General features: G+C 70.3%; 41 protein-coding genes and 1 pseudogene. 21 read left to right on the top strand and 21 right to left on the bottom strand.

What is annotated here, in order from left to right; all coding sequences use genetic code 11:
* Nucleotides 1-3 precede the first annotated feature (3 nt).
* Nucleotides 4-1,086 carry an LLM class F420-dependent oxidoreductase gene (locus ADL01_RS23620; protein WP_053744023.1) on the top strand — a complete coding sequence of 361 codons (1,083 nt, stop codon included), beginning with the start codon at nucleotides 4-6 and terminating at the stop codon, nucleotides 1,084-1,086.
* Nucleotides 1,087-1,134: 48 nt separating this feature from the next.
* Complete coding sequence (locus ADL01_RS23615) at nucleotides 1,135-1,854, top strand: TetR/AcrR family transcriptional regulator (protein WP_078960715.1); 720 nt, start codon at nucleotides 1,135-1,137, stop codon at nucleotides 1,852-1,854.
* On the opposite strand, the gene ADL01_RS23610 is transcribed toward ADL01_RS23615, so the two are convergent.
* Nucleotides 1,851-2,630 carry a CoA transferase gene (locus ADL01_RS23610; protein WP_107090975.1) on the bottom strand — a complete coding sequence of 260 codons (780 nt, stop codon included), beginning with the start codon at nucleotides 2,628-2,630 and terminating at the stop codon, nucleotides 1,851-1,853. The two genes, ADL01_RS23615 and ADL01_RS23610, sit on opposite strands and share 4 nt — an antisense overlap.
* On the opposite strand from ADL01_RS23610, the gene ADL01_RS23605 reads away from it, so the two are divergent.
* Entirely contained in the window at nucleotides 2,605-3,642 is a 1,038-nt protein-coding gene (locus ADL01_RS23605) for an acyl-CoA dehydrogenase family protein (protein WP_229878017.1), read from the top strand. The two genes, ADL01_RS23610 and ADL01_RS23605, sit on opposite strands and share 26 nt — an antisense overlap.
* Before the next feature lie 167 nt (nucleotides 3,643-3,809).
* Here ADL01_RS23605 and ADL01_RS23600 read toward each other — a convergent pair whose 3' ends face one another.
* The 4 genes from ADL01_RS23600 to ADL01_RS23585 all read right to left on the bottom strand — a co-directional run bounded on the left by ADL01_RS23600 (nucleotide 3,810) and on the right by ADL01_RS23585 (nucleotide 7,042).
* Nucleotides 3,810-5,270 carry a UvrD-helicase domain-containing protein gene (locus tag ADL01_RS23600; RefSeq protein ID WP_053744021.1) on the bottom strand — a complete coding sequence of 487 codons (1,461 nt, stop codon included), beginning with the start codon at nucleotides 5,268-5,270 and terminating at the stop codon, nucleotides 3,810-3,812.
* Nucleotides 5,267-5,749 carry a hypothetical protein gene (locus ADL01_RS23595; RefSeq protein ID WP_053744020.1) on the bottom strand — a complete coding sequence of 161 codons (483 nt, stop codon included), beginning with the start codon at nucleotides 5,747-5,749 and terminating at the stop codon, nucleotides 5,267-5,269. Before ADL01_RS23595 ends, ADL01_RS23600 begins: the two co-directional genes overlap by 4 nt.
* Complete coding sequence (locus ADL01_RS23590) at nucleotides 5,746-6,609, bottom strand: DUF6083 domain-containing protein (RefSeq protein WP_053744019.1); 864 nt, start codon at nucleotides 6,607-6,609, stop codon at nucleotides 5,746-5,748. Before ADL01_RS23590 ends, ADL01_RS23595 begins: the two co-directional genes overlap by 4 nt.
* A 169-nt stretch (nucleotides 6,610-6,778) precedes the next feature.
* On the bottom strand, nucleotides 6,779-7,042 hold the full coding sequence (locus tag ADL01_RS23585) for a helix-turn-helix transcriptional regulator (RefSeq protein WP_053744018.1): 264 nt from the start codon (nucleotides 7,040-7,042) through the stop codon (nucleotides 6,779-6,781).
* Between the two features lie 179 nt (nucleotides 7,043-7,221).
* Here ADL01_RS23585 and ADL01_RS23580 point away from each other — a divergent pair, with 179 nt between their 5' ends.
* From ADL01_RS23580 to ADL01_RS23570, 3 genes are all read left to right on the top strand, one after another.
* On the top strand, nucleotides 7,222-8,286 hold the full coding sequence (locus ADL01_RS23580; RefSeq protein WP_053744017.1) for a hypothetical protein: 1,065 nt from the start codon (nucleotides 7,222-7,224) through the stop codon (nucleotides 8,284-8,286).
* Between the two features lie 123 nt (nucleotides 8,287-8,409).
* On the top strand, nucleotides 8,410-9,969 hold the full coding sequence (locus ADL01_RS23575; protein ID WP_229878024.1) for a Helicase associated domain protein: 1,560 nt from the start codon (nucleotides 8,410-8,412) through the stop codon (nucleotides 9,967-9,969).
* Between the two features lie 205 nt (nucleotides 9,970-10,174).
* A complete protein-coding gene (locus ADL01_RS23570) occupies nucleotides 10,175-10,564 on the top strand; it encodes a hypothetical protein (protein ID WP_053744015.1) in 390 nt (129 codons plus the stop codon).
* 76 nt (nucleotides 10,565-10,640) lie between these two features.
* On the opposite strand, the gene tpg is transcribed toward ADL01_RS23570, so the two are convergent.
* The 3 genes from tpg to ADL01_RS23550 form a co-directional block, all read right to left on the bottom strand.
* A complete protein-coding gene (gene tpg, locus ADL01_RS23565) occupies nucleotides 10,641-11,195 on the bottom strand; it encodes a telomere-protecting terminal protein Tpg (RefSeq protein WP_053744014.1) in 555 nt (184 codons plus the stop codon).
* 6 nt (nucleotides 11,196-11,201) lie between these two features.
* The gene (gene tap / locus ADL01_RS23560) at nucleotides 11,202-13,304 is read right to left on the bottom strand and encodes a telomere-associated protein Tap (RefSeq protein ID WP_053744013.1); all 2,103 of its coding nucleotides are present in this window, start codon (nucleotides 13,302-13,304) and stop codon (nucleotides 11,202-11,204) included.
* Between the two features lie 852 nt (nucleotides 13,305-14,156).
* Nucleotides 14,157-16,475 (bottom strand): DEAD/DEAH box helicase, encoded by a 2,319-nt coding sequence (locus ADL01_RS23550; RefSeq protein WP_053744011.1) that lies wholly within the window; start codon nucleotides 16,473-16,475, stop codon nucleotides 14,157-14,159.
* A gap of 225 nt (nucleotides 16,476-16,700) precedes the next feature.
* Between ADL01_RS23550 and ADL01_RS23545 the strand changes: the two genes are divergently transcribed.
* The 7 genes from ADL01_RS23545 (at nucleotide 16,701) to ADL01_RS23515 (ending at nucleotide 27,167) form a co-directional block, all read left to right on the top strand.
* Nucleotides 16,701-17,711 (top strand): TniQ family protein, encoded by a 1,011-nt coding sequence (locus tag ADL01_RS23545; RefSeq protein ID WP_053744010.1) that lies wholly within the window; start codon nucleotides 16,701-16,703, stop codon nucleotides 17,709-17,711.
* Nucleotides 17,712-17,888: 177 nt separating this feature from the next.
* Nucleotides 17,889-18,602: a TnsA-like heteromeric transposase endonuclease subunit gene (locus tag ADL01_RS23540; protein WP_053744009.1), complete on the top strand. Its 714-nt coding sequence runs from the start codon at nucleotides 17,889-17,891 to the stop codon at nucleotides 18,600-18,602.
* Nucleotides 18,599-20,824: a hypothetical protein gene (locus ADL01_RS23535; RefSeq protein ID WP_053744008.1), complete on the top strand. Its 2,226-nt coding sequence runs from the start codon at nucleotides 18,599-18,601 to the stop codon at nucleotides 20,822-20,824. The genes ADL01_RS23540 and ADL01_RS23535 overlap by 4 nt, the downstream gene beginning before the upstream one ends.
* A 35-nt stretch (nucleotides 20,825-20,859) precedes the next feature.
* A complete protein-coding gene (locus ADL01_RS23530; protein WP_053744007.1) occupies nucleotides 20,860-22,005 on the top strand; it encodes an AAA family ATPase in 1,146 nt (381 codons plus the stop codon).
* A 91-nt stretch (nucleotides 22,006-22,096) separates the two neighbouring features.
* On the top strand, nucleotides 22,097-23,164 hold the full coding sequence (locus ADL01_RS23525; protein ID WP_053744006.1) for a hypothetical protein: 1,068 nt from the start codon (nucleotides 22,097-22,099) through the stop codon (nucleotides 23,162-23,164).
* 386 nt (nucleotides 23,165-23,550) lie between these two features.
* Complete coding sequence (locus ADL01_RS23520) at nucleotides 23,551-25,431, top strand: ATP-dependent nuclease (RefSeq protein WP_053744005.1); 1,881 nt, start codon at nucleotides 23,551-23,553, stop codon at nucleotides 25,429-25,431.
* Nucleotides 25,428-27,167 (top strand): UvrD-helicase domain-containing protein, encoded by a 1,740-nt coding sequence (locus ADL01_RS23515; protein ID WP_053744004.1) that lies wholly within the window; start codon nucleotides 25,428-25,430, stop codon nucleotides 27,165-27,167. The genes ADL01_RS23520 and ADL01_RS23515 overlap by 4 nt, the downstream gene beginning before the upstream one ends.
* Nucleotides 27,168-27,275: 108 nt before the next feature.
* Here ADL01_RS23515 and ADL01_RS23510 read toward each other — a convergent pair whose 3' ends face one another.
* Complete coding sequence (locus ADL01_RS23510) at nucleotides 27,276-28,214, bottom strand: hypothetical protein (RefSeq protein ID WP_053744003.1); 939 nt, start codon at nucleotides 28,212-28,214, stop codon at nucleotides 27,276-27,278.
* 743 nt (nucleotides 28,215-28,957) lie between these two features.
* Between ADL01_RS23510 and ADL01_RS23505 the strand changes: the two genes are divergently transcribed.
* Nucleotides 28,958-31,195: a hypothetical protein gene (locus ADL01_RS23505; protein WP_053744002.1), complete on the top strand. Its 2,238-nt coding sequence runs from the start codon at nucleotides 28,958-28,960 to the stop codon at nucleotides 31,193-31,195.
* 111 nt (nucleotides 31,196-31,306) lie between these two features.
* On the opposite strand, the gene ADL01_RS23500 is transcribed toward ADL01_RS23505, so the two are convergent.
* Nucleotides 31,307-32,290: a hypothetical protein gene (locus ADL01_RS23500; RefSeq protein ID WP_159049607.1), complete on the bottom strand. Its 984-nt coding sequence runs from the start codon at nucleotides 32,288-32,290 to the stop codon at nucleotides 31,307-31,309.
* A 574-nt stretch (nucleotides 32,291-32,864) separates the two neighbouring features.
* On the opposite strand from ADL01_RS23500, the gene ADL01_RS23495 reads away from it, so the two are divergent.
* Nucleotides 32,865-33,974 (top strand): ImmA/IrrE family metallo-endopeptidase, encoded by a 1,110-nt coding sequence (locus tag ADL01_RS23495; RefSeq protein WP_229878016.1) that lies wholly within the window; start codon nucleotides 32,865-32,867, stop codon nucleotides 33,972-33,974.
* A 4-nt stretch (nucleotides 33,975-33,978) separates the two neighbouring features.
* Entirely contained in the window at nucleotides 33,979-35,205 is a 1,227-nt protein-coding gene (locus ADL01_RS23490) for a hypothetical protein (RefSeq protein WP_159049606.1), read from the top strand.
* Here ADL01_RS23490 and ADL01_RS23485 read toward each other — a convergent pair.
* The 6 genes from ADL01_RS23485 to ADL01_RS23460 form a co-directional block, all read right to left on the bottom strand.
* Nucleotides 35,190-35,804, bottom strand: a complete 615-nt coding sequence (locus tag ADL01_RS23485; protein ID WP_053743999.1) for a hypothetical protein — start codon at nucleotides 35,802-35,804, stop codon at nucleotides 35,190-35,192. The two genes, ADL01_RS23490 and ADL01_RS23485, sit on opposite strands and share 16 nt — an antisense overlap.
* A gap of 51 nt (nucleotides 35,805-35,855) precedes the next feature.
* Entirely contained in the window at nucleotides 35,856-36,170 is a 315-nt protein-coding gene (locus ADL01_RS23480) for an ArsR family transcriptional regulator (RefSeq protein WP_159049605.1), read from the bottom strand.
* A gap of 345 nt (nucleotides 36,171-36,515) precedes the next feature.
* Nucleotides 36,516-37,439 (bottom strand): hypothetical protein, encoded by a 924-nt coding sequence (locus ADL01_RS23475; RefSeq protein ID WP_159049604.1) that lies wholly within the window; start codon nucleotides 37,437-37,439, stop codon nucleotides 36,516-36,518.
* Between the two features lie 364 nt (nucleotides 37,440-37,803).
* Nucleotides 37,804-38,904: a patatin-like phospholipase family protein gene (locus ADL01_RS23470; RefSeq protein ID WP_053743996.1), complete on the bottom strand. Its 1,101-nt coding sequence runs from the start codon at nucleotides 38,902-38,904 to the stop codon at nucleotides 37,804-37,806.
* The gene (locus ADL01_RS23465; RefSeq protein ID WP_053743995.1) at nucleotides 38,901-41,453 is read right to left on the bottom strand and encodes a ThiF family adenylyltransferase; all 2,553 of its coding nucleotides are present in this window, start codon (nucleotides 41,451-41,453) and stop codon (nucleotides 38,901-38,903) included. Before ADL01_RS23465 ends, ADL01_RS23470 begins: the two co-directional genes overlap by 4 nt.
* Nucleotides 41,450-42,763: a hypothetical protein gene (locus tag ADL01_RS23460; protein ID WP_053743994.1), complete on the bottom strand. Its 1,314-nt coding sequence runs from the start codon at nucleotides 42,761-42,763 to the stop codon at nucleotides 41,450-41,452. The genes ADL01_RS23465 and ADL01_RS23460 overlap by 4 nt, the downstream gene beginning before the upstream one ends.
* 637 nt (nucleotides 42,764-43,400) lie before the next feature.
* Here ADL01_RS23460 and ADL01_RS23455 point away from each other — a divergent pair.
* Complete coding sequence (locus tag ADL01_RS23455; RefSeq protein ID WP_053743993.1) at nucleotides 43,401-46,115, top strand: hypothetical protein; 2,715 nt, start codon at nucleotides 43,401-43,403, stop codon at nucleotides 46,113-46,115.
* A 449-nt stretch (nucleotides 46,116-46,564) separates the two neighbouring features.
* Here ADL01_RS23455 and ADL01_RS46500 read toward each other — a convergent pair whose 3' ends face one another.
* From ADL01_RS46500 to ADL01_RS23425, 5 genes are all read right to left on the bottom strand, one after another.
* Nucleotides 46,565-47,611, bottom strand: a complete 1,047-nt coding sequence (locus ADL01_RS46500; protein WP_078960709.1) for a ParA family protein — start codon at nucleotides 47,609-47,611, stop codon at nucleotides 46,565-46,567.
* 273 nt (nucleotides 47,612-47,884) lie between these two features.
* Nucleotides 47,885-48,646 (bottom strand): helix-turn-helix domain-containing protein, encoded by a 762-nt coding sequence (locus ADL01_RS23440; RefSeq protein WP_053743990.1) that lies wholly within the window; start codon nucleotides 48,644-48,646, stop codon nucleotides 47,885-47,887.
* Nucleotides 48,640-48,870 (bottom strand): hypothetical protein, encoded by a 231-nt coding sequence (locus tag ADL01_RS44850; RefSeq protein ID WP_159049603.1) that lies wholly within the window; start codon nucleotides 48,868-48,870, stop codon nucleotides 48,640-48,642. Before ADL01_RS44850 ends, ADL01_RS23440 begins: the two co-directional genes overlap by 7 nt.
* A gap of 1,014 nt (nucleotides 48,871-49,884) precedes the next feature.
* Nucleotides 49,885-50,754, bottom strand: coding sequence for a replication-relaxation family protein (locus ADL01_RS23430; RefSeq protein WP_159049602.1), 870 nt, complete (start codon nucleotides 50,752-50,754; stop codon nucleotides 49,885-49,887).
* A gap of 902 nt (nucleotides 50,755-51,656) precedes the next feature.
* On the bottom strand, nucleotides 51,657-52,136 hold the full coding sequence (locus tag ADL01_RS23425) for a hypothetical protein (protein ID WP_053743987.1): 480 nt from the start codon (nucleotides 52,134-52,136) through the stop codon (nucleotides 51,657-51,659).
* A gap of 165 nt (nucleotides 52,137-52,301) precedes the next feature.
* On the opposite strand from ADL01_RS23425, the gene ADL01_RS23420 reads away from it, so the two are divergent.
* The 4 genes and pseudogenes from ADL01_RS23420 to ADL01_RS23405 form a co-directional block, all read left to right on the top strand.
* A complete protein-coding gene (locus tag ADL01_RS23420; RefSeq protein WP_234354769.1) occupies nucleotides 52,302-53,162 on the top strand; it encodes a hypothetical protein in 861 nt (286 codons plus the stop codon).
* Nucleotides 53,162-55,819, top strand: coding sequence for a DEAD/DEAH box helicase (locus ADL01_RS23415; protein ID WP_053743985.1), 2,658 nt, complete (start codon nucleotides 53,162-53,164; stop codon nucleotides 55,817-55,819). Before ADL01_RS23420 ends, ADL01_RS23415 begins: the two co-directional genes overlap by 1 nt.
* A gap of 287 nt (nucleotides 55,820-56,106) precedes the next feature.
* Nucleotides 56,107-56,787 carry a TnsA-like heteromeric transposase endonuclease subunit gene (locus ADL01_RS23410; RefSeq protein ID WP_078960707.1) on the top strand — a complete coding sequence of 227 codons (681 nt, stop codon included), beginning with the start codon at nucleotides 56,107-56,109 and terminating at the stop codon, nucleotides 56,785-56,787.
* Nucleotides 56,784-57,671 (top strand): annotated as a pseudogene (locus ADL01_RS23405) (transposase); the annotation flags it as partial. The gene ADL01_RS23410 and the pseudogene ADL01_RS23405, both read left to right, overlap by 4 nt.

Here is a 57,671-nt window from a genome sequence, read left to right as displayed (position 1 = left end):
GATGTGAAACTGTCGATGCTGCTGTCCAGGTACACCGGTGACCCGGTGGAGACGGCCGGGCTGGTGCGCGAACTGGAGTCCGCGGGCCTGGACATGGTGTGGGTACCAGAAGCCTACGGCTTCGACGCGATGTCGCTCGTCGGCTACCTCGCCGCGATCACCGACCGGATCCAGATCGGCACCGGCATCGTCAATGTCTTCAGCCGCACCCCCACCCTGCTGGCCATGAGCGCCGCCGGCGCGGACAGCCTGTCCCGCGGCCGGTTCACCCTCGGGCTCGGTGCTTCCGGACCGCAGGTCATCGAGGGTTTCCACGGCGTGCCGTTCGAGCAGCCGATGCGACGGATCACAGAGACCATCGAGATCTGCCGCAGCGTTTGGCGGCGGCAGGAAGCCCTGACCCACGACGGCAAGGTCTTCCAGCTCCCGCTGCCCGCCGACCGCGGAACAGGGCTCGGCAAGCCGCTGCGCCTGATCAACCACCCGTACCGCAACCGCATCCCCATCTATTGGGCGTCGCTGATGGAGCGCTCGCTGCAGGCGACAGCCGAAGTGGCCGACGGCTGGCAGTCGTTCTTCTTCATGCCTGAGGGCGCAGCGAAGGTCTTCGGGCCGGCGCTCGCCGCGGGCAGCGCCCGGCGCTCCCCGGACCTGGCCCCGCTGGACGTCGTCGCCGGCGGTCCGGTCGCCGTCGGCGAGAACCTGCCGGTCGACGACCTGCTGGACCAGGAGCGGCCGATGGTCGCCCGGTACATCGGCGGCATGGGTGCCCGCGGCAAGAACTTCTACAACGACCTGGCCTGCCGGTACGGCTTCGAAGCCGAGGCGAAGACCATCCAGGACCTCTACCTCGACGGGAAGAAGCGGGAAGCCGAGGCCGCAGTCCCCCGGGAATGGCTGGTCCGGACCACGATGATCGGGCCGCCCGGCTATGTCGCGGAGCGGATCCACGCCTACCGTGAGGCCGGGGTGACCACCCTGAACCTGGACCCGGTCGGAACGGACCCGGCCGGAACGGTCAAAGCGGTACGTCACCTCGTGGACGACATGGACAGCCCTGTACAGCCAGTCCCGGACGGACGATGACACACACCGCACGTCAGCGCCACGGCAGGTCACACCTATAATTGATTCATGCCTAAAAAAACCGCGAGCAAGCCGCCTGCTGAGCCCAATGACTCCAAGGCGGCACGCACGCGAGAGCGCATCCTGGACGCTGCGGCCCACGTCCTCAGCCGCAAAGGGTACGCGGGGACCCGGCTGAGCGATGTGGCCGAGCAGGCCCAGATCCAGGCTCCGGCCATCTACTACTACTTCTCGTCCAGGGAAGTGCTGATCGAAGAGGTCATGTGGGTCGGCGTGGCCCGGATGCGGGAGCACCTCGTGGAGGCGCTCGACGCGCTTCCGGCAGACGCCGGCCCCATGGACCGCATCGACACGGCCGTCGAGGAACACCTGCGCTTTCAGCTGGCGATCTCGGACTTCGCCACCGCCGCGATCAGGAACGCGGGCCAACTCCCCGAGGACATCCGCACTCGGCAGCTCGCCGAGGAGGCCCAGTACGGGGACGTGTGGCGCACCCTCATCCAGGACGCCCAGAAGGCGGGCGAACTGCGCGCCGACCTCGAACCCCGGGTCTCCCGCATGCTCGTCCTGGGCGCCCTGAACTGGGCCGCCGAATGGTGGAACCCCCGCCAGGGCTCGCTGGACGTCGTCGTCCGCACCGCGCAGTCACTCGTACGTCATGGGCTGGGGGTTGCGGCCGTGCAGGAACAGGGCGCCGCGCAGCCGACAACGAAGGGCCGGACGCGGCGTACGGCCGCCACGCCCTCCCGAGCGGTCCGCGGCGCCTAGACCGCGGCTGTCTGTACGGCGGCCCCCGACGTCAGCAGCGCTTCGGCATCGCCGACGCCCCACGCCTTGAGCACGTCGGCGGTGTGCAGGCCGGGCACCGGCGGGGGTGATCCGAGGGTGGTGGGCGAGCCGGAGAAGCGTGGTGCGGGAGCGGGCTGCAGGACGCCGTCGTGCTCCACGACCGTGCCGCGGGCCTTGAGGTGCGGGTGGCCGGCGGCTTCGCGCAGGCTCATCACCGGTGCCACGCAGGCGTCCGACGCCGAGAACGCCTGTGCCCACTCGCTCTGGGTGCGGCCGGTGAACGCCCCGGCGATGCGCTCGCGCAGCAGCGGCCACCGGGTGCGGTCGTGCTGAGCTGCCGGGTCCTCGTCGAGGCCGAGGACGACGAGCAGTTCGGCATAGAACTTCGGCTCCAGTGCGCCGACCGCCATGTGGCGGCCGTCGGAGGTCTCGTACACCGCATAGAACGGCGCTCCGCCGTCCACGAGGTTGACGCCCCGCTCGTCCTGCCACGTCCCGGTCGCCAGCATCATGTGGGTCCCGGCCAGCAGATGGGCGGTGCCGTCCACAATGGCGGCGTCGACGACCTGTCCCCTGCCGGTGCGGTCGGCTTCACGCAGCGCCGCGAGGACGCCTATGACGAGGTAGGTTCCGCCGCCGCCGAAGTCGCCGAGCAGATTGAGCGGAATCTGCGGCGGTCCGCCGGAGCTGCCGATCGCGTGCAGGGCACCGGTCAGGGCGATGTATCCGATGTCGTGCCCGGCCAGCTGGGCCATCGGCCCATCGGGAATCTACGGCCTGCAGATCGGCGAGGAATACGGCGGCGCCGGCGAGTCGGACTACCGCTACCGCATGGTCGTCTGCGAGGAGATCGCCCGCGTCCACACGCTGTCCTTCGGCCTCACCGTCGCCCTGCAGGACGACCTGGTACTGCACTATCTGCTGGACCTGACCACGGACGAACAGAAGCGGCGCTGGCTGCCCGGCTTCGCCCGCGGTGAAACCATCGGCGCGCTCGCGATGACCGAACCGGGCACCGGCAGCGACCTGCGGGGCATCCGCACCTCGGCCCGTCCCGATGGCGACGACTGGATCCTGAACGGCCAGAAGACCTTCATCTCCAGCGGAATCATGGCCGACCTGGTGATCGTCGCCGCGCGCACGGACCCCGACGCCGGGTCGCGCGGTTTCAGCCTCATGGTGGTTGAGCGGGACATGCCGGGCTTCACCCGCGGCCGGAAGCTGGACAAGATCGGCCTGCCCGGCCAGGACACCGCCGAGCTGTACTTCGAAGAGGTGCGCGTGCCTGCCGCCAACCTGCTCGGCTCCCCCGGAGAGGGGCTGCCGCAGCTCATGAGCCACCTGCCCAGGGAGCGGCTCGGCGTGACCGCCACAGCCATCGCCACCAGCCGGGCGATATTCGACCTCACCCGCGACTACTGCTTCGACCGACGGGCATTCGGCAAGCCCATCGGCGACTTGCAGCACATCCGCTTCGAACTCGCCGAGATGGCCACCGAGCTCGACATCGCGGAGGCCTATGTCGACCGCTCGGTGCGCGCCTACAACGCGGGGGAGCTGACCGCCGTGGACGCCGCCAAGGGCAAGTGGTTCGTCAGCGAACTGCAAAAGCGCGTCATCGACCGATGCCTGCAACTGCACGGCGGCTACGGCTATATGACCGAATACCCGGTCGCCCGTGCCTTCGTCGACACAAGGATCCAGACGATCTACGGCGGCACCACCGAGATCATGAAGGAGATCATCGGACGCGACCTGGCCGGGTGAGGCTGCTTGTCCACGGGCCCACGACGTCGCGGGGGCCCGGTACAACCGCCGGCGTTGGCCCCGGTCCTGCCGGAATCGGGTGCCACACCCGTGGTAGCTCTGACCGCCCAGGATGCCACCGCGTGCTGGGCGACCCACCCCAGCAGGTGAACAGCGCCGGGGACACGTCAGGGCGTCCCATGTGGGTGTTCGTGGATCCAGGACAGGCCTCCGAGGTCGAGGCGGGTGCGGGTGCGGGTGACGGCGACGTAGGCGAGGCGGGCCTCTCCGTCGTCGATGGGTGCGGGTACGGCCTGGCCCGCGTCGTCGTGCTGGTCGGGGTCCTGAGGCGGGGTGAAGTCGTCCGCGATCTTCACGCCGGGCCATTCGCGGCCTTTAGCCTTGTGGGCGGTCGAGACGGTCACCTGGGCGTGCTGCTCGGGGGCGAGTTGAGCGACGGCGGTGAGGATGGCGTCGGTGCCGTGCGTGTCGACGAGGTCGACCAGGGGCTGCAGGTCGCGGCCGGCCGGGTCGTGGGCGGCGTAGTCCTGCAGTTCGCCCCAGGAGGGGAACAGGAGAAGTTCGGGGTGGGTGGTGCGGCGGCCTTCTTTCAGGTCGCGGGCGGCGAGTGCCAGGGCGCGCAGGCTGTCTCCTCCCCCGGCCAGCGCCACCCGGCATCCGGCGGTCATCAGGCCCATGACGTGGGACATGGCGCCGACGTTGGTGCGGCACAGCACCGCGTCGGGCCGGGTGAGGGGGCCGAGTTCGGTGGGTACGGTCTCGGTGCCGGTCAGGCGGAGGGGGGCGTCGGCCAGGTGCAGCCAGCGGTTGGCTTCCTCGGCGAGGTGGGGGCCGAAGCGGAAGGACTGGGAGAGGGTGAGCTGGGTGCCGTCGAAGCCGGTCATGATGTCCTTGGCGCCGCGCCAGTGGTAGATGGCCTGGGCGGAGTCGCCGACCATGACGAGCTGGGCGTGGTCGCGGTGGCTGAGGAAGATGTGTTCGACGACGGGGTTGGTGTCCTGGGCCTCGTCCAGCAGCAGGAAGTCGGCGTCGATCCTGGGCTGGGTGAGGGCCCACATTTTCAGGTAGTGGTCGTGGTCGAAGCGGACCGCGCCGTCGTCGGGGTTGTGCAGGTCGCTCCAGGCTTTGCGGGCGAAGGGCACGATGTGGGCGGCGAGTTGGGTGTGGAGATCGTTGTTCTCCAGGCCGCGCAGGCGGGGCACGTGGTGGCGGGTGATGGCCTCATCGGCGGTGTGACAGAAGCGGGCCACGGTGCGCAGCAGGGTGTGGCAGAGGGCTCTTTGGGAGATGTCGCGCTCTGCGATGCGGATGGCCTTGGTGACGCCGAGGGCCTGGCCGGTCTGCCAGGCCGGGCGGCGGGGTGCGTTCAGGCGGCGGGTGTAGCGGTGGCCGATGGCCGCGTAGGCAAGGGCGTGCGCGGTCTTGCACTGGACGGTGTTCGGGAAGCGGGTTCGTGCGTCCTGGGCGATGGCCCGGTTGAAGGCGAGGTAGCGGCCGCGGCGGGTGGTGGTGCGGGCGAGGAGGGCGAGGGTGGTGGTCTTCCCGGTGCCGGCGCCTGCCTGCAGGGCGAGGTGGTCGCCGGCGTGGAAGGCGTCGGCTGCTGCCGTCTGTTCGTCGGTCGGTTTCATGGCGTGGGCCTCTCGGGGAGCCGGGTGAGCGCGTGCCCGACGGCGGACAGCAGGTAGGCGGGGGTGGTATGGGCCAGCATCTGGCCCACCGCGTGGTCGAGGCGGTCGATCTCCTGGTCGGCGTGCTCGGCCAGGGCCCGGTGCAGGGCCAGTTCCACGTACCGCTCCGGGGTCTGCTGCGCGCGGCGGGCATCGGCTGTGAGGACAGCGTGCGCGGCGGGCGGGAAGACGACATTGAGCAGCACCTTGTGGTCTGCGTCCGGGTAGTGCGTGGTGATCACGTCGATCGGCAGCCGTGCGCCGAGCCGGTGGCGCAGCCGGCGGGCGGCCCGGTGGGGGGTCTTGGCAGATACGAGGGCCATCAGACGGGTGGCGTCGTGGTTGGCGGCGAGCGGCAGCACGCGGGCGGCGCGGAGCAGGGCTGCCGGGCACAGGGGGCGGGTGAGCACGATTTCCAGGGCGTGATGCGGCATCGTCATCCCCTGCCGTGTCGGCGGGCCGGGGGTTGGGGCAGGCGGGTGTGGATGTGCGCCGCGTGCAGGAGGGCGTCGAAGGGCTGCCATCCGGCCAGGGCGAGGTCGGCGACGCCGGGGGCGGCGGCATGTGCGGGGCAGTGCTGCGCGCGCCAGCGCAGTTGCTCGCTGTAGGGGAGGTGGCCCAGGTCGTAGACGGCCATCAGGGTGTCGGGCAGGGCGAGTTGACCTCGCTGGGGGCCGGTGGGCAGCAGTCTCCAGGTCCCGGCCGGGCTGGTGGTGGCAAGGACCGGGTTGGCGCAGTGGTGACGGTGGCGGGTCTGGGCCACGCAGCGCAGGCCCTCGACGGGGCGCTCGGCAAGGTAGCGGCACAGCAGCATCTGCACGACGGGGTGGTCAGGTCCGTCGGCGTCGGCGGCCGGTGCGCCGCCGCTTGAGGGCAGGGCAGGGGTGAAGGCGCCGGTGTCGGTCAGGCGGCGGGTACGGACGGCGAGTTGGCGGCGGAGCGCCTCGAGGCAGGGGCTGGGTCGGCAGGTGGGGGTGCGGCGCGGGCAGAGCACGGCGTGCGGGATGCGGCACCAGGCGCTGCCGTCGCCGTGCGGGTGGGCGATGCCGCCGCTCAGGTGCCAGCGGCAGGATTCGGGGACGTGGGCGGCGGTCAGTTCGGTGGGGTGCAGGGCGATGGGCCGCTGGTCGGTGCGCGGGTAGAGGTCGATGCGGTTGCCGCAGTGGCGGCAGCGGCCGTGTTGGCCTGCGCGCAGCAGGCGGCTGGGGCTGGTGGCGGTCACCCGCAGGGGGCGGGGGCGGTGGGTGACGCGGGGGCTGCCGTCCCAGTGTCGGCCGGCAGGGGCGGGAGTGGGGCACATGGCAGGGACCGTGCCAGGCGACACGCAGGCGCGAGCAACGTGTCGGAGGGATTTCCCACGGCCAGCCCAACAATCCCGCACACATGAGCGTCATTGCGGATGCTTGTTCTATGCCTGATGCCTGATCGGGTGATTCATGACGTGGTGCACGCCGGGGCGAAGTGAGGGTTCAGGAACGGGCTGTGCCGGGCGGAGTGTGGTGCTCGCACAGGGCGCCCAGGAAGTGCTCGATGGGCACATCGAAGGTGTGGGCGAGGGCGTGCCAGGTGGTAACACTGCCGGTGGTGCGGCCGTGTTCGAGGTCGATGAGGGTGCGCCGGGCCAGACCGCTGTGGTCGGCGAGTTCGTCGAAGGTCCAGCCGCGCTCGGCCCGCAGGCGCGCGAGCACAACGCGCAGCGCAGTGAGGTCGGGGGCGGGCGGCAAGATCGTCACCCCACCATCCGACGGTGCAGACCCCTGCCCCGTCAGTGCGGGTTTCTGCACTTTCGCCGGGCGGAGCGGGTGAAGGCGAGCTTCGCAGTGCGGGAAACTGCACTACGGTGCGTCCGTCTCGGGGGCCTGTCACGGTGAGCCCCCGCCACGGCGCGAACGGACAGGAGGACGACCAGCCCATGAGGCTCGGTGGCGCGCATGCCGCAGTGCGGCGCATCTGGACAGTGGAGCTGCGTCCGCGGGCGGGCGGCCCCACCCTCGTCTGCCCCTCCTGCACCGCCCACACCTCTCCCCTTACGGCCTCCTCCGCGCGGTCCGCCGCCCTGGCACATCTGGCCTGCCATGCCCGCGCCGACGCACTGCCGGCGTATCTGCGTAGCTGCCAGTGCCGGGTGCAGGGCTGTTTGTGGCATCCGCGTCGCCGGGGGTGCGGCGGTCCGGTGCTACTGGCCCTCACCCGCGACCGCAGCGGCCGCACCTGGCGACTGGCCGACACCTGCGCGGCCTGCGCGGCGGCGACCAGCCATACCGCCGTGGTGCCGGACACGCTGGTCAACTCTCCCCGGCCGCTTCCCTCTGCCTGCGCGCCGCCGCAGCCGCTGGTCGGGCTCCGGGTGGAGTCCGACCAGCGGCTGCGGGTGCGGGAGATGCTCACCTACCTCGGCGCCGCGCTGCCCCGGTTCACCTCCCCCGCCGCCCGGCTGCTGGGCCTGCAGTGCGCCCTTCGCACCAACAGCCGCGGCCATGTCCGGCTGCCGACGGGTCTGCTGCGCGGCATGCGCCTGGGCGGGCACCGGGAGCTGTGGCAGGAGCTGGCCCACGCCGGCTGGCTGGAGCCGCCGGCCGTCAGGTCGGTACCCGTGCAGGTGCGGCTGCTCGATGCCGCGGTCCTGGACCAGGCGCCCGGTCGCCGTGCCCGCTGCCGCGCCGCCCACTGGGCGCTGCGCCCCGCCCCGTTGGCCTTGCCGGCCGCGCCGCCCGCCCTGCGGCTGACCGCTCTGGTGCTGGCCGCACACATGTCCGTCGATGCCGAACACAGCGCCGATATGGACGTCCTCGCCCGCCTGTGCGGGCACAACCCGCAGCAGACCGGAGAGCTTCTCGACCGGCTGGTGACCACCCGCACACTGGGAGCCTGGCACCACAACCGGGAGAACGACGAGGTGCTTTGGCAACTGCCCCAGCCCCGTGCACGAGCCCGCCCTGCAGTACGGCCCCGCCGCCACCAGGCACCGCGGTGTTGAGGCCGGCTCCGGGCAGAGGCCAGGAAGATCGCGCCGCCCCTCGTCAGGGGCAGCACCTATGGTGGCCGTGGTGCGGCCCGCAAAGAGACCGCTCGTGCGGAGGGGCAAAGGGCGTTGGCCAGCGTGCAGATCACGGACCAGAACCGGTTGTCGACGGTGAAGCCGGACTTGGCCGCAACGCTGGACGCCGAGAAGTCGGGAATCACGGCGGATGAACTCACGGTAGGAGCCAGCCGGAAGGTCTGGTGGCGCTGCCCGGACTTCCCTGACGATCACGACGGGTGGGAAGCCGTCGTGGGCAACCGTACGGGAGGCTTCCGCAAGCGCTATGGCACTGGCTGCCCGGACTGCCGCCTGGTCAAAACGTCCGCGCAGGAGCTGCGCCTGAAGGCGGAACTCAGCACTGTCCTTCCCATCGACCCCAGCCGTGGCGCCATACGTACCACCCGCGTCGAGCATGTCGACATGGTCATCGAGGCCGACAGCCTGCGTCTCGTCCTGGAGTTCGACGGCTCCTACTTCCACGGGACCGCCGACTCACGGCGCAAGGACAGCATGAAGTCCCAGCGGCTGCGCTCCGCCGGCTGGACCGTGGTGCGTATCCGTGAGGACCCCCTCAGCCTCCTCGACAGCGCCTATGACGTCGTGGTCGGCTTCGTCGCCGAGCCCGAGGAGGCCGCGGCCGACGTCCTGGACCACCTGGCGCAGCTCGGCCTGGTCGATGCTGGTGCAGCCGAGCGCTACCGGGCCCTTGCCGCTCCGCAAGGTGCCGCGACGGCGCGTGAATGGATCCGCGAACGTATCGGCGAGCAGGCGCTGAAGATCGAGTACACGGCGCACAACGATGCCTGGGACTCCATGTTCGAGGCCCTGGTGGCCTATGCCGCCGATGCCGGCAACTGCTACCCCACCGATGATGTGGCTGTCGACGGCCGGAGTCTGGGCAGATGGAGCCGCAAGCAGAGGGGGTTGCAGCGCCAGGGACGCCTGCGGCCGGATCGGGTCGAGCGGCTGGCCGCCATCCCCACCTGGTCCAGCGGCACCGCGCACGAAGCCGGCTTCTGGTCCCGGTACCGTGCCTACCTTCGGCGTGCCGAGGCCACGGATCCGGACGAGCGCGAGAAGGCGATGCCGGGCCGCGAGGCCACCGTGTGGGCGAATAACCTCCGCAGCCGACGCGAAGACCTGGTCGCGCACGGCCGCGACCTGCCGGACGACCAGCTCAAGGCCCTGGAGGAGATACCCGGCTGGTCCTGGGCCCCCTTCGGTGACAGCCATACGGCGAAGGTTCAGCTGATGCAGCAGTTCGTCACCACCACCGGTCGGTCCGTCGCATCCATCAAGCAACGCGAAGAGTGGAACGGCCACCTCATCGGGATCTGGCTGAATTCCTGGCGCACCAACCGTGGCAGGCTCTTGGACTCGCAGAAGGTCGATCTGGAGGCGCTGGCGGGATGGACATGGGACCAGCGGGGCGATCAGTGGGAGGCGATGTTCCGGCAGCTCACGGACTTCGGCACAGCACACGGCCAGCTGCGGCCGAGCCTGCCCCTCGGCAGCGAGCAGGAGAGGACGCTCGCCCGGTGGAAGCGCAACCAGAAAAACCGTCTCCAGGGGCGCGACGACGCCAGGGCCAACGCACTCCGCGCGCTGCTCGCCCGGTACGGGGAGGAACTCGCCTGAACCGGTAGCGGGGCGTACCGGCCGTCTATCACGCCCAGTTGCTCGAGCACTCAGGCGCAGATGTGTGCCGAGGCTCGGTGGTTGTCACCGACGGCACCGGATAGCCTGCGAAGGAACCAGGTTGAAGCAGTCGGACTGTCACCAGAGAGGCGCTGGAGTTGTCTCACATAGCCGATCACTGGTCTTCCAGTCGCCGGCGCGCAGTGTGACTCGCGACGACCTCATCGCCATGCTCCGCGAACAGACTCCGGCATGCGGGCCTGCACGCGACGCTTTGATCGCCGGGGCTGACTTCGTCGTCTGGGACGGCCTGGTCCCGGCCAACCGGCACGCGGGCGTCTTCCGGGGGCGAATGCACCACTCCTTGAAGCGTGGCCACACGATCGATGGCCTGGCCGACAGTATCGACATCCTTCGGCGAGCCGGGGAAGAGCCGCTTCGTACCGGATCCATCGACGCGGTGGACAGATCATCCTGGTTCACGATCTTCCTGAACTCCACGGCGACAGCAGTGGTGGCCTGCTGCGGCGGACGCCGACCCACCACCATGGAGCCGGCCGACACCCCCGACTCCGGCGCCCAACCTCGAAGGTGACAACAAGCCTGCCTATGTGACAACCATCGCGCTTTGACTCAAGATGCCGGAGCGCGCGGAAGGAGCACCGCCCCGTTCAGTAGTCGACGTCGAGGTAGTCGATGTCGGTGAAGTCCACCAGCAGGCCGTGTGCGCGCCGTCCACGGTCCTTGAAGTAGATCTCCTGGAGTCCTTCGGCCACGATTTCCTGGAGCTGTTGCTCGGCGGCTCCGGCGGCGTGAGCGTCGAAGAGCCGTGCGGCGTAGGCGGGCGGCAGGCCTTGAGTGATGGGCCGCAGCCGCGGGTCGTCGGTGGTGCCTGGGGCTGCGGTGAACCCGAAGCGTGCCCGGGTGTCGATGACGATGCCGCCGGTCGTGGCGGCCTGCTTTTTTGCCCTCTCGCGCACCCGGGGCTGCCACCGTTTGCGGACCTCGTCGGCGAGCCGTTCCGCGAGGTCGCGGCGGGGCTGCTTGAACTGTCCGGTGAGGTAGCGCTCGACGGTGCGCTGGGTGACGCCGAGCAGGTCGGCTGCGGCCTGGGTGCCCTTGGTCTGCTTGACCAGGTACTGCATCTGCTTCTGGGCCGACTTCGGCAGGGGGCGGGTGAAGTGCGCGGCGTCGGCCTTGTCGAGGCTGTCGGCGAGGATGCCCATCAGTGCCTACTCCCCTTCGTCCTGGCCGGAGACGATGCCGGTCTTGATGTGCCGGGCGATGTTCACATCCGGGCCGTATTCCTCGAGCAGGCCCTCGGCCCACAGCACGCTCTGGGTGCCCTCGTGCTTGACCATCCCGGGTGAGACGCCGAGCCGGAAGCCTCCGGGCAGCGGCTTGCCGTCCTGGTAGGGCAGGAAGTCGAGGGGGCTGGGGCCATCGGAGGCGTAGACGGCACAGTCGGAGAGGATCGCGACCGGGTACAGGCCGACGTGGGTGGCGAGCTTGAGCATCTTGCGGTGCATGTTGGTGCGGGCGCTGGCGATGACGGCGGCGCGGATGTCGGGGCGCCAGGTTGGGCGGGCGAGGGCGGACCAGGGCTCGCCCGGCCGCCAGCCGCCGCTGCGGGCCCGCTCGCGCAGTTTGCCGATACCGCCCTTGACGGTGGCCTTGACGGCGCTGAGCACCGCGGCAAGGACGGGATCGGTCTGCTGGTAGTCGGCCATCGCGGCCAGGAACTGCTCTTCGGGCATGTCCGGGGTGACGCCGAGGTCGGCCATCGTGGCGACGTAGGCGTCCCGTAGCCGGGTGTACCAGGCGTCCAGGTAGGGGCCGTGTTCGTAGCGCAGGTAGGCCTCGAGGGGGGCGACGGAGTAGCCGAGCTCGACGGCGTAGGCGACGGTCGGGGTGGCGTACCAGGCCGGGCCCTGGGGCGGCTCGCCGTGGGGGGTGAACGGGCTGGGCAGTCGCTCGTCGAGGCGGATGTGGGAGAGGTCGACCAGCCAGGAGCCGGGCAGTCTCGCGTCGAAGACCGGGCGGTGGACGTGGACGGGGGCGGACAGGCCGACGGTCAGCCGGTTGGCGGCCGCGGCGAAGGCCATGTTGACGTCGATGCCGACGACGTAGGGCTTCATGCATTCCTCGTCCGTCAGCGGCCTCGCCCACTGGTAGGCCTCTTCGTCCAGCACCTGGTCGGGGGTGCGCTGGTGGAAGCGGGGATACAGGGCGGCGACGGCCGGATGGCCGTCGGGGGCCTCGGGCGGGGCGCACTCCACCGGTTCACTCAGCGAGCCGGGCATCGGACCGGACACCCACTTGCCGGTGGCGGGGTCCTTCACCGCGCGGGTGGGCGGGCGCAGCGCGGTCATCAGCTCCAGACCGGTGACGGCGGTGGAGCCGCACGGAGTGAGCACGCGGGTGGCGTAGCTGGACAGCAAGCGGGCGAGTTCGGCCGGCTCCAGCTGGTATGCCGTGCCCCAGGAGCGGGTGTCGAGCGCGCCCCAGGGCACGACGGCGAACTGCACGCACTGGCGGCGTGCACCGTCGGCCGTGCGATAGACCCGCGCCCACGGGCCGAAGCCCCGCTTCGTCAACTTCCACTGTGCTGCGGCGAGTTGTTTCAGCGCCGGGTGGTCGTCGGGCAGGCGCAGGCCGCGCCGGTCCTCCAGCACGGCCGGCAGGCCCAGGCGTTGGACGGCGGAGGCGGTCAGCACGATCAGCGGGTCGGCGTCCTTGCCCGAGCGGTGCAGGCGGGCAGCACCCAGCTTCGCCTCGCCCAGCGCCCAGTTGACCAGTGCCGGAAGGTCGGCGAGCGGACAGTCGAGCACCAGGCCGTCCGCGCAGTAGGCCGCGCTGTCGCCGTCCACGACGGCGAGCGGCCCGTGGGCGAAGCGCGCGTCCGCGACAGGCGCGGCCGCTGTCTTCCTGGCCACCGGCGGGCGCGCGCTCACCGCCCGGACCGGGGCCGCCGGGCTTGCCGCGGGCAGGACGGGCGATGTGGGCGCATGCGGCTGCGAGCTGACGGATGGGCCGGTACGAGGTCCTAGCGCCGAGTCGGAGGGCGACTCGGGGGCGGGGAAGCGGGCAGCGAGGCCGTCGAGAAGACGGATGTAGGCGGCCCGCGCGGGAGGGCGTGGCTCGGTGCGTCCCGCCTCCCAGCCGGTCACCGTCTCGCGTCGCACATCCAGCGCCTTCGCGACCTGGTCCTGGCTCAGGCCCGCGGCCTCGCGCAGCCGTTTGCGTTCGGCGGGGACCGGCAGGGCATCCGGTGCCGCCGCCTGTTCCAGCAGGGCATCGACCGATGCGAAGAGCCCGTTCTGCTCGTCGGACACGAGAGTCACCTCCAGCCCCAACCCTACATGGAGCGCACATCGGATCGCACGTCAAACACACATCGAGTATGTGGAGTTGGGGGACGGCGCACCGGCGTCCGGACACTCCGTGCTCCTCTCGACGAAGCCTGAGCAGTTCTCGGCGAGGTTTGATCGCCTTGGCCAGTGGCGGGCGAAGCTCTCCTGTCATGACCGGCACGCCGCCCGTCGCGGGCGCGGCACGGTCGCCGCCGCCGGCCTTTCGGACCACGCTGAAGCCGCGATCATCGCCACAGCATCGGCGGCAGGACCGGCGGTTCCGCTGCGGCCGCGGGCTCCTTACCTGTGGCAGCGGCCGCCATCGGCGGGTCCGCCGGCCCCAGTCCCAGTTCCGGGGCCTGCCGAAGCCGGCGGTGGGCGGTGCGCTCGCTAACGTAGAGGGTGGCCGCGACAGCTCGCGCGGCGTTCTCCTTCCGGGCTGGCAAGAGGTCCTGACCCGCCTGCACCAGCAGTTGTGCACGCTTGCCCCCGGTCATGTGCCCACCGGCCTCAAGGAGAAGCTCGGCGTGCTGCGGGTTCAGGTGGAGGCTGAGGGGGCCGACCGTTCCGCGCTGCGTGGCGTGGTGGCTGCGGCAGAGGCGGGTCGGTACGTACCTGCGAGTTCTGCGGTGCACCCGGCGGCGTCCGTACCGCAAGGACGAGCCGGGAGGCTGGCGCAAGACCGTGTGCGACACCTGCCACGGTGCGTGGTCCGCCCACTACCTCGGGATCATTCACGGTGCTGTGCATGATCGACGCGGATGAAGCGGGTGTGGTCCCCCATGCGTTACCGCTCCCCCGGCGGGCGCCCGGTTTGCCAGAGAGTTGACTGGTTTATGCCAGCGTTCGTGTCCATCGCATATCGAGTGCTTCGAGAGCGTCGAGCTGTTCGCGGGTCAGACGGTAGGGCCGCAGGCGTTTGTCGGAGAGCCATTCCCCGAGGCGGAAGGAGCTGCCGCGGTCCCAGACGACATGGTCATAGGGGACGTTGAGGTGCTGATGGGCGCGCCAGTAGGTGTGGGCGTGGCGCAAGCCGTGGGCGAAGGCGCGTTCGCTCTGGCTGCGGGGCGGGCGCAGCAGCAGGGCGAGCGGGTGGTGGAGCGGCAGGGCTCCGAGGAGGTTGTGCTGAGCGGAGCTCAGGGTGGGCAGGACTTGGAGTTGCTTGTCGAGCCACTGCTCCAGCGGTCGGTCGTCGCTGTCGGGGGCAAGGTCGGGAAATGCCAGTTCGCCGCGGCGGGCGGCTGCGAGAGCGCGTGCGTAGATGCGCCGCCAGTGGCCGTGCTTGTCCCAGTCGGCGTTCCACCAGGGGTTGATCTCGGTGAGGGCCCGCTGGTAGCAGTAGGGCAGTTGCCCCCGGCGGGCCTTGGTGCGGCATGTGTTGATCCAGCGGCCGAAGTCCATGCCCCGGAAGCGTTCCCCCGGGACGGGCGAGAGGTGGCCGTGCTGGGCGTGGTAGCCGCGGGCGATGTCCAGACGGTGCTCGATGCTGGTGCGGGGGTGTTCCCAGATCATGCCCAGCGCGTCGAGCGCTTCGATGCGTTCGGGCTTGAGGCTGTGGTTCATGCGCAGGGAGCGCTGGTTGCCCAGCCACCAGCCGAGGTAGAAGCGGTCGGGGCCGCAGTAGCTGCTGGGGACCTTCAGGTGGCCGTGTTGTTCGCGGTAGCGCCGTGCGCTTTCGAGGCCGAGTTCCCAGATGCAGTTGTGGGGGTCTTCGGCGTACAGACTGAGCAGGGGGATGAGTTCGTCGGCGCGTTCGGGGCGCGCCACCGGGTGCAGGGGGTCGGTGGGCTTGGGGTGGCGCAGGTAGTGGACGCGGTGGAAGACATGCTCGTCGTAGAGCTTGAGGGCGGACAGGACCTGTTGCAGCAGGTAGAAGCGGGTGCCTTTCGCGGCGTCGGCGAGGTCCTGGCCGGGGGCCTTGTAGACGGGAATGATGATGTGAGCGACTTTGTTCTGGCCGGGCACCGGGCGCAGGGCCCGGCCGACGGCCTGGACGATCTGGTACGTGCTGGTCTTGGCGCTGGTGAACAGGACGGAGTCGATGGCGGGGACATCGACGCCTTCGGCGAAGATCATGCAGTTGGTCAGGACGGCCCGCATCGGCTTTTTGTCGCTGGAGGTCAGGGAGGCTTCTTTGAAGGCGCTGACCTGGGTGAGCCGCTCGTAGCGGCTCTGCTCGCAGTTGACGGTGCCGACCTGGAGCGGGCCCTGCATCCGCTTGGGCATCAGGGCAGCCGTCTCGGGGAGGGTCTCCGCGAAGACCTCGGCGGCCTTGATCCGAGGGGAGAAAACCAGGACGCGGCGTAGGTCGTAGTCGTGCATGGCGCGCAGCAGGGCGACCTCGGCGGCCGCCATGCGCAGGCCTTCGGAGTCGGCGGCGAGCATCGGGTTGCGGTTGAGGATGGCGCGCAGGTCAGCGTCTTCCACCTCGATGGCGACGATGCGGTAGTCGGCCAGCAGCCCCTGGTCGATGGCGTCGGCCAGGGAGAGGCGGAAGACGACCGGGCCGTAGAGGTTCAGATCGTCCATCGATGCGACTTCGATGTCGACCGGGAGGTCCTGGCCAGTCTTGGACTCGAAGTTGCGGGGGGTGGCGGTGACGAAGAGCCGGTGGTGGGCGAAGATCTGCTGGCTGTTCAGCAGCAGCGCCCAGGGTTTGGCGAGGTTGCCGGCCGTGCGGTGGGCCTCGTCGCAGACGAGCACGTCCCAGGGCGGCATGTGGAACAGCCGGTGGGCTTCGGCGATCTTTCCCAGCGAGTGGTAGGTCGCGAAGACGCTGACCGGGCCGTCGGCCTGGGAGATCTCCGCGGCGAGTGCGGCAGGGGTGGTGACGGCGGTCAGGACGCCGCGCAGGGCCGGGTCCTTGGGCAGGTCCGGATCTCCGCTGAGGGCGAGGTAGCGGCCGGGGCGGCCTTCTTTGTGCCACTCGCGCGCGGTCTGCTCGAGCAGTTCCAGCGTGGGCACGACGTTCACGGAGGTGCCCGTGGGCGCCATGTGGTGCACGACGTTGAGGGCGATGAAGGTCTTGCCGCTGCCGCACGGGGAGTCGACACGGCAGCGGGGCGCACCGAGGAGGAACTCGGTGACGCAGTTGTCGACCGCCTGCTGCTGGAACGGGCGCAGCGAGGTACGCAACCGGGGTAACTCGGCCATAGCCGTGCTCCTTTCGGGTTTTGGAGGCAGAGGTCCCTCCTCGAGGGTGGAAGGGGGGCCTGCCGCCCTGCAGTGCACAGACGCCCGTACTTCACTCGAACGGGTGACGGGGGCTTGCGGCGGTGCGCGGTCGGGACTGGGATGCGGAGGTTGCGTTGTGCGCGTGATCCCGGCCGGGCCGCGCGCGGCCGGCTTGTGGCGCATGCGGTCCTGGTGGGGGGTGTGATGGCAGACAGGACGGGTGTATGGGGACCGCGCCTGCGGCTGCGGGTGCCCGTGCCGCACCTGGCCGGCGAGTCGACCGGCTCGTTCGTCAATCGGCTGGCACATGCCCACGAGTTGGAGCTCGGAGATCTTTTGGACCGGGTGGGCACGGGCCGCCAACCGGTCAATCCTCGTCTGCCGGCCCTGGCGGAGCTCTATGTCAACCGGGCGGCACTGGATCATCTGGCGGTGCTGTCCGGCCGGACACCGCACCGGCTGCAGCTGGCCCTGACCAACCTCCAGGCCCGTTTTCTGCTGCCGGGAGATGATCCGGCGCGCTGGCAGTGGCCGTTCGAGGTCCGTGAGGGGCATGTGGTGCGCTGCTGCGACCTGTGCGCCCTTGCCCGGGGCGTGGGTGAGGCGGCGTGGCTGATGTGGCCGGATCCGTGGCGGGTGTGCCTGCGTCACCGGCGATTCACGGACGACCACCGCGGCCAGGACCCGCACGTGGTGGCTCTGGAGGGACTGCCGGAGGTGGTGCGTGCGCACGCCGACCGGTTGCGGCTGGAGCGCCGCTTCGGGGCGGCGGGCGCGGAGCTGTTCGCCGACGGCTTCCAGATGGTGGCGCGCTGGTGGGAACGTACGCCGGACGTGTGGAGCTGGACGCAGCGGGCCTGGCGGGCGGGACTGGAAGCGCGGGAGCTGCGCACGGGCCCCCTGGTGATCTATCCGGAGGCCGTCCAGCTGGCGCGGGAGATGCTGCGCTACGAGCAGCGTGGCGAGCACACGCCTGCGGCGCGGGCGGTGTGGGTGCAGGACGTGCAGCAGCTGATGGCCGGCTGGGGGCTGGAGGACGTGGACGGCTGGGGCGAGCTGGCGCAGTGGCTGGATCACCATGCTCAGCCAGCTGCGGCCCCCTTCGCCGACGGTGCCGGTGGTGCCCGTCGGCGCCGTCGGCGGGTGCTGGCCGTGGGGCACAGCCGACTCGCTGAGCCGTCCGGCTCGTTGCGCGAGCGCTCCTGCATGGTGTGAGAACTGGCCCTCGTCAAGGGCGAGCTGACCGGAAGCGGGTTCGTCAAGAGGGCATCACCCGTTCGAGTGATGCCTGCTTCGGTGCGCTGACCGCTGCGGGCGGGAGACGGTCAGGCTGGCGTCACGGCCTGGTTCGGGGCGACTGCTCCGGCCGGGAGACGCGGAGGGAGGCTCCGGGTGCGTGAGGTGAGGGCGTGGCATCTCGACGACGACGGCCGCTTGGTGTGTGTCGCACCCGAGGCGCTGTGGGGGGTGGCGCTGGAGGAGCGCCAGCCGCCCACGGATCCGGTCGCCTACCACGGCCGGCAGGGCAAACTCACCGACTGGTGGTCGGCGACGACCGGCACGCTGGTGGTGTGCGGGTCCAAGCGGCGCACCTATGTGGCCACCGAGCTGGACTTCGATCCCGCCATCAGCCGGTTCGCCGGGGAGCCGGTCGAACTGCACTGGGAGCAGGGTCGCATCCGGCACCGGTGGCGGCCGGACTTCATCGCCCTGACCCGCGACCAGCAGCGGCAGGCCGTGGTGCTCGCCCCGCACCGGATGGGCCCGCAGTGGCGCGAACGCCTGGCCGCCCTGCGCGAGGTCGCCGCTCAGGCCGGCTGGAGCGTGTGCATGCGCCCGGTGCCGCACGGGGTGCGGCGGGAGAACCTGCTGCTCGTGGCGGACTTCCGGCAGCCTGCCGTCTGCGATCAGGCGCATGAGCGGGCCCTGCTGGCCGCGTTTCGACGGCCGCGCCCGCTGAAGGAGGGCGTCCTGGCCAGCGGAGTGCCCGAGTTCCTCGGTCGCGACCATGTGTACCAGCTCATCTGGCGCCGTCGTCTGGACATCGACTGGAGCCGGCCGCTGCTGCCCTTCTCCCCGGTCTGGGCGGCAAGGGGGCAGCGATGACGGGCACGGTGTCGGGCTGGTTCGAGACCGACCGGGTCTGCCTGGGGGATCTGGTGCGCTGGCGCGGTGGCGTGTGGGAGGTCAGCGCCTTCCAAGGGCGGCAGATCACCCTGCGGCCGCAGTCGGGCGATGTGGCGCCGGTGGACATGCTGTGGCGGGAGGTGGAAAGCGCCCCGGACTTCGCCGTCCTCGACAACGACGGACAGGACGTGGCCCGCGCACGCCTGCCTGCACTGGGCGAGCTGCTGGAGGCCGCCACCCCGGCAGAGCGCGAGAAGGCCCTGTGGTGGCACGAGCACATGAAAGAACTCCACACCGGACTGCGGCCCGGCTCCACCACGGCCCGCCCCGGCTACGACCCGGACACCACCACCTTCAAACAGCGCTGCCAGACCAAGTCGGCCGAACTCGCCGCCGTCGGCATGGAGTTCAGCTGGCGGGCGCTGGATGACCGGCGCCGCGCCTGGAAGGCTGCCGCCGAGAATCCGCTGGTGCTGCTGTACGACGGCCGCAAGACCCGCACCCCCGACCCGGGCGGCCGCACCGACAAGCGGGTCATCGCGCTGATGCACGAGGTCACCGCCCGCCACGCCCGCGAGTCAGGCGGCCGGGTCAACCGCGTGTACGAGGACGTCGAGACCCTCGTCCGTCAGCGCTACCGCCGGGAGTTGCAGGATCCCCGGGAGGCGGAGCGGCTGCTGCTGCCCCGCTCGACGTTCTACACCCGGATGCAGGAGCTCGGGCTGACCGAGCAGCTCAAGAAGACCACGCGTCGGCGCTCACGCGAGGCCAGCAAGCCGCGGCGCCCGTACACGCCGTCGGTGGCGCTGCGGCCGGGCCAGCTGGTACAGATCGACACCTCTCCGCTGAAGATCAAGGTGATCGGGGACGACGGCCGTGCCGTCTCGGCCGAGCTGACCGCCGCGATCGATGTCGCCTCCCGCTCCTGCATGGCCCTCATGATCGTTCCCGTGGTGACCGGGGAGGGAAAGCCGGGGCAGCGCATCGGGGGCCGCGCCACCAAGGCGTTCGATCTGGTGCTGCTGCTGGCGCAGTGCTTCGCCCCGCTGCCCATGCGGCCCGGCTGGGACCCGCTGACCGCGGCCCGCAATTCGGCCCTGCCCTACGGCCAGCTGTGTGCGGCCGACGCCCGCTTCGCCGAGGCCGTCGCGGCCCGCCCGGTCATCCACCCGCGGACCATCGTCATCGACCAGGGCAGCCCCTATCTGAGCGATCACTTCAAGATGGTGTGCAGCTTCCTGGGCATCAGCATCGAATACGCCCGCAAGGACACGCCCACCGACAAGCCGCTGGCCGAGGCCTTCTTCCACGGCTTCGCCGACACATTCAGCCAGTTCGTGAAGGGCTGGACGGGCCGCAGCTTCGAGCAGCGCGGCTACGGCATCGAACGCCAGCGCCTGTTCAGCATCAACCAGGTACAGGCCGCGGCCGAGGAATGGGTGGCGCTCGACTACCAGCAGCAGCCGCACGAGGGGCTGCGCAGCCCCCTGTATCCGGGGATGGTGCTGTCCCCGAACCAGATGTACGACCGGCTGGTGGCGAGCTACGGCTACCGTCCCCGGCAGCTGACGGCCGAGGACAACCGCAAGCTGCTGGTGCCGGCCTGGGTGACGGTCACCGACAAGGGCGTCCAGATCGACAACCGCACCTACCGCTCCCTCGATGGGCCGCTGTGGGACCTGGAGGGCCTCGACTCCGGACTCGCGCACAAGAACGGCCGGTGGGAGGCCCGTTACAACCCCTACTATCCCGACGTCGCCTGGCTGTATGACCACCGGCTGAGCGGCAGGTGGATCCCGGTGGAGTTCCTCTACCGGCACATGCTGGCCGACCTGCCGTGGACGCACTACCACTGGCAGGACGCCGCCGAGGAATGGGCGCTGGGCGGCGGCAGCCGCGAGGATGAGGTGGCCATCACCCTGGCCGTGAAGGAACGCCACCGCCGCACCCGCCGCGGACCGACCGCGCGGCAGGCGGCCGAGCCCCGCCTGCCGTTCCGCGGCGTGATCCGCCTGGAGACCGGCGACACGTCCGACTCCGCGGCGCCGGTCACGCCGCTGGACCCCGACACCGTTCCCGCCGCTCCCTCGCTGCCCGTGCCGGCCCGGGACATCGACAACGGCCGCTACACCCTGCCCACATGGGCCCCGGCCGACTCCCAGGACGACCCGCCACCGGCCGGCACCGCTGCGCCCGCATGACCCCGCCTCTGGCTTCACCCACCGAGGAGAGCTGAATGAAGACCACCGTGCCCGCCGCATCCGATGCCCGGGCCGAGATCGCCCACCTGGTGCGCACCACGCCGCCCCTGCCCTCATGGATCTTCTCCTGGGAAGGCTGGGACCGGTATGTGCGCACCGAGTTCAATCCACCCGACCTGCTGGACTGCGCTCCCGCGGACGTGGACGTCGACGAGGACGACCCGCGAGTGGACTACCACCGCCATCTGTTGATGATCGACACCGCGTTCCTGAAGGACTGTCTGCTGCGGGCCCGAGGCACCTTCGGTGTCAACGGCAACCGGTACGAGGGCCTGCTGGACATGGTGATCGACGGCCCGGCCGGCACCGGCAAGACGTACCTGCTGCGGCTTATCGGCCGGGAGTTGCAGCGCAGGGTCGAAAAGCACTTCGACGACCGGGTCCCGGTCGTGCACATCACCGTCCCGCACAACCCGGAGAACGAACTCAACTGGATATGGGAGATCGCTTCCTTCCTTGCTCTGGCACCCGAGCCCAAGAGCGAGGCGGAAGCCCGTCAGCTGCGCCGCATCCCCGACCTGTCCCTGCCCGTGCGCACCGTCTTGGAGCGCAAGCAGACCCGCCTGCTGCTGGTCGACGACATCCAGCGGGTCTCCCCCGCCCAACTCGGCCCGATCCTGCACTACTTCGACTTCCTGCGCACCCGGCTGGGTATCACCACCATCTTCTGCGGCACCGGCGCGACCGACATCGTCCATGCCGCCCGCAAAGGCTGCGACCGCCGCGACGAAGCGCTGTGGACCGCCCACCAGCGGCTGCAGCCGGGGGCCACCCCAGCCGACCTGAAGGCGGCAGTGGCCAAGGAACAGAAGGTGCGCAGCCTGCTGCCGGTCACCTGGGTGGACCCGCTTCCCTGGAGCGACGACGCCGAGGGCCAGGCCCCCTTCCTGGCCGTGCTCAAGGGTTACGAGAAGAACCTGCGCATGCGCAAGCTGAGCAAGGACGTGCTCACCCGGCACGCCCAGTACCTGCATGACCGGACCGGCGGCTACTTCCTCTACCTGTCCCAACTCATCTGCGGCGCCGCCGTCGCCGCGATCCTCGACGGCACCGAGGACATCACCCGCGAGCACCTTCAGGCCATCCGCATCGGCCGGGAAGAGATCCTGCCCAGCCGCTGACCACGCCCGCGAGCACCGGGCGGCACAGGTTACAACCGCCCCCGCGCCCGCACCGTTTCCGCCCGCATCCCTCTCCAGGATCGAGCCCACTATGAGCGTGGACCGGACCGGCATCCAGGACGTGCATGCCCTGTGGCTGCAGACACTGGACTTCCTCCACTACAACGCGCCCCAGACGTGGACGGACATGCTGCAGCAGGAGGGAGTGACATTCTTGATGCCGCCCGCCGTTGCGGCGCTTGAGCGGGTGCAGGATCAGGCCGCCGCCCTGGCCAACGCGGAAAGCCGCCGGCTGCGCAAAGCGGACTTGTTCTACATCACGCGGGAAGCCGCCGCGAGCGTCGCAGGGCTGATAGGCGTCCCGTGCATCGCCCAGATCGCCAGCATTGTGCCCTCACCCTCCGGGCTGATGGTGTGGGAAGAGCCGCCGGTGCACATCGAGAGGGGTGTTGTGCTGCGGGCCGTGTCCTGGGGGCCCGCCTATGACGGTGGCACCTGGTGGTCCTGGTGGACGGATACGGCAGCCTGTGTGCGCGCCAGCATCACCGAGCCGAGCATGCTGATGATCCACGGAGGGCTGACCTTCCACGAGGAGGTCCACACCGAGCCCGACTTCTGGCCGGTGCAGGCCGATGACCCCGCGCTCCCGGAGCACCTGCAGTTCCGTGCCCTGCTGTTCACGTGGATGGCGATCTCCTGCGGTCTTCTGGTGTACCGCGAGTCCGTGGGCCCCAGCCAGGACATCTGCGGGCATCTGCGCCGCACGGGTATGGAGTCCCGGGCGGTGCACCGTGTGATCCCGGCCAGCAGCAGCGACCGGCCGGAGCTGGCGCAGATCCTGCGCCGCCAGCTCCAGCTGGACGGAAGGGGCATCGAGGAGCGGCCCTATACGGGGTACCTGCCGGCGCAGTTGGCGCCGTGGCACGTCTATGTGCCGGGTCTCGGGCACCGCCTGATCGTGGAGATCCCCTCTCTTGAGCCCGGGCAGACCGCGGTTCCCACGCTCGGCGCCAGCCGGAGGGTCGGCAACCTCGCATTCGCGCCGGTCAGGACGGTACTGCGCCAGGGCTGGCAGTTCCACAACGGCTATGTGCAGTCCCTGCTGCGCTACGAGCCGGAGTTCGGACTGCTGACGGAGCCCGGTGATGAGGAGTTCTGAACGCTTGCGCACCCCACGGCACCCGTGACCGCTGTCTCGGGCAGCTACCGGGCCGGGCCTTCCCCCACAGACCAGCCCCGGCCTGCCGGAAGCGAGGGTGGTCTTGCCGACGGGCATCACCAGGCACGGCGCTGTTGCGGATCGGCTCCGGGGACGACTACCTGCAGCGCCTGGTGATGTACGTGGCGTTCCTCCTGGATGCCCGGTCCGCGACTCACGTGGAGATGGGCCCGGCCCCACGGCATCTGGCACTCCTGTGGCGCGGGCCGTCATCTGCGCTGACCGCTTTGGTTTACGACGAGTTCTGAACGCTGCGCCAGACAATGCCCACTATTATCCGATGATCGCTATTACTCAGAGTGACGTGTCGGGGACGGGGGCGGGCGGTGTACGTGTCCGAGGTGCTGGTGGAGCGGTTCCGGTCGTGCGAGCGGGTACGGATCCCGCTGCGGCCGCAAGTGACGGTCCTTGTCGGGGAGAACAACGCGGGCAAGTCCAGCGTGATCGATGCGATGCGGCTGCTCACGGATCCGCTGGACGGGCGCCGGGTGCGCTATTTCGAGGAATCCGACGTTCTCAAGGCCGCGGCCGCGCTGGGCGGGCCGAGCCTGCAGCTGGACCTGGCCGGCATCGGCCCGGCACACAGCGGCGCGTATCTGGAGGCGCTGCTGCCCAAGGGGGCTCCCGACAGCCGTACCGCACGGTGGCAGGTGTCCTGGACACCACCGCAATCGGGCGGGCGGCGCGGCAGCACCGTCTGGGCGCAGGGCGCGGGTCTCCCGGTCACGGGGGAACCTCCCGCACGCGGTGGCGTGCGGCATGTCTACCTGCCTGCGCTGCGCGATGCAGAGCGGGAGCTGGCGTCGGCCGGCGGCGACCGGGTGCGGATGATTCTCCGCGGGCTGCTGGGGGACGACGAGCAGGTCGATGCCTTCGTGGAACGGATCGGCACCGAGCTGAAGAAGGTGGCCGCGGACCCGGACGTGGCCAGGGTCGGCGAGAAGATCAACGAGCCGCTGCGGGACCTGACCGTCGGCGCGCATCCCCAGATGAGTGAACTGGCCCTGGCCGAACCCACGTTCGCCTCGATCGCCCGGTCGCTGCGGGTGTTGTTGGGCGATGCCTCCGCGCAGCCGTTTCCCCTGTCCGCGTCCGGGCTGGGCTACGCCAACACCCTGTTCATCGCCACGGTGATGGCGGAACTGGACGCGGCGGCCGAGGCCGACCTGACCGTGCTGCTGGTGGAGGAGCCCGAGGCGCATCTGCATCCGCAGCTGCAGACCCTGCTGCTGCGCTATCTGCAGCAGCGGGCGCGGGCCTCGCGCCGCCGACCGCCCGGCGACCCGGCTCAGCCGGCGGGGCACCTGCAGGTGGTGGTCACCACCCACTCCCCCGTTTTATCGGCCGCGGCCAGCGTGGAGGATCTGGTGGTCATGGCCCGGTGCCCGGGCGAGCTGTCCGACGGCTGGCAGGCACGGCCCCTGCCCATTCCCCGGCTGCAGTTGAGCCAGGACCGGGTGCGTCATCTGGACCGCTACCTGGACGCCACGAAAAGTGCCCTGCTGTTCACCTCGCGGGCACTCCTGGTGGAGGGCATCTCGGAACTCCTGCTGCTGCCCGCGCTGGCCCAGCGTGTCCTTGCCGCCGGCGAAGGCGTCGGCGACCAGGCGGCCCGGGAAGCGTTCGAGGCGCTGGAACGGTTCTTCGGCACCACCCGGGTGATCGTGGACGGCGTCGGGTTCGAGGTCTATCTGCGCGTGCTGCTGGCGCCCGTCGACGGCATGTGTCTGGGCCGGCGGGTGGCGCTGATCACCGACACGGATGTGGCACCCGGACAGCCGGAACCTTCCCGGCTTCAGTCGCTGCGGGAACTGCCGCGGCGCTGGGGCTCTCCCGGCACGCTGCACCTGGCTGCGGCGCCCCGGACCCTGGAGCCGGCCCTGTGGTCGGCCGACAACATCCCCGCATTGCGGGCGGCATTCATCCGCTGCGCACCGCGCTCGGAGGACCGCTGGGACCACGTCCTCGAAACAGACGATCCCGCCCTGGCCTTCGGGGAGCTGTTCGTCACCAAGACCAGCCGGACCCTCCCCGGCGCGGACGGAGACCTCGCGAAGGGCACCAAGATCTCCAAGGGGCGGTTCGCCCAGGAGCTCGCCGACGTGCTGGCCGACCCGGCGGTGGCGTTCACCGTGCCCACCTACCTGGCGGACGCCATCCGGTTCATCACCTCCCCGGGCAGCACCACGGCGGTGAGCACCCCGTGACGTCCCCCTCGGTGCGGGCCGGCGCCTTGACGCAGCAACAGGCCGCCGTCGCCGTGACCGCGCCTGCCTTTGTGCCGGCCTGTCCGGGCGCGGGCAAGACGCATGTGATCACCAGCCGGCATTTGCAGTCGCCGCGTCGGCTGCTGCGGCAGGGACGTGCCCTGATCTCGTTCACGCGGGTGGCCCGGGACCAGATGGCCCGCCGCTGCCGCCAGGCTGGCCGCGCCGACCTGGTCCAGGCGCCGCACTTCATCGGCACGCTCGACTCGTTCCTGTGGGAGTTCCTGGTCAAGCCGCGGCGTGCGGCCGAGCCCGTGCCCCGCCTGCTGGAGTCGTGGGCGAGCATCAAGGCCCCGGTGGAAGGCGTGGACCGGGAGATCTCCCTGCACCGCTTCCCCATGACCCTGGATCCCTCGCCCATCCCGGCGCGCGAGGCGGTGGCCTGGGACAAACTCGACTACGACACCCGCCAGCTCATCGAGGCCAGTGCCTGCAGCCAGCAGACGTGGCAGGAGAAGATCTTCGCCACCCGCAAGGCGTGGTGCGAACAGGGCTACTTCACCGGGCACGAAGCGCGGGTGCTGGCCCTGTGGAACCTGCGCAACCCCGAGGCCGCTACCGCGCTCCTGGGACCGCTGCGCTCCCGATTCGCGGAAGTCGTCGTCGACGAGGCCCAGGACTGCTCCGCCGCCGACCTGGCAATCCTCCAACTCCTGCACGACGCCGGCGTGCCGCTCGTCCTCGTCGGCGATCCGGACCAGGCCATCTACGCCTGGCGCGGCGCCGAACCACAGGCACTTCACGCCTTCGCGGCACGGCTGTCCCCCACCGCTCACCCCCTGACGGGCAACTGGCGCAGCTCCCCCGTCATCTGCCGCCTGGCGGCCACCCTGCGCACCGGGCAGCGCCCGCCCGACACCTCCGTCGTGCGCGACGACGACGACATCCCCGTCCTGCTGCTGCCCATCCAGTTCGCCACCTCTGGCAGCCGCCACCTGCACGCCCCGACCGGCACCGGCATCGTCGACGCCTTCCGCACGCTCGCCGAGGAGTACACCGTCCCGGCAGAGAACTGCCTGGTGACCGCCTACAAGTACGCCACCTTGCCGGGCATCACCCGCGAGAAGCCCAACACCAACACGATCACCAGCCTGGCCTGGGCCCGCACCGTCGCCCACACCCCGGACGCCTCCGGCGACGACCTCACCCGCGCCTGCACGATCGCCGTGCGCGTCCTGTTCGGCTACTGGTACCCGGGCGAGACCGGTGGTCCCGACCGCATCATGGCCACCCACCGGCTCTCGGCCGGCCAGGTCAACCGCACGGCCTTCGCGTTCCTGCACAGCCTGCCCCCGCCCCACAGGGAATGGGCCCCGCAGGTATGGCAGGCCATGAAGGCCTGGCCCGCCCTGCCCGGGGCCGCTCCGCAAGGCAGCAAAGGCCGCCCCGCCGGAAAGCCCACGATCTCCCGGCCCCAGGCGGCCACCGGCTTGCGCACGAACACCGTCCACCAGCTCAAGGGCGACCAGGCAGACGGCGTGCTGCTGTTGCTGCCCGATGCCGGGAGCGTCCAGCGCTGGGCCACCGCGGACCCGGCCACCGACGAAGTGCTGCGCATCTGGTACGTCGCCGTCACCCGCGCCCGCCGCCTGGCCGCCGTCGCCCTGCCCGAACAGGAGACCGACGCGCTGGCCCGGCTGCTGACCGAGCGCCAGGTACCGGTCCGCGTCGCATGACCGTTCGTGTTGTCTGTTCCCGCTTGCGGCGGGGGCAGACAACACGAGCCTCGCGGCAGCCGGGCCGTCGCTGCTTCGGCAGATTCTTGCGAGGAACCCCAGGGCTCTTTAGTCCCGGGTCGTTGACGGCTGCAGTCGTGCCCGTACGGTGAAGATCTCCTGTGCCTGCACGGCGTGGATGAGCGACTCGAAGCCGTCGCTCCACAGGCCCAGCACCAGTACTGATCCGGCGCGTTGGGCCGCGTCGGTCCATTCGCTGGTTGCCTCGGCAGGATGCTCGCCAGAGCCCAGAGTCAGGTTCTGCCCGTCCCTGGAGACTCGGCGTACGCCCCAGGGGTGGAGGGTCACGGGGTGCTGCTGCAGGACCCAGTCCATCACGTCGGGCAGTGTGTTCCACGTGTAGAGGGGGAAGCCGCAGCGTTCGGAGAGGTCCTCGATGCTGCCGGTCATGTCCGGTGAGGTGAGGGTGAGTGCCGGGAAGGGGCCTTGTGGTGTGGGGACGAAGCCGGTGCGGCCGGCCCGGTAGTCCAACGGGGGCGCCGGGGTCAGATTGATGATCATAGCGGTGAGGTCGGTACCCGTGTCCCCGCTCAGATGCGGGATCAGGGCTGTCCAGATGTCGACCAGATCCTCGAGGAAGCTCTGGCGCTGGACTGCTCCCAGGCCAGCGGTGAAGTCATAGGTGTACGGGGGGTATTCGTGCGGCTGGACGTCGTTGCAGAAGATGTAGGTGATGGAGGAGAGTTCCCGGTTCGGCACCTGGGGCAGGGAGGCGGCCAGCACGGCCAGGACCAGTGAGTCCCCCAGCATCAGCCGGGCCATGGCGGACGCCCGGCAGGGTTTGCAGTCGGCCAGTCCGGCTGCGATGGCCGCGGAAGCGGCAGACATGTCGGCGGTGCGGGACACACCGAACGGTGCGCCGCTGACGGTGATCAGCACCGGGGCGGGATGAGCATGCAGGGTGCCGGCGTTGGCCGAGGTGTAGGAGGAGCCGGCGCTGCGTGCAGTGCGCCGCGCCCGGCGTTTGCGGGCGTGGTCTTTGGGCATGGCATGGCCTCGAGTTCTGCGCGCCAGTCCCATGATCCAGTGCGCGAATGTCGAGCGCCTGCGGACCTGATGGTCTCTTCGTGGAGTGCTGTGGTGCGTGCGCAGTTGATGCAGCTCCGCCGTGCCGTGGCACGGGCACCTTTACGGTGTGGGGCCGTTCATGGGCCGGTCCCAGTTTGGGCCGATGCGCTCGGCCTACGGGAAGGTTACCGTTCCGCCGATCGGCCAGGGGGCCGATTCGCACCGTTGGCGGCGGAATCTTCAAGCACATACGGGCGTGATTCCGTGCGAGGTACCGGGTGGCTGGTGGCGTCCTGTCAGAAGGCCCGGAGCGTAAGCGTCGTGTTCCACGACGAGCGGGGAGTCGGCATCAGCCAGCGGGGACGAGGGACGTCTGCGCGGCCGGGAGAGAGCCGCCGCGAGCGAGGGCTCCCAGTGCTGCAGCTCGGCGTTCTGCCCTGCCCGCGAGCGTGATCGCCATGGGCCGCCTGCTCGGTCTGAGCGCACCCTACGGCAGGGCAGGCGCAGCCTGTTTCGGTGGCCCTGTGCCCTGCCGCTCGGCGTGCCCGCACTGTCGGCATCAGCCCCGGTCACGGGGCACCGCCCGTGGAGGGGTCTGTCCATTTAGGGCCTTATGAGATCAACCGGCCCCTCGTCGGCCTGCCGCGCGTTAGGGTCAACTTCCGCCTGGTCGGAGCGGTTTGAGGCGGTGACGGATTTCATTCACGGGGGGAGTCTGCGGGATGTACGGTCAGCTGACGTCGGACGTGCCACTCGGTCCGTTCGAGGGCACGACGATCACCGTATGGTCGGGTCAGGGCAAGCAGGCGAAACTGCATGCCACACCGTCGTGTTCGTATCTGCGCTCGGCTCGCGGCGTCGAACGGACGGTACATCTGGATGCCGCCGTGGTCGGGCGGATGTGCCCGCAGTGCGGCACCTACGGGTCCTGGGCACGTCCGGGCACGGGTCTGGCGGTGTTCCTGGACACGCTGACCGGGCTGGGTCTGCTGTACGAACTGGACAGCTTCCGCGATCCGGACGAGGACGCCTTCGAGGACGAAGAGGTCCGGCACGCGGCCGCCGTGCTGTACAAGCCCGTGGCCGACACTCCGGCAGTCCCTGGCGAACAGGACGACGCGGAGGACGACGAGGACGACACGTGGGAGGAACGGCAAGAGGCCCAGCGTGTACGCGAGTCGGTGCTGCGGCAGTGGGGCGGCGCGCTGGCGAGCATGCACCGCACGCACCGGCAGCTGGCGCTGTTCCCCTGGCTGCGGGCCTGGGCCGGGGCAGCTCTCGAAGCGAAGGCCGGGTATCTGCGCGTCCTGCAGGAGCAGGCCCAGCTGCTGGTCGCCGAAAGGGCGCTGTTGGCGGCGACCGCGGCGGCCGCCATGACGGAGCCGGATGTTCCCGCCGACGAGCCAGCCTTCGCGCCGCTGGGCGACCCCGGCGAGGCCCGCCGGCAGCTGCTGTCGCTGTGGCGGCGGTGGCGCAGCGCGGTCGAGGACAGCTGGGACGACCCCCAGCAGCAGACCTACGTGGTGCATCATCTGACCGACACGATGGGCAGCCGCCGCAAGGGGCGCGACCAGATGCTGGAGCGGGCCCGGGCAGTGGTGGCCGGCTGGGAGGCCGACGTCCGAGCGGCGGCCGGCGAGAGGCACGGCGATCGGGTTGTGGTTGCTCGTCTTCCTCACGATGCGGCGGAGCGCGGCTCTGGCAGGTCGCTTGTTGACCGGCTGGGTGAGTGGGAGCTGGGGGTGCTCGCCTCGTACACGGCCGACGTTGTCTGGGAGCCGCAGTCCGTCATCACCGTGCGGGTGCCGGAGCCGGTGGCCGTGCGCCTACTGACGCAGCATCACACACTGTCCTACAGCGAGCCGGAGACCGACGAGGCCGACCAGCCGGCGGCGCAATCCCCGGCAGACCCGCGGTCCGCGACCGGATCGGGCGTCGGGCCGGGGGTGTTCGACGACACGCCGGTCCACAGCAGGCATCTGGTCACCGGCGAGCACCTGCGCGCGCTGCGCGCCACGATGCGGGATGCCGAGCAGCTGTACGTGGTGTTCTCCGTCGGCGGCGGGCTTGAGGTCGTGGCACTGAGCGTCCTGGAGGAACGGTGCGCTGCGGGATGGCAGGGTTCCATCATTGCCGGCGCAAGTGACCTGCCCGACGCCCTCTTCGCGCCCCGCCAACCCTCTCCCGGCCAGGAAGAGCCCGTCTGGCCCGCCCGTATCCACGATCCGCATCACGAGGCGTTCGGCAGCCACCTGAGCACGGCAGAAGGCGAACGGGTGCTGGTGCGGCTGCGCGAGGGGCGACGCGACACCGATCACGCGCTGCGTTCTCTGGCCCTGGCCCGCGGCGTGGCCGACCTGCGCCAGCTGCAGGCTGTCGGGTACGACGACCGGGATTTTCCGCGCCGTCCCTTCGCGTCGGCGGTCTGGCACGGCCTGCTGGCCATGGAGCAACTGGACCTGGAACCCTTCGAACCCGACACCGACACCGGATGGCAGCGTGGGTCGGGGCTGCCGCTGGGCGTGCTCGCCGGGGTGCAGGCCTACACCTCGGACGCGGAGGGTCGCTATCAGGGCCGGGCCCACTCCCCCGACTGCAAGCACCGGCGTCCGGAGCACGGCGTCAGCCGCGACGACGACCTGGTGACCATCGCGGAGCTGCTGGGCAACAAGGGCTTCGACCCGTGCAGCAAGTGCGGCGGGTATGCCGTGCGCCGTCTCAGCCAGGACCAGGTCGCCTACTACCGTGCCGCGCACCGGCTGCACAGCCTCACCCACCAGGTGCACTCCGCGGCAGCCCGCAACAACGGCACGGGCAGTGCTGAACTGGCAGCACAGCTGAGGGAGTTCGCCGAGCTTGACCGGCGGACTGCCAACGCGTGGTTCCCGTTGCGGAAGGAAGCCCGCCAGTGGCGGCAGACTGTGAACGCTCTGCTGGGTGAGCTGCCCGGGCCGGCATGACCGCAGACAGGGCCCCGTCGCCCGGCGGTGCCGGCGGGCAGTGGCCACTGGACGCCTCGACCGCCGGGTGCCTCTGCCGGCGCGCGGGGCAGAGCTTGGGTGCCGGTGTGTTCAAGCCGGGCTCAGCAGCACCTCTTCCAGGTCCTGCCAGGTTGGTGGCGGTTGGGCTGCAGAACGCACGACGGTGAGCAGGCGTCCGTCGAGGCAGGCGTCGAAGCGGCCTTCGGCCCGGGCGAGGCGCTCTCGGACACCAGCCTGGGGTGGAGGCTGCTGGGCCAGAACGGCCAGCAGCACCTCGTGCTGGGCAGGCCCCAGGGCGTCGGCAGGCACCCAGGCGCCGCGGACGGGAATGTCGGCGAGTTCCGCGTCGAGTTCGGGGGCGGTGTCGTACAGCTCCTGCACCAGGCGGCCGGTCCGTGAGAGCGGGTCGGCCGTGGGCTGGGTGCGGGCAGCGACGGGCACCGGCACCATGGGCTGCAGTGCGTCCGTGGCGGGCGGGGGTTCAGGATCGTCGGCCGGCATCTGCCCGAAGGGGTCCTCTGGTGGTCTGCGCCGTCGCTCGCGCATGGGAAAGCGCCACTGGTGGCCAGCGTTCTGCCGCTTCCATCTGACGTCCAGTGCGTCGTCCCAGCGTTCGTCCTGTGGAAGGAAGATGTCCACGGCGACGCCGGAACAGCCGATCCAGACCCAGCTCATGAAGTAGGCGTGGTCCCGGTGGGAAGCCGACCAGAGGGCGAGTTCCTGCAGTCGGCTCTTCTGCTCGGCGAGCGGCTGTTTCGGCAGGAGTGTCTTGGGGCGGCGGTGTCGGCCCCGGGCCTCTCCTGCGACCCGGCCGCTGGGGAGATGGAACAGCAAGTCCGGTCTGACACCGCCCTTTTGATAGCCCGCCAGCAGATGGCCGGGCAGTGCGTCGAAACTGTGCAGGGCGTGCGCTGTGTTGTCCCAGGCGAAGAGTGCTTCGCTCGCCGCCGTCAGCATGCCCAGGCCTGAGCTTTCGGCGACGAAGCCGCGGATATGCCGCGAGCTCGCCGTGAACGCGCGGTGATCGACCCGGAGTAGGCCTGTCGGCCCCGGCGGCATGGAGGTAGCTGGCAAGGAGACGGACCTCGAGCTGTTTGGTCCGGTAGTCGAGGACGCGGTTGTGGTCGCAGGCGAGCGCGTTGATATGGATGAGCCGGGCCAGCCCGACCGGCAGCTCGCCCTGCCCGACCTCCGTGACGGTCACCACCGGCTCCTGCACCTGGAACTGCCACACCCGGGCTCGAACCGTGTTCACTTGCGCATTCCTCTTCTCGTCTGCGCCGCACCGCGCGCCGTTCCCGTCCGTGGCCCCGACGTGATGTGGTGCGCAACTCCCCCGTGCCGTCGGGGCTTTCACATCGTGGCCGTTGGTCCAGGACCACCCTGCGCGTGTCGGCCTGCTGCCTGCAGGCCAGCTGCGCAGACAATGCCGTCACTCACAGGCACGGATCCCCTCCAGGTCCTCCTGAGTCCTGCCCTTGACCGGATCACCGGGTGGCAAGCGGGGGCGGCTGCGTGGTTTCCCGTCTGCTCCATGACCCTTTCGGCAGAGGGCTGTTGGCTGTGACGGAGTCCATCAGAAAGCCGAATCAGCCCCGGAATATTCCGTGTTAATGTTTTGAGGTCTGATCTGAGGCGGTGGGGTGTGATGGCGTCCGGTGACCTGCAGGCGCATCCCGGCATGCTCGCGCTCGCGCGCGAGTCGCGGGGCATGACGCAGGTCGACGTGGCCGCGGCCATGACCAAGGCCGCGCCTGCCGGGGCCGCGGTGGTGTCCCAGGGATATGTCAGCCGCGCGGAATCGGGACGCCTTGTGGTCGCCGACGACCGTCTTCAGCTGTATGCCGCCGCCCTGGGCTACCCGGTAGACCTGCTGTGCCTGGATCCCCGGGTGAGCGGGGTGGGGGTGGGACTGATCCATCACCGCAAGAGAGCCTCTCTGTCGTCCTCGGCGCTGCGGCGCGTCCACGCCCAACTCGCCCTGGTACGGCTGCAGGTGACGGGTCTCGCGCAGGCCGCCGCGGCAGCGGACGTGCCGCACCGCTTCTCCCGCGTGCTCCTCGATGACTTCACGACGGCCAAGGATGCGGCCCACCAGGTGCGCCGCGCCTGGGGCCTGCCCAGGGGCCCGGTGGCCGATGTGATCGCCGCGATCGAGGAGGCCGGCGGCTTGGTCGTGATGCGGAGTCTCGGCAGTGAGCTGCTGGACGCGGTCAGTCAGTGGGACGACCTCCAGGTCCCGCTGGTCCTGGTCAACGACCATGCGCCGGGCGATCGTTGCCGCTTCAGTGTCGCGCACGAGCTGGGCCATCTGGTGATGCATCCCGCGCCCGGCACGTCGGGCGAGCAGGAGAAGCAGGCCGACGCGTTCGCCGCGGAGTTCCTGATGCCCGCGGCCGATATCCGGCAGGCGTTCGCGGACGGTGTGGACTTGGCGCGGCTGGCGGAGCTCAAGCGCGTCTGGCGGGTGTCGATGAGCGCGCTGCTGCGGCGCGCGCTCACCCTGAACGCCATCACCGAATGGCAGTACCGGACGGTGATGGTGGAGATGTCGGCGCTCGGCTACCGCACGGCCGAACCGGTCGAGGTGGAGCCGGAGCGACCCACGCGCGTCCCGGCTCTGGTGGACACCCTGTTGTCCGACCGCGGCCTGGCGATCGACGAGGCGGCCGCGTGCGCCCGCCTGCTGCCCGAGGACTTCAAGCGCCTGTATGTGGCAGGCGACCGCTCGTTATCCCCTGAGCCGCTTCGAAGGTGAGGACATGATCGACCCGTCTGCTCCGCTGCCGCGTCCGCGCTCCGATCTCACCGACCCTCCCGACGCGCCGCAGGCCCTGTCCGGTGCGCTGAGCGTTCTGCAGGGGCGCATGCTGCTGCAAGTGTCTCCTGCCCGTGTCGGTTATCTGCGCGGACAGCTTGATGCGGGCCGCAGCGGGCTGGTGCTGTGCGGGAAGAACGCGCTGCGGAAGGCGAAAAGGCTGCGCGAGGAGGAGCAGTTCAGCGGGCCGCTGCTGGTCGATCCGGCCGTGTACGAGGTGCGGGCGGCCAGCGAGGAGGAGCCGTTCCCGCCCGCGTCGGAGGACACCTTCGCCTTCGACGATCCGCTCGAGGTGTCGCTGGCGGAACAGCGGGCGGTCGGCGTTACCGCGCCAATGACCCCGACCGGCTACATCCACGCCGAGGACTCCGATGCCCTCAAGGCGGCGGTGCGGCGGGTGGCCGACCTGGACGATGCACAGGTCGTCTTCGCCGCGCCGGTCGACGTGGGCTGGCTGCGGGAAGAGGACGCGGTGCAGCAGCTGATCGCCTGCCTACGGCTGGTGAAGGGGCCCAAGGCGATCATGCTGGGTGGGCAGAGGGATCCTCTCACGCGTCACGCACGGGCCGTCGACCACCTGCGGCGGGTGATCGAGGAAGTGCCGGGAGCGGCGTTGCTGCGCACCGATCTGGCGGCCTTCGGCGCGCTGGCCGCGGGGGCGACCTTCACGGCGTTCGGTGCCGGCAGCCGGCTGCGGCACATCGTGGCCCCGGGCGAGAAGGCCGAATCCAGCAAGGGCTTCTCCATGTCCCCGCACGTGCTGTTTGCCGAGCTGATGGACTTCTTCCTCGGCAAGACCCTGGCCGACCGCTTCGCCGGCGCCCCGGCCCCCATCTGTGGTTGCGCGGTGTGCGAGGGGGTGTGGGCGCTTGATGAATTCGCCAGCAATGCCGGTGAACGGCCGGCACGGGCCGCCGCGCACAATGTGGCCGTGCTGATGGAGTGGCTGCGCACGCTGACTGCGATCACTCCCGGGCTGGCGCGCCAGCAGTGGTGGCACGAGCGCTGCCGCGCGGCGGTGGAGCGGTATCCGCTGGTGAACGCGCAACTGCGGCAGCCGGACGCCTTCAAGGTGCCCCAGCAGCTGAGGCGGTGGGCGCTGGCCGCCCCGGCCTCGGTGGCGAACGGAGCGAACGGGCAGGCGGCGGCCGACCATCAGCGCAGGAGCTGATACAGCTCCTCGACGAAGCACCACGCGGCGGCGGTGTGCCGCTGCGGCCGGTACTCCTCCGGCGCGAGCATCATCTCCACACCGTGCTCGGCGGCGAGGAACACGCCGATGCCGTAGAAGTCGGCCTCGGCCAGCAGCTCTTCCAGATGTGAGGGGCGGCGGGTGAGCAGCATGGCGCGACGGCAGAACGGCGCGAACCGGCCCGCGTCCCGCAGTCCCTGGCGCCACCCGGCGGCGCGCACCACGACCAGGTCCACGCGCACCGGCCGGACCGCGCGCCGGGTCACCGTCGTGCGGTCACGGTCCGCGGCGCCCGCGGGCAGGGCGCGTACGGCCCGCCGCTGGCCGGCCTCGAACGAGGCGAGGGGAACGGGGATGCCCACCGGCAGCGTCAGGAGGGTCTCCAGCGCCGCCATCCGATCCAGCCGTCCTGCGGCGACGTCCTGGCGCCGGGCGTGCTCGGCGGCATCCAGCCGGTGGAAGAACAGGGCCTCGGTGCCCCGCAGGGAGGCGGCCTTGGTCTGGGTGCCCGCCTCCAGCAGGGCGGCCGAAGCCGTCCGCACGGAACGGCCGATCACGGAGTTCGCCAAGGTCACCATGGCCTCCACCCTGCCTCACCGGGCTCCGGCCGCACGCGGCGGCCCCGCCGACTATCCAACCCGCATGGGTACGGACTGTTCTGCCAAACAGCTCAACAGGCCTTCGAGACACTGCCAGAGCGCGTCGTTGTCGCTGCGCCGGTACCAGCGGCGCCGCTCCCCCGGCGTCCGCGGCAGCCGCTCGGCCAGCCCGGCCTCCACCAGGGCACGGATCGGCGCCTGATAGACACTCGCCGGTGCGTTGCGGGCGGCGGCAAGGTCTCCCAGGCACACACCCTGCTCGTCCGCTGCCGCCAGCGCCCCCATCAGCTCCGCCCGGTAACGGTTGCCGAAGACCCGCACGGACACCTCACGCAACCGATCCAAGGCCTCTTGAGACATAATTCATGATTCGCTAATCGCTAATCCTATGTCAAGGGCGCGGCGCAACAGGTCATATCTGCCGACGGCATGCGTGCCATCGGTCAGGAGAACGCGTTGACCAGAGCGCTGGTGATCGTCGCGGCCAGGGTGAGGGTCGCGGCTAAGGCGGGTGGATCCGCGCACGGTCTTGTGGCTCAACGAGGCGCAGCACTATCTCGGCGCGGGCCGCGAGCCGGGCGAACGCATCGGTGCGGCGCTGCACGGCCCGCTCACCGGTGGCGCCTGTCCGCGCCGGCCCGCGGCAGAGGGCCTCCTGCCGCAGGCCGGGGCCTGTGGCAGGAGCAGTGATCAAGGCTGTACCTGTGCCCGCACCGCGAAGATCTCGTGGTCTTCCGCCGACCCTCTGATGGAGGAGACTTCCCGGTGCCACAGCCCCACGACCAGTACCGAGCCCGCGCGGCGTGCCGCCTGAATCCACTGAGCGCCGGCTTCGGCTGAATACTCGGGGGACCCGATGGTGACAGCGAGGGTGTCCGTGCCGTTCCAGCGCACTCCCCAGGGACGGTGGGTGTCCGGGTGCTGTTGCAGGATCCACGGTGTGATGCCGGGCAGGGTCTTCCAGGTGTAGAGCGGGAAGCCACAGCGTTCGGCGAGGTCGTCGATCGTTCCGGTGAGGTCCGGCGAGCTGAGGGTGAGCGCCGGGAAGGATCCTCCGGGTACGGGGACGAAGCCGGTGTAGGCAGCCACGTAGAAGGGCGGCCGCGGCGGGGCCAGGTCGATGACCAGGGAATGGAGCGGCCCGGCCGTCTGCATGTGGATCAGTTGCGGGATGGCGTACGCCCAGATGTCGACCAGGTCGGTGATGAAGTCGCGGAGCTCGTCCTCCTCGAGATAGATCACGAACTGATACGCCTCGTGGTGGCCGTACCGGGGGACGGTCTGGCAGAAGGCGAGGGTGGTGGGAGTGAAGCCGTCGCCGAGTTCGACCGGTAGCGACGCGGCCAGGGCCGCCGGGACGAGCGGCAGTCCCCCCGTCATCCGGTCCATCGCAGAGGTCAGGCAGGGGTCGCAGTCGGCGAGCCGGGCGCCGATGGCTGATGCGGCTGCGGTCATGTCGGCCGTGACGGAGATACCGAAGGGTTTGCCGCTGACCGGGGGCAGGATGGGAGCCGGGTGCGTGTGCAGGGTGCCGGAGCGGGCGGAGGTGTAGGAGGTGCCGGTGCGGCGGGCGGTGCGCCGGGCCCGGTCTTTGCGCGCGTGTTCTTTGGTCATGGCGATGGCCTCGAGTCTGCGCTCCGGCCCCATGATCCGGTGCGCGGGATCGGGCGCATGCGGACCTGTTGGTCAGGCTGATGAACAGCTGTGGTGGTACGCGCAGTTGATGCGGCTGATCGCTCCGGATGCCCGGGCACCTTTGCCGTGTGGGCCGTTCATGGGCCGGCCCCGGCTTGGGCCGATGCGCTCGGCCTGTGGAACAGGCTAGCGTCCGCAGGCTGCGGGCTTGGGCTGTTTCTCTCCTTATCTTTTACATGCTCCGGCGACAGGTGACCGGCCTGGCGCCTGGAGCGTACCGAGTGCCGCACGTGATGGTCGGTCGGCCCGGACAGGTGTCGCCAGGGGGACGTGCTGCCGCGTGTCAGTACGGGGAGGAGGGCACGTACATCGGCAGGACGGTGCGCATGAGTTGTTCGCCGCGGGTGGTGATGGCCTCGAAGTGGGCGCGGCTCATGGCGGCGAAGTTGGTCGGGTAGGTGGCCACCGCGCTGCGCGGGACGAGGTCGGCAGGCGGCGCGGGCAGACGGTCGTCCTTCATGCCGATGTAGGCCAGCGCGAAGCCGTCGATGCGTCCGCTGGCGGCCCATTCGTGCAGGCGGGAGCGGGCGGAGTCCTGGGCTTTGCGGTGGACGGTGGCGAAGGAGCGGTTCAGACGTCCGGCCATGAAGTGCGGTGCCTTCAGGGCGAGTTCGCCCAGTCCCGCGTCGCACGCGATGATGAAGGGCACGTCGTAGACGTGCTGGGTGTGGTGCGGTGAGCGTCCGGGTTCCAGGACGGACAGGCCGAGGTTGTCGTAGACGCCGCCGTCGGTGAGCAGCACGGTGTGCTGCTGGCTGTGCCCGTCGCGGTGCTGGAAGGTGAAGGTGCGCTCCAGAGCCGGCAGGAGGGCGGGGTAGGCGGCGGAGGCGGCCACGGCGGTAGCGACGTGGATGGGTTCGGTGATGGTGCCGTAGCGGGAGCACCCGCTGCGGGCGCTGCCGAAGCGGACGGCGTTGGTGGTGGCCAGGTCGGTGGCGGTCAGGACGACGTCCAGGCCGGGGTGGGTGACGTCGGCCATGGTGGTAGTGGCGAAGGCCTTGCGGGCCAGGACGGCGGCCAGGGCGTCGGTGCGGTTGGCGGGACGGGCGACGCTGATGTCGGTGGTGCGGGTGAACAGTTGGCGGGCTCCTGCGCGGGCGGCCGCGGTGAGGTTGCGGGCGGCCGCGGAGGGCTTGAACGCCTGGCGTGCGATGTCGAGTTGCAGGCCGGAGCGCAGCAGGTCGGTGGCGTGGGCGTCGAAGTCGGCGAAGTCGGGCGGGCCGTAGGCCCACAGGGCGGCGAGCAGGGATCCGCCGGAGATGCCGGAGACGACCCGGATGCGGTCGAGGAGATCGCGGTCGTTGAGGGCGCGCAGGCAGCCGAGGTGGAAGGCGGCCGCGCGGGAGCCTCCACCGGACAGGGCGAGGCCGATGGTGCGGGTCATGGGCGGGCATCGTCCGATCGGCGTGGGGCGGGCAGGGGGTTGTCGGTGGTGGGGCGGGTGGCGTAGCCGCCGGGCCACCAGAGGGCCGAGCGGGGGCGGCCGGGTGGCACCGTTGTAGCTGGTGGAGTGGTGGCCGCGGTGGTGCGGGCGGCGAGGCGGGCGTAGAGGTCTGGTCCGTCGCCGGTGGCGAGCCATTTCTGCCAGACGGGTTGCGGTCCGCCGGCGATGAGGACCAAGGCGCGGGCGGGGGCGTCGTCCAGGGGCAGGGTCAGCAGTTCCATGGCCGTGCGGTCGGTGGCGCTGGGCTGTGCCGGCGAGTGAGGGTGGGTGTGCCACAGGCCGAGGAAGCGGCTGGTGTTGCCGGTCGCGGTGCGGCGGGCGGCGAGGTGGCGGGGGACGCCGTCCAGACCGTGCTGGAAGTAGGTCTCGGCCAGCAGGGAGTCCGGGGGCGGGCCGGTGGCCTCGTCGACGTAGATGATGCCGGTGGAGTCGTCGATGGCGCCCAGCAGCATGCCGCCGGTTTCGACGCGCGGGCCGCGGACGCGGGCGCCGCGGCGGGCCTCGGCCCGCATCTCGGCGAGCGCGGCGGGGGCGATGCGGACGTCGTAGCCGGTGGCGTCGTCGGTGATGATCGTGTCGTTGGGCCATGTCAGCCAGCGCGGCCCGGCGGGCTGAGGATCGGTGGGGCCGCTCGGGGTGCGGACGGTGAGCGCGGCCATGGTGTGCTGGTCGGCGGGAGTGTTCAGGGCGTGGAGGATGCCGGTCATGAGCTGTCCGGCCAAGGCGGTGACGTCGGCGGCCGAGCCGGTGAAGGTGGCGTCCGAGCAGCCGGGTTCGGGCTGGAAGAGCTCGGTGCGGGGCTCGGTGGGGAAGAAGTCCTCGACCATGTCGGCCAGGGCACCGGTGGGATCCGTGCGGGCGGTCAGGGCGGTGCGGCGCAGCACATCGGCGCCGCCGCCGGTGGCCCCGTGCGGTGAAAGCGCGGCGATACCGCGGGTGGCCTGGTGCCCGATCATCACAGTGGCCAGGTGCGGCCAGTGGGTGGGGTCCGTGCGGCGGGCGCGTTCGAGGAAGGCCCGGACGACGCGGTTGGCGGTGCAGTCCAGGATCAGGTCGAAGGAGTGCACGTCGAGGGCGGGAAGACCGCGGGTGATGTCGGCGACAACGGGCTCGATGCGGGTGGCATGCGGGGCGATCTGATTGAGGCGGGCGGCCAGGACATCGGCCTTGGGGTAGCCGATGTCGGCGTCGGCGTAGGGCTGGCGGGCGGGGATGCCGGGGTGCACGAGTGACTGGTCGACGACGGTGAGGTGGGCGGCACCAGCACGGGCGCAGATGTCGGCGGCGGGCGCGCCGAGGGCGCCGGCGCCCAGGACGAGGATGCGTTTGCCGTGCAGCCAGGCCGCCGGGGTGTGGTGGTCGCGGCGGACGGTGACCTCGGGGCGGGCCTCGTAGAGGCGGATCCACCGGGTGGTCAGGGTGTCGAGCCATTCCTCGCCGATCTGCATGATCTCGTCGCCGAGTTCGGGCAGTTGGCGGTCGACGTAGGCGGTGACGGCGCGGCGGGTGAGTTTGTCGGCGAAGTCGGGCAGGTGCCAGGCCACCAGGTGGGTCCGGCGGGGGCCGTGGCCGCTGGTCCCCCGGGAGGGGGTGCCCAGCAGCAGGTGGACCGGGGCGAGGGGGTGCGGTGTGCCGTCCGGGCCGGTCTGCTCGGCGGCAGTGCGCAGGCGGCGGTTGTGGTCGGCTGCCACGCCGACGAGACCGAGGACCATGCGTGCGGTGATCCGGCCGCGGGCGAGGGCGGTGATGAGCGCCCGGGCGGTGTCGGGGTATTCGAAGGTCAGGTGGTCTGCGGTGATCACGGCCGGGGCGAGGAACACCTCGGCGCCGTTGGGGAGTTGGGCTGCGGCGCGGGCATCGGCGAGGGTGGGCGGCCACGGTTGGCCGAAGGGGAGCCAGCCGACCACGTCACTGCGCTCATCACTGATGCGATGCAGGAGGGCCGCGCCCAGCCACGGCTCGTCGTCCTCGGCGGCAGGCGCGTCGCGGCGGACGACGAGCAGACCGTCCGCGTAGTCGCCCACCGCGTGGGGTGGGTGCAGCGGCTCACCGGGCGCATCCAGTTCCCCGGCCGCGGCGGCCCGGAACCAGTCCAGCAGGCGCGTGATGAACCCGTACATGCCGTCGGCCGGGTCCCACTCGGTCGCCGTGGAGCGGTACAGGCACGGGAAATGAGCCCAGACGACGTGCGGGGCCCCGGCGAAGCGGCTGTGCCGGGTGTACACCAGCGGGACCTCGAAGGGGAAGTCCGGCGGGATGTAGAGCGTGACGGGCTCCTCGCTGCGCAGCCGCAGCCCGCCCTCGGCGCGGGACAGACCGGCGCAGCCCACGCTGATGCGCGCCTCCACGAAGCCCGTGGGGGCCTTGGCGGGTGCCGTGTCCACATGGGCGAGGAAGACCCCGCCGCGAGCTGAGCCGGTGATCTGCCGGAGCTGGTCGAGGGCAAGTTGCTGGCCGGCCGTGACGGCCGTAGTGGTGCGGTCGCTCACGCGTCACCGAATCCCAGGGGCGTGGCGGGTGCGGCCTTGTCTCCGCGGGCCTGCTCGACGGCGCTGCGCGCGGCGGCGGCCGCCCGCGGGGAGGGAAGCGCGGCGGTGGCGGTGAAGGCGGCAGCCGGGAAGCGGGTGGTGCCCAGCGCGGCCAGCATCCGACGGCCACCGCCCGCGGCCTTCATCACCAGGGACTTGCTCTCCAGCTCGGCGACATCGACGAGTTCGAACCCGAGGAAGGGCTCCAGGGCGAATACCACCGGCCGGGGCTCGTCCTGGGTGGGGTACTCCCCCGTGCACAGCACCGGCAGCACGGTGATCTCCTCGTAGGCGTCACGGGCCAACAGATGGGGCGGGTTGTGGCCCTTCTCGTCCTGGTCCCGGAAGGGCCGCGAACTGGCGATCACCCGCGCGTCCGGGCTGGCGTAGATTTCGAACTGGTCGAGGATGTCCTGCTTGCGCTCCTCCTCGCCGTCCTCGCCCTTGGCGTACATGACCTTCTTGGAGCAGTGGTGCGGGGAGAGCAGCAGGTCCCACTCCACCCGGTCGGTGTTGCTGAAGTACTCGCTGTTGTCGAAGATCTTCTTGATCGTGGGGTAGGCGAGGTCGCCGAGGAGGAGCAGCCGGCCCGTCGTGCCGTCGCCGGTGTGCATGCGGATCTGCAGGGCGAGGGAGGTCTCGTTGCGCTCGCCGGCGCAGTCGCCCTTGAACGGGGCGTGGACGAACGCCTCGAACGTCTCCGACAGGTCGTTGCCGTCGATCATCGTGATCGTCTTGCCGGGGAAGGTGAAGTACTCGTCGGGCAGCTCGCTGTAGGAGTGCTGGTCGCGGTCGTCGTCGTAGCCGATGATCCGTACCCGGTCGCCGCTGGCGGGCTCCTCACCGTTCTCGAGGGCCTCCAAGGTGGCGGCGACGCGGCGCTCGACCTCGTCCTGGAAGAGTTGGGCGTCCTCGCACATGGTCGTGTCCTCGGAGATCTCCCGCCACAGCCGGGGCGTTGCCCAGATCTCCCCGATCAGGATGCCGCTGTCCAGCAGGTCACCGAACCCGCAGCAGTGGTCCAGGTCGGCGTGGGTCAGGGCGAACACCGCGAGGTAGGGGGTCTTCCCGTCCAGCCAGTTGGGGCGCGGCAGGGTATCCGCCAGCCGGTCGATGACCGCGGCGACCACCGCCCCCTTCTCGTCGGCGGCCTTCATGTCCCGCAGATCGACCTGGAGGACCAGGTCGCCGCCGAGCACGATCGTGGTGGAGTCGCCCGTGCCGACCGGCCAGAACACCACCCCCCGCTCGGGAAGTTCCGTCTCGACCATGCCCTGCCTCTTCACTCGATATTGATCAACTAACGGGAAAACCACACAAGTTCTCTCCTTCTTCACATCTACCACGCGCCACTGACAACACGGCCTCATCAGGCATTTCATGCGCCAACGGGGCCACTGTCAGGGGCCGTTGCCCGCCCCGGATACATCTGGCACGCGGCCTCTTCGCGGGTCGGGGCGGGGCCGGGTGACGATCAGGGAGGGTGGCCCACGTGCTGTGTCAGCGCTTGCTGCGGCGTGGGGGTCGCACCCGCAGCAGGCCCCTGTGCGATGCGCGGCGGCACCGCGATCGGAACGGCGTGATCAGAATTCCCGGGCAGGCTCGACCTCTCTCATCGCCTTCGTCGGCCAAGCCCACGGCCATCTCGGCAGACGGGGATGCGTCACCACGGGAGCGGCCTGCAAGGTTCACCTTCCAGGCCCGGGAGAGCGTGCTGTTCCAGTCTGCGGGTCTTTTCCGGATCCCGGCCCCTTGGGCCCCTGCACTGAACCGCACGGTGCGGGAGGTCACGCAGATCTGCCGGTGGGCCGGGTCGAGGCCTCGCGCCGCGGGGCGGGGCCCCTGCCGGGTCCTCCCGCACCGCGGCCGACGCAGCCGTTACCTCGGCGGGACCGTTACCCTGGCGGGGTGCACGACCAGGAACCGCCACCGGCCAGCGGCACTGCCCAGGACAGCGCGACACAGCCGGCCGCCCCACTCAATCCGGCGCAACTTCGGCGTATCACGTCCCTGCACCGCGGATTCACCTACCAGAACCTGTACGCCGTGGGCTGCCTGCTGCGGCTGCGTCAGGCCGGTGCGCAGACGCTGCTGATGGAGCTGGACGAGGACCTGGAGGTCGTGCTCCCGGATCGGTATCTCTACCTGCAGGTCAAGACCCGGCAGGGCAATCTGATGTGGAGCGACATCAGGGGGTCGGTCGACCAGTTCGCCAAGCTACGCGCGGAGCACACGGCAGGGCGGCGCCCCGGCACGCCAAAGCTGGTTGTGGTCAGCAATACCGCACCGGGTCCGGATCTGCTGCAACGGACCCAGCAGCCGGGCTGGCAGGCGGACGTGTCGCTGCTGTGGCCGGGCCATCCCGATCCGCAGGAGACGTGGCTGCCGCCCGCTGCTGCGGATCTCGCCGGTGTCCTGCAGTGGTGCACCGAGCAGGCCGCCCAGGTCCCGTTCGGGTCCCTGGGAGCGCAGACGCTGGTGTGGAAGCTGGCTGCCCGCATCCAGTACGCGAGTGCCGGAGCCCATGGGCGAGCCTTCCATGCCAGTGAACTGCCCTCCCTGTACGAGCAGTTCGTCGAGGAGTTGCAGGCCTTCCCCCAGGTTCCCGACGTCTACTGGCCGCATGGCAGCGAACCGGAGCTGACGGGCGAGCAGCGCGTGCGGCTGGTAACGGGCTTCTCCGGGGCCGGGAAGACGACCTGGGCGGCGCACGCCACCGCCCGGTGCCCGCTCCCGGTCACCTACTTCGACGCCGGCCAGATGCCGCCCGCGGTGGTGCCCGGTGCGCTGGCCCGGGAGGTTGCTGCCCGGCACCTGAGCGGGCCCGATGCCGTCAGCCTGCCGAGCGGGGCCGGCATCGACGTCCTTCGGGCCGTGCACGGCCGACTGGCCCACGACGACACAGCCATCGCGGTCGTCATCGACAACGTGCACGTCCTCCCATCCGACCACGTACGGCTGCTGGTCCAGGCGCTGCCGACGGCCCGGATCACGCTGCTGGGCCACCCCCACCCGGAGCAGACCGCGCTCGCCGCGCATCTGGGTGTCTCCGCCGAGTCCTTGCCCGGCTGGGACACCGACACCGTGGCCGCCGTCTTCGCTGCCGAAGACTGCACCCTGGACTACCCCACCGCACAGCGGGTCTTGGCGCTCACAGCTGGTTTGCCGCTGTACGTCCTCAACTCCGCGGCGCTCACCCGCACTCTCTACGCAGGTGACGGTGCCGCCTTCTGCGCGGCGGTGCAGGAGCAGACCCACCTCGCCCCCACGGCCCAGGAACGCATCCTGGCAGAGACCTTCGGGCACCTTTCCGTGCTGGCACGCACGATGGCCGGCCTCATGGCCATCGCCGAAGTTCCCCTGAGCAGCCCGGAATTGCAGCAGCTGGCGGCAGCCGCGGGACCGACACGTCCCGCTGCCGCGGCCGGGGCCGTTCGCGAACTCGCAGGCCTCGGCCTCGTACAGACATTCGCCGACGGTCTCGCCAAACTCCACGATGCGGCCGCACCGTTGGCCCTCCATGCGTCGCATGACCTGCCTGAGGAAGCCGCCCGCCGTGTCGAGCAGGCCCTGGCTGGTCTTCTCGAGGGCCACAGGGAGCTGCCGCGGCTGGCCCGCTGGATGCGGCTGCTCGCCGATACCGGCCAGATCGACCTCTTGCTGGAGATCACCAGCCAGGAGGGCTTCTACGAGGGTGGCTTCCCACGCGAACTGCGCACGGTGATCGCGGACGTGGCGCAGGAACCGGGTCGGGACACCGTCGACCGCCTTGATGCGCACAGTGCGCTGGCCACCTGGGCATACGGGGACACCGATTGGGACGCCTACGCACGCCACGTCCACGCCATGGAAGCCCTCGTCTCACAGGGCGGCAGCGGGATCGGACCACGCGAGAAGGTCCTGGTGGCCACCCGCCAGTTCCCTCTGCACGGGCACACCGGTGACATCGAAGCCCTCGATGCTGCATTCAGGACAGCCCTGGCTGAACTTCCCGCCCCCTCTTTCCTGGAGCGAGCCCTGCGCTACGGCTACGTTCAGGGGCTCTACCACTCAGGCAGCTACCGAGCCGCAGGCCCCGCAGCCCTGGACCTCGCTGACGCCTACTGCGATCACCTCGGCCTGACCCCGGCCGACCTCCACGGACCCATCGAGGCACTGCAGCAAGCCTGCTCGGACAGCGAGACACCCGACGACTACAAACGCCTCGCCGACTGCTTCGCCATGCATGTCAAGTGCTGCCGTCAGCTCAAACTCGACTACGGCAGCGCCGCGTTCCCCGCGATGAAGCTCTACATGATCACGGGAGCCTGGCGGTCCGCCGTCGACCTCGGCCAGGACGTGGTCGAGACCCTGCTGCGCTTCGACGAAGCCCAGGCCGCCCTGAGCCTGATCGACCGGCAGCTCCTGACCATCACCCAGGCCTACAACCTGCCCGAACTCATCGTCGGACTCAGGTCTCACCGAGCCGTGGTCCTCGCCCGTACCGGAGACATCGCTGCGGCCAGAGCAGAGATCAGCAGCCTCACACAGTACGAGCCCACCCCCGCGCAGGCAGACGACATTCGCGAGCAGGCCAGCATCATCGAGGAGCTCGCTGCTCAACAGGCCCAAGGTCACCCGTGAGCCACCTCGCCAGGCGGGACGCTCGCCTGTTCCCTCAAGCCGACGCTTCGGTCACCCGACCAGTTACACCGCACTCCCCCGCACGTCTCTGACCTGCACAAACGCAAGACAATCCACAGGGATTCTCGTGGTAGCTGTGACTTTCCAGCTCAGTCACGAACTCGCAGCTCACAGGGCCACACATCGTTGGCCATAGCCGAACAGAACGCAACCTCCAGAGGTCAGGTACCACGCGCACTTCGGTCCGGACTATCCAGCTTGACCACGTGTGCCCAGCTCACATCCCGAAGCGCACCAGATCAGGGCCGGGAATCCACAGTGGTCACAGTAGGGGGGACCACTGACAACCGGCTCTGACCAGCACTTATGCCGTTCCGGCCGCACCGCATCCGGCCCGACCATGGCCCCGACCACAGCAGGTCAGAGCCATGGTCGGGCCGCTGTCGTGTTCAGGAGGTCGTACGACGGTCCAGCGCGCGGGCGAGGTGCTCGGCGACCTGGTCGTCGGCGGCGGCGAGGCGGATGAGGGCGCGCAGGATCTCGGACTTGTCGACCGGGCGGCCGGTGCGGCGGCGCAGGGTGAGGGCGAGCTGGTCGAGGGTGAGGGCGTCGTCCTGGTCCAGGAGCAGTGTGTACTTGCTCGGCTTGGGCGACTCCTGCTGCGCGGGCACCGCTGCCGTCGTGCCGTTCCACCGTTGTGCCGTTGTGCCGTCACTGGGCTTCTGGTCTGCGGTTTCACCAGAGAACCGGTCGGACAGGCTGGTCAGCAGGGCGTTGACGCCGCCGGTGCTGACCTCGAAGTCGTTCTTCTTGCTGCTCATGAGCTGGGGGTCTCCGGGAGGTAGCCGGCCTTCACGGCCAGGTCGCGGAACATGCGCGCGACGTCGGACTTCGGTTCGTACTGCGCGATCGTCAGGCCCTTGTTCTTGGCCTCCGCCACGGCGGTGCGCATCGGGATCTCGCCGACCACGGGCAGCGGGAGCTGGTGTATGGCGTCGTAGACCTTCTGGTGGAAGCCGGAGAACGGGCGGTCGATCTTGTTGATGACGAGACCCCGGTAGCGGGGCGATCCGGGCGTCCGTGACGAGGGTGTGGACCTGCCCCAGGAGCAGCTCCAGGGCCTCGATGGAGAACTCGTCGACGTCGACCGGGATGAGCACGTCCGTGGCCCACGTCAGGGCGTTGTCGGTGTCGACCTCCAGGGCCGGGCGGCAGTCCACCAGGCAGTGGTCGAAGTCGTCCTCGATGAGCTCCAGCACCCACGACAGCCGGTGCTCGGCACCGCCACGGACGCTGGAGAGCTTGCGCGGCAGGGTGAACAGGTCCAGCGCGGACGGAATCACGAACAAGTTCTCCGAGTGCTGGCGCACCAGGGAACGCGCCTGCTCCCGGTCGCAGCCCTCCAGCATCGCCGACGCGAGCGTCAGCTCCCCCTTCGGATTGAGCCGGTCCAGCTTCAGGGCGGTGGTCAGGTTGCCCTGCCCGTCCAAGTCCACCAGCAGCGTCTTGCGGCCCGCAGCCGCGAGCGTGCCGCCCAGTTCAGCAGCGCATCTCTCGTCATCGCCATAACGGCAGACCGTACCGCCGTCTCAACGGCCCGCCGTAGCTACGGCATGACGGCACACCCTCGTGTCTGCGGATTGGACAAGGGGTCCGGCCTGGGGAACACGCGACGGACAAGGGGCGGCTGCCTACGGATCACAGGGATGGGCAGGACGCGAAGAAGGCCCGCACCAACCGGTGCGGACCTTCTTACGCCTGGACGGCCCCTACGAGGCGGTCTGCTCCGCGCCGGGCATCCAGGAAGCGGCCCCGGGAGTCTCCAACGCCTTCAGCCTGCGCCAGATGAACACCCAGGTGCCGAGGTGGTCCCCGTCGATGCCGCACGCACGCAGGAACGCCACGAACCGGTCGTAGTCCGGCAGAGCGTCACCCCGCAGCATGTCGCTGATGGTGCTGCGCCGCAGGATGCCCTTGCTGCGCCTCTCCAGCTCCCGCAGGGACGGCGAACCGCCCCATACATGCGCGGCGTTCATCGCCTGGACCAGCTCCGCAGGGCTCGACACCCGGATCGGGTCGGGCTGACCGAACGCCGGCACCGGCTGCCGGGGACGCACAGTCTTCGGGCGCTCAGTCTTCGGGAGGTTTGTGCCCCCACCCGCGAATACGGTCACCCCGTCCTGGGTCCGGACCGCGGTGATCTCCGCACGGTGACGGTGAGCGCGCTCGGTCTCCTCCCGCGTACGGAGCTGCTGGAGCTCCTGACGGTCGTCGGCCTGAAGCCCCAGCGCCATGCAGAGCATGTCCAGTTCATCGCGGTTCGGCACCCTCTTGCCGGTGAGCGTCGCCATCACGCGGTCCGAGGACGTCCCCGAGGACTCCGCCAGCTCGCGCACGCTGAGCCGCTCCCCATGGCGCACGGCCCGGGAGTCGATCTCCCAGCACAACCCCTCGCTCACCGTGGGGTAGGGAGGCCGGTTACGGCCGGTGACGGTAGGCCAGCCACCCGAGCGGCGCTCGATCGCTACCACGCGCGCTCACCCCCCGAACCGAAGAGCCGCCGCGCGCGCCGACGCCGGACCGCGCGCTTGAGGTCCTCGTATGCGGAGAGGAAGGCACCGACAGCGATTCCTGCCAGCACGGCACCCAGCACCTCGACCTCGTGCCCAGCCAGCCACATCCATACCAGCCCGCCCGCCGTAAGAACGGCGGCCCCGGTGTGGAAGGCACCCGCGGTGCGGAGAAGCCGGCGCACCCAGTGAAGGGTCCGCCGGAAGCCGAACCTCTGGGGGACGTCAGGGCCGACAACGCACCCCGGGGACACCGGTACCGGCTGGAGAACCCAGCCGGTACCCGGAACAAAACGCCACAACGAAAACATCGAACCCGCCTCTCAACGGATCTTGCACTCAAAGCCTGGACGGATGACACGGAAGAACGGGGGTTGACGGACCCCCACACGCCACCGGAGATCCAGTGACCGTGCGCCTATGAGTGTGGCCCCCTCCTAGAGCAAGCTCAACTCCGGTTTATGCGGCCCCCAGTTGCCCCACCGGGCATGTCAACACCGTTTCACGGAAATACTCCTGACACGGCATAAGGTGCATAGCGCTCTAATCATTCGCGCGGTCCGAGAGGGCTGACAACACCCCTGTCCGGCGGGCGTCTGGCCGCGTCCGGCGCCATCGAGCGGTGGAAGCGAATCTCGCTGGTCTCTCCGCCGGAGCAGGGCCATCACGTCCGGAAGCGTCCGGGACCGTCCGGAGCCGTCCGAAGCATGGAAGTGTTAGGTAAACGGCGGCTCTACTTTGTTCACCGAGCCCGCCTCCTTAGCCTGGACGGACTCACGGAGAAGTGTTTGACGGCACGACTCCACAATGTGACGAGCGTCACATGACAGCCAGGCCCGTACCCATCGGTACGGGCCTGGTGCTTACGCGCTTCCGCCGGAGTCAGGTAGGACGGCGCCGGCTGAAGATGCCGCCGGTCGGCGGCTGGTCGGCCTGCTCCGGAACGGCCGCGGTGCGCCGGCGGTAGTTCAGGCAGGGACCGCACTCGCCGCCGGGCGTCAGGCCGTCCTCAGGGTAGGTGTAGCGCTGGCAGGTCGGGCAGACCCACTTCCCCGCCTCCAGCCTGCGTCGGTGTTCTTCCCGTTCGAGCCGGGCGTGCTCGCGTTCGGCCTCTGCGGCCGTGCGGCGGGCGTCGCGCGGTAGTCGTCGGGGTTGTCGAGGGCGTCCTCGATGGTCTGCCAGGTCGAATGCCCGTAGCGCTACCACACCGGCCCGTGCGGACCGTGCGCGGCGAGCAGGCGCAGCGTGGTGGCGAGCAGTGGCACCTTGGCGTCGTAGTCGCGGTAGCCGTCCGGCCGCTCGCCCTCGGGCGCGCGGCCGTCGCCGTTCCACTCGCCGCGCCAGTGGTCGCGGGCGAGCTGGCCGACCTCGTGCATGCGGGTCTGCATCGCGACGGTGCCGACGTCCGTGGTGAACACCAGCGCCACCGGCGGGTAGTCCTTGCGCACCGGGGCCGGCCACACGGTCCGCCACAGCGGCACCTCGCGCCCGGCGAGGCTGACGCGGCGGGCGAAGAACCTCGCGTAGCGCTCGATCTTGTCCGCGACGATCGGCGGGCCCTCGGTGCCGTTGTCGACCTCCACGAACATCAGCGGAGCCAGGTCGTGCCCGGGCGAGGCGAACACCATGTCGGCGCGCAGCGAACCGCGGGCGGGGGCCAGGAAGGTGCCGCCCGTGGGCAGCACCGCCTCCGTCGACCAGGAGGCGAGCGGCCCCAGCCCCGCCGGGGGCTCCACCAACTGCTCCCCGTCCGGCGCGGCCGGCGCCGGCGCGGCGGGCAGCATCTTGCGTACGACGGGCTGCGTGGGTTCGGGCGGGGTCTGCAGGAACGCGGCCAAGACGTCGGTGACCGCGCGGGCGTGCTTCGCGCCGGAGGCTGCCGCTGCCTTCGCGGTGCCGCCCATCTCCCGGGCCGGGCGGTCCAGGGCCACGGCCGCCGCGTCCAGCCCGGCCTGGGTCAGGGTCCACAGCTTCTCGGTGACCCGGACGCCGGCCTCGTTCACGCGCACCGCGCTGGCCGCCCGGCGCACCCTCCCGTCCGGGGTGGCCCCTGTGTCCTGCCCGATCATGCAGGACACAAGGGTGTCGAGGCGCGGTCGGCCCCGGAACCCCGTGGTGAGCTGCGTAAATGCGGGCCGGACAGGCCTTGGGCACCGCAGGGGAACGGGCGGGCTTGCCCGGCTCGTCCGGCACCGTGTGACGGCATGCCGTCGTGACGGCACTACGGCATGAACAGTCCGGCGGCTGATCACCGGCACAGCACTTGGGGGAGGTCTCCCGACGGCCTTCGCGATCGAAGTCATCGCGAAGGCCGTGCAGAGAGCACGGGTTGGGCAGCGCACTCTCCGAGGGCCCCGACAGGAACGAGGGCTCCGCCGAGATGTACGACGGCGACACGGTGGACAAACACGAGCGAGGCACTACACCCAGGGCACTCACCGCAGGATCGATGTGATCCGAAAGTCCGCTTCAGAAACGTACGAGCAGGACACGCTGGTCGAGACCTGGAGCAAAGACGAGGACCCCGAAATGACGTACGGCGTCTTCGTCGAGGAACGTGGCGGGCCCACAACGCGCCTCCGTGCCACCGTCTCCAGCGGAGCGCGCCCTATTCACGATCGAAAGCAGAGTACGGGGCCGAGAAATCCTATCCGGTAGGAATTTCTCGGAACGGAACGCCGAGTCCATGATTAACAGAAATGCAATTCATGAATAGAAATAATTCTCTGCAAGGTCATTGGTGTCCCGGGACGGCCCCGCTCGCACCCGATGCCCGGCCGCGGAGGCGCGATCACCCGCCGCGTGATCGCGCCGATGCCTCCCCGAGCCCCCGGGGGCCGGTGCGGTCCTCGACTGCCCTCTGGGGCGCATCGGCGGCAGGCGGTTCTACGTCGGTGAAAGCCCGGCAGGCTTGCCGGGACCCGCCACGGGGCCCGCACTCTACGGCTGGCAGGGCGGGGTGCGGTGACTGTCATGCCGCAGCTGCTGTGCCGGCCGGTCCGAAGACGTCGTCGAAGCGGTGCGCTTGCTCTGTGCGGACGAGGTGGAAGGCGCCGCTGCGGTGGCGCAGGGCGTGGGCGGTGTAGTGGACCACCTCCGCCGGCGTGAGGACCTTCAGGTCGCCGAAGTCGTAGTACAGCGGGGTCGGGGCGTGGGCCGCGGTGAAGAAGAGGCCGGCGGTCACGGTGTCCCTGCTGACGGCGTAGCGGTCGGTGTCGGTGCTGGGCATGCGGTCCTTGGCGTCGATGGTGATCAGGTCGGCGCCGCGGGCGGCGATGAGGTCGGGGAAGTGCCGCAGGGCGGAGCGGGTCCGGCTCAGGGCTTCCCGTACGGCGGGCGGGTAGGTGCCCTGTCCGCAGGGCTGGACGGTCCAGCCGCGGGCGCGCAGCGCGGCTGCCACCCGACGTTCGTGCATGTCGCCTATCGCCTGGCGGTCCTGCCACTGCGTCACTCCGGTTCCCCCTCGGGTACGTTCCGCTATCCCTGCGCGTGATACGAAGGATTCATAGTTCGTCCTACCCTCCTGGACGCTATGATGCTCCTCATGGCGGCATACGTTGACCCACGCTTTCGTCCCACTCTCTGGCCCGGAACGCCCGTGCCGACACCGGAGTTGATGCCTCTTCGCGGGGCGCGGGCCGACGGCGAGTGGATCGTCTGGACCCCGCAGCTCCCTTCCCGCGCGCAAACCGTCCCCATGCCGGAGGACTTCTACCTGCGCGAGTTCATGGAGGTCGACCCCCAAGACCTCGACGCAGTGGCCGCCTTGATGCGCACTTACGGACACCTCGGCGGGAGCATCGACACCGGGAGCTGGCACGAAGACGAGTACGACCGGCTCAAGGAACTCACCGAGCGCGACCACCCCCGCGCGCCGTTCGCCCTGCACGGCGAACTCGCCACGCTCTACGTGACGCAGGCCCAGACGGCCATCACCACCTGGCTGGCCCTGCGCCGCGAGGGCGGACTCGACGCGCTCATCGAGCCGGAAGTCTCCGAGGAACAGCTGGCGCAGTGGCAGTCCGAGAACACGCATCGGGACGAAGTGTGGCCGCGCGACCTGGACCATATGCGCGAGCTCGTCCTGGGAATGCGGATCGGCGACCTGGTGGATGAGCTGAACGCCGCCCTGAAGCGGTTCAGTATCGGCATCGGCAGTCTGGGCGACCGCTACCCCACCGTCCTCGCCGTGGCGTTCCTCCAGCTCTACAACCACCTCGCCGAGGACGCCACGATCCGCGAGTGCGCCAACGAGACCTGCCGCCGCAGCTTCGTACGCCAACGCGGCCGCGCCGCGTACGGGCAGAACCGCACCAGCGGCATCAAGTACTGCACCCGCGAATGTGCCCGCGCCCAGGCCCAGCGTGAACACCGCCGGCGCCGCAAACAGCAGACGCCGCCCCTCCAGCAGCCACCGGCCGGGAAACTGACGCCGCAGGACCGCCCGGAACCCGTCGGCCAGGCGGGAGCTGAGTGATGATCAGCCTGCGAGAACACCAGGTGGAAGCGAACGCGCGCATCCGTGCGTGGGCGGGATTCCCCACGAGGTCACCGGTACCGGCGCAAGGGCTGCGCGGGACCGTCGTCTCCGCGACCGGATCCGGGAAGACGATCACCGCCGCGTGGGCGGCGCGGGAGTGCTTCCGCGGCGGGCGGATCCTCGTCATGGTCCCCACCCTCGACCTGCTAGTGCAGACCGCCCAGGCGTGGCGGAGGGTCGGCCACCACGGGCCGATGGTCGCGGTGTGCTCGCTGGAGAAGGACGAGGTCCTGGAGCAACTCCGCGTGCGGACCACCACCAATCCGATCCAGCTCGCACTGTGGGCGGGGCACGGGCCGGTGGTTGTGTTCGCCACGTACGCCTCGCTCGTGGACCGCGAGGATCCCGAAGGTGTCACGGGCCGGGCGAAGGTGCGCGGGCCGCTGGAGGCCGCTCTGGCCGGCGGGGAGCGACTGTACGGACAGGCGATGGTCGGCTTCGACCTCGCCGTCGTCGACGAAGCCCACTCAACCACTGGTGATCTTGGCCGGCCGTGGGCGGCGATCCACGACAACAGCCGGATCCCGGCCGACTTCCGGCTCTATCTGACCGCGACCCCGCGCATCCTCGCCTCGCCCCGCCCGCAGAAGGGTGCGGACGGCCGGGAGCTGGAGATCGCGACGATGGCCAGCGACCCCGACGGCCCCTACGGCGAATGGCTGTTCGAGCTCGGGCTGTCGGAGGCCGTCGAGCGGGGCGTCCTCGCCGGCTTCGAGATCGACGTACTGGAGATCCGCGACCCCTCCCCCGTCCTCGGGGAATCGGAGGAGGCGCAGCGGGGCCGGCGCCTGGCCCTGCTGCAGACCGCGCTCCTGGAGCACGCCGCCGCACGCAACCTGCGCACCGTCATGACGTTCCACCAGCGGGTCGAGGAAGCCGCCGCGTTCGCACAGAAGATGCCGCAGACCGCAGCCCGGCTCTACGAGGCCGAGGTTTCCGACAGGGATCTGGCCGGCGCGGAGGCCCTGCCGGCGTCGTCGATCGACGCGGAGTTCTACGAGCTCGAGGCCGGCCGCCACGTGCCCCCAGAGAGGGTGTGGTCGGCATGGCTGTGCGGCGACCACCTCGTCGCCGAACGCCGCGAAGTCCTGCGCCAGTTCGCCGACGGCATCGACTCCGACAACAAACGCGTCCACCGGGCCTTCCTCGCCAGCGTGCGCGTCCTGGGCGAAGGCGTCGACATCACCGGCGCGCGCGGTGTCGAGGCGATCTGCTTCGCCGACACCCGCGGCTCCCAGGTCGAGATCGTCCAGAACATCGGCCGCGCCCTCCGGCCGAACCCCGACGGCACCGCCAAGATCGCGCGGATCATCGTGCCCGTCTTCCTCCAGCCCGGCGAAAACCCCGACGACATGGTCGCCTCCGCCTCGTTCCGCCCCCTCACCGCCGTCCTCCAGGGCCTGCGCTCCCACTCGGAACGCCTCGTCGAACAGCTCGCATCCCACGCCCTGACCAGGCAGCCCCGCACCAAGCCGCACCACCTCATCCGCGACGAGGACGGACGCATCGTCGGGGCCGGCGGCGGAGGCGAAGGTGACGGTGCCGGGGAACTGGACAGCACGCAGGGGGCGGTGGAGTCCGCGCTGCTGAACTTCTCCAGCCCCCGCGATCCCGCGACGATCGCGGCGTTCCTGCGCACACGCGTCTACCGGCCCGAATCCCTGGTGTGGCTCGAGGGCTACCAGGCACTGCTCCGCTGGCGGAAGGAGCACCACATCACCGGCCTGTACGCCGTCCCCTACGACACCGAGACCACGGTGGGCGTGACGAAGGACTTCCCCCTGGGCAGGTGGGTCCACCAGCAGCGGCGCACCTACCGCGCCGGGGAACTCGACGACCACCGCCAGGAACTCCTCGACGCGCCGGAGGCCGGGATGGTGTGGGAACCCGGCGAGGAAGCCTGGGAGACCAAACTCGCCGTCCTGCGCTCCTACCACCGCGCGCACGGCCACCTCGCCCCCCGACGCGACGCCGTATGGGGTGCCACCGACAGCGAACTGGCCCCGGTCGGGGAACACATGGCCAACCTCCGCCGCAGGGAGGGCCTCGGCAAGAACCCCGGACGCGCCACAACGCGGGCGGCGCAGCTGGCCGCGATCGACCCCGACTGGAACTGCCCCTGGCCCCTCGACTGGCAACGCCACCACCGCGTCCTCGCCGACCTCACCGCCGACGAACCCGGCGGTATCCTCCCGGCCGTCGAGCCCGGAGTGCTCTTCGACGGCGACGACCTCGGACGATGGCTCCAGCGACAGTCCCGCGAGTGGTTCCAACTCTCCCAGGAGCAGCAGCAAAGACTCGCGAGCCTGGGAGTGCAGCCCGCCGAACAGCCGGCGCCAGCCGCCAAGGACGGCGCGAAGGCATCCGGGAAAGCATCAGCCTTCCAGCGCGGCCTGGCGGCCCTCGCCCAGTGGGTCCAGCGCGAGGGTGTCCAGAAGGCAGTACCGAGGGGGCACGTCGAAGCCGTCGTCATCGACGGCCAGGAACACCAGCACAAGCTCGGCGTATGGACATCGAATGTCCGTTCCAGGCGGGACAAACTCACCCAGGAGCAGCTGGACGCGCTGCGGGAGCTGGGCGTGGAGTGGGCGTAGGTGTGGTGCTGGTCAGCACGGTGCCGGTAGGCCTCCAGCCACCGAATATTCCGTTCCACAGCGTGGCTCCCGAGGACCTGTTGCCCCGCCCAGGCAGCCGAGGGTGGCCAAGTCCGACTGCCCGCCCGGGCTGCGGTCAGAGCAGTTCGTACGTGGTGGGCCATTACCGGGTGGGGCGATTAGCAGTTAAGCGTGTATGCAGACGCGGGATGCCACATCGAAGCCGGTAGCCGCCCCTGGCTCCCGTCGATGCGCGGTTCATCGATCCCCTGGGCATCGGCCAGCGAATGCCGTGGGTGGACCTGGTGCGCAGTGTCCGCCTGGAGGACTGCGGTCCGGTGCGTTCGTTTCCCGTGTGGTCTGGAAGGCGGATGGCGCCAGGCTGGTGGTGGTCGGCGACCGACGGCCGGCTTGTGCGCTACGGGTCGGGTGTCATGCGGACGCAGGTGATGCTGCTGGACCACGACCCCGAGGTAGTGGCAGTGGCGTGCCGCCCTGTGGAGTTCGTCTGGCGTGAGCCTGACGGATCCTGTTTGGAGCACGCCCCGCATCTGATGGCCCGGCTCGATGACGGCAGTGGTCTGCTGGTCGACTGTGCCGGACAGGAGGAGGTCTCTCGGCGCCTTGCCCATCGTGCTGAGGTAGTGGCTGCCGCTGTGGCTTCTGTGGGGTGGCGGTACAGAATTGCCCGGCCTCCGGATCCGGTTCTGGCAGCCAATCTCTCCTGGCTGGCCGGTTATCGGCATCCCCGTTACAGGGGCGGCGCCCTGGCGGGGCGCGTGGCCGAGGCATTTCAGCGCTCTCGGCCGCTGATCGAGGGGGTGCGCGGGCTCGGGGATCCGGTCGAGGTCCTCCCGGTGGTCTTCCACGCGCTCTGGAACGGCGCCTTGTCGGCTCCGCTGGACGCCCCGCTGCATGAGCGGGTGACCGTGACAGCCGCCCGCACCGTCGGACGGCGGCAGGCATGAACGGCGCGATGCTGGAGCCTGGAACACGGGTGCGCTTCGCGCAGCGGACCTGGACGGTCGTCATGCTGGAAGGACCTCACGCCCGGCTGATCGATGCGGAAGACTCCGTGGCCACGGTGCTCGTGAACTACCTCTTCGCCGCTCCCGACTTCGAAGTGGTGGGCGCGCCTCGGCGTGATGTCGCGCCGTTCGGGCTTCTTGAGGAACTGCCGGAGCAGGTGCGCGAGCGGGCGTATGCCTGGGAGCGGCATGTGCGTGAGGTGGAGACGGGGCTTCCGGTTCCCGGGCAGGCGCAGGCACCGCGGGCCGAGTTCGATCCGGCTCGGCGCAGCATGGCGGAGCGGGAGGCGGCCAAGGCTGCCGAGCTGACGGCGGCTGGGCTGCCGGCGAGTGCGGTGACGGTGCGGCGGATGCGGGCCCGCTACCGGGAGCAGGGCCTGTGGGGGTTGGTGGATGGCCGGGCGGCCCGTCGGCGTTCGCCGGTGGGGCGTGCTGATGAGCGGGTGATCTCCGCGATCGTGCGGGCGCTGGAGGCGCAGCGGGAGCGGTCGACCGGAACGTTGAGCCGGTTGCGGCGGATGGTCGGCTGGATTCTGGAGGACGCTCACGGCGTGGGGGTGGTGGAGGTGCCTCCGGTGACGACGTTCAACCGGTTGGTGCATGCGCTCGCGGACGGTCAGGGGCTGCTGGGGACGGCGGCGCAGCGGCGTCGGCATTCCTCACGGCCGGCTCCTCCGTTCACGCCGACGGTGGCGCTGCGGCCTGGTGAGATGGTGATGCTGGACAGCACTCCGCTGGATGTGATGGTGGTCCTGGCTGATGGGGTGACGGGTTCTGCTGAGCTGACGATCGCGCTGGATGTGGCGACGCGCAGTATCTGCGCG

Source organism: Streptomyces sp. NRRL WC-3618 (genome assembly GCF_001280005.1).
GTDB lineage: Bacteria > Actinomycetota > Actinomycetes > Streptomycetales > Streptomycetaceae > Streptomyces.
This window is presented reverse-complemented; position numbering and strand designations above follow the sequence as displayed.

Bases quoted from the DNA above. Each gene is read 5' to 3' on its own strand.
- ADL01_RS23615 (WP_078960715.1), top strand. From the start codon at position 1,135: ATGCCTAAAAAAACCGCGAGCAAGCCGCCTGCTGAGCCCAATGACTCC.
- ADL01_RS23605 (WP_229878017.1), top strand. From the start codon at position 2,605: ATGTCGTGCCCGGCCAGCTGGGCCATCGGCCCATCGGGAATCTACGGC.
- ADL01_RS23610 (WP_107090975.1), bottom strand. From the start codon at position 2,630: ATGGCCCAGCTGGCCGGGCACGACATCGGATACATCGCCCTGACCGGT.
- ADL01_RS23600 (WP_053744021.1), bottom strand. From the start codon at position 5,270: ATGAAACCGACCGACGAACAGACGGCAGCAGCCGACGCCTTCCACGCC.
- ADL01_RS23595 (WP_053744020.1), bottom strand. From the start codon at position 5,749: ATGACGATGCCGCATCACGCCCTGGAAATCGTGCTCACCCGCCCCCTG.
- ADL01_RS23590 (WP_053744019.1), bottom strand. From the start codon at position 6,609: ATGTGCCCCACTCCCGCCCCTGCCGGCCGACACTGGGACGGCAGCCCC.
- ADL01_RS23580 (WP_053744017.1), top strand. From the start codon at position 7,222: ATGAGGCTCGGTGGCGCGCATGCCGCAGTGCGGCGCATCTGGACAGTG.
- tpg (WP_053744014.1), bottom strand. From the start codon at position 11,195: ATGGGCATCCTCGCCGACAGCCTCGACAAGGCCGACGCCGCGCACTTC.
- ADL01_RS23550 (WP_053744011.1), bottom strand. From the start codon at position 16,475: ATGGCCGAGTTACCCCGGTTGCGTACCTCGCTGCGCCCGTTCCAGCAG.
- ADL01_RS23545 (WP_053744010.1), top strand. From the start codon at position 16,701: ATGGCAGACAGGACGGGTGTATGGGGACCGCGCCTGCGGCTGCGGGTG.
- ADL01_RS23535 (WP_053744008.1), top strand. From the start codon at position 18,599: ATGACGGGCACGGTGTCGGGCTGGTTCGAGACCGACCGGGTCTGCCTG.
- ADL01_RS23530 (WP_053744007.1), top strand. From the start codon at position 20,860: ATGAAGACCACCGTGCCCGCCGCATCCGATGCCCGGGCCGAGATCGCC.
- ADL01_RS23525 (WP_053744006.1), top strand. From the start codon at position 22,097: ATGAGCGTGGACCGGACCGGCATCCAGGACGTGCATGCCCTGTGGCTG.
- ADL01_RS23510 (WP_053744003.1), bottom strand. From the start codon at position 28,214: ATGCCCAAAGACCACGCCCGCAAACGCCGGGCGCGGCGCACTGCACGC.
- ADL01_RS23505 (WP_053744002.1), top strand. From the start codon at position 28,958: ATGTACGGTCAGCTGACGTCGGACGTGCCACTCGGTCCGTTCGAGGGC.
- ADL01_RS23495 (WP_229878016.1), top strand. From the start codon at position 32,865: ATGGCGTCCGGTGACCTGCAGGCGCATCCCGGCATGCTCGCGCTCGCG.
- ADL01_RS23490 (WP_159049606.1), top strand. From the start codon at position 33,979: ATGATCGACCCGTCTGCTCCGCTGCCGCGTCCGCGCTCCGATCTCACC.
- ADL01_RS23485 (WP_053743999.1), bottom strand. From the start codon at position 35,804: ATGGTGACCTTGGCGAACTCCGTGATCGGCCGTTCCGTGCGGACGGCT.
- ADL01_RS23475 (WP_159049604.1), bottom strand. From the start codon at position 37,439: ATGACCAAAGAACACGCGCGCAAAGACCGGGCCCGGCGCACCGCCCGC.
- ADL01_RS23470 (WP_053743996.1), bottom strand. From the start codon at position 38,904: ATGACCCGCACCATCGGCCTCGCCCTGTCCGGTGGAGGCTCCCGCGCG.
- ADL01_RS23460 (WP_053743994.1), bottom strand. From the start codon at position 42,763: ATGGTCGAGACGGAACTTCCCGAGCGGGGGGTGGTGTTCTGGCCGGTC.
- ADL01_RS23430 (WP_159049602.1), bottom strand. From the start codon at position 50,754: ATGATCGGGCAGGACACAGGGGCCACCCCGGACGGGAGGGTGCGCCGG.
- ADL01_RS23420 (WP_234354769.1), top strand. From the start codon at position 52,302: ATGCCTCTTCGCGGGGCGCGGGCCGACGGCGAGTGGATCGTCTGGACC.
- ADL01_RS23415 (WP_053743985.1), top strand. From the start codon at position 53,162: ATGATCAGCCTGCGAGAACACCAGGTGGAAGCGAACGCGCGCATCCGT.
- ADL01_RS23410 (WP_078960707.1), top strand. From the start codon at position 56,107: ATGCCGTGGGTGGACCTGGTGCGCAGTGTCCGCCTGGAGGACTGCGGT.